The organism is Microcoleus sp. N9_B4, assembly GCF_036701635.1.
Taxonomy (GTDB): Bacteria; Cyanobacteriota; Cyanobacteriia; order Cyanobacteriales; family Microcoleaceae; genus Microcoleus.
The window spans coordinates 1-47,321 of record NZ_JAUBRC010000047.1 but is presented as its reverse complement, the minus strand read 5'-3'; the positions used below and the strand labels follow the sequence as shown (position 1 = coordinate 47,321).

43 protein-coding genes and 2 tRNA genes are annotated in these 47,321 nt (G+C 45.1%); 38 read left to right on the top strand and 7 right to left on the bottom strand.

Annotated elements, in window-relative coordinates; genetic code table 11:
• The first annotated feature begins 211 nt into the window (after window positions 1-211).
• The 13 genes from QUA43_RS25025 (at window position 212) to QUA43_RS24965 (ending at window position 7,483) form a co-directional block, all read left to right on the top strand.
• Complete coding sequence (locus tag QUA43_RS25025; protein WP_333377343.1) at window positions 212-430, top strand: hypothetical protein; 219 nt, start codon at window positions 212-214, stop codon at window positions 428-430.
• Window positions 427-807, top strand: a complete 381-nt coding sequence (locus QUA43_RS25020) for a type II toxin-antitoxin system VapC family toxin (RefSeq protein ID WP_333377341.1) — start codon at window positions 427-429, stop codon at window positions 805-807. Before QUA43_RS25025 ends, QUA43_RS25020 begins: the two co-directional genes overlap by 4 nt.
• 28 nt (window positions 808-835) lie before the next feature.
• A complete protein-coding gene (locus tag QUA43_RS25015; RefSeq protein ID WP_333377340.1) occupies window positions 836-1,408 on the top strand; it encodes a dihydrofolate reductase family protein in 573 nt (190 codons plus the stop codon).
• 197 nt (window positions 1,409-1,605) lie between these two features.
• Window positions 1,606-1,679: transfer RNA gene (locus QUA43_RS25010), tRNA-Lys, on the top strand.
• A 52-nt stretch (window positions 1,680-1,731) separates the two neighbouring features.
• Window positions 1,732-1,908 (top strand): hypothetical protein, encoded by a 177-nt coding sequence (locus QUA43_RS25005; RefSeq protein WP_333377338.1) that lies wholly within the window; start codon window positions 1,732-1,734, stop codon window positions 1,906-1,908.
• Between the two features lie 6 nt (window positions 1,909-1,914).
• Window positions 1,915-2,877: a GNAT family N-acetyltransferase gene (locus QUA43_RS25000; protein ID WP_333377336.1), complete on the top strand. Its 963-nt coding sequence runs from the start codon at window positions 1,915-1,917 to the stop codon at window positions 2,875-2,877.
• A gap of 303 nt (window positions 2,878-3,180) precedes the next feature.
• Complete coding sequence (locus tag QUA43_RS24995; protein WP_333377335.1) at window positions 3,181-3,378, top strand: radical SAM protein; 198 nt, start codon at window positions 3,181-3,183, stop codon at window positions 3,376-3,378.
• A gap of 126 nt (window positions 3,379-3,504) precedes the next feature.
• A complete protein-coding gene (locus QUA43_RS24990; protein ID WP_333184028.1) occupies window positions 3,505-3,705 on the top strand; it encodes a hypothetical protein in 201 nt (66 codons plus the stop codon).
• A gap of 210 nt (window positions 3,706-3,915) precedes the next feature.
• A tRNA-Lys gene (locus QUA43_RS24985) sits at window positions 3,916-3,988 on the top strand.
• A gap of 309 nt (window positions 3,989-4,297) precedes the next feature.
• On the top strand, window positions 4,298-4,759 hold the full coding sequence (locus tag QUA43_RS24980; protein WP_333377333.1) for a hypothetical protein: 462 nt from the start codon (window positions 4,298-4,300) through the stop codon (window positions 4,757-4,759).
• 211 nt (window positions 4,760-4,970) lie between these two features.
• Complete coding sequence (locus QUA43_RS24975) at window positions 4,971-6,410, top strand: hypothetical protein (protein ID WP_333377330.1); 1,440 nt, start codon at window positions 4,971-4,973, stop codon at window positions 6,408-6,410.
• 70 nt (window positions 6,411-6,480) lie between these two features.
• A complete protein-coding gene (locus QUA43_RS24970) occupies window positions 6,481-6,798 on the top strand; it encodes a type II toxin-antitoxin system prevent-host-death family antitoxin (protein WP_333250330.1) in 318 nt (105 codons plus the stop codon).
• A gap of 58 nt (window positions 6,799-6,856) precedes the next feature.
• The gene (locus tag QUA43_RS24965) at window positions 6,857-7,483 is read left to right on the top strand and encodes a Uma2 family endonuclease (protein WP_333377328.1); all 627 of its coding nucleotides are present in this window, start codon (window positions 6,857-6,859) and stop codon (window positions 7,481-7,483) included.
• A 73-nt stretch (window positions 7,484-7,556) separates the two neighbouring features.
• Here QUA43_RS24965 and QUA43_RS24960 read toward each other — a convergent pair whose 3' ends face one another.
• Entirely contained in the window at window positions 7,557-7,811 is a 255-nt protein-coding gene (locus tag QUA43_RS24960) for a DUF433 domain-containing protein (RefSeq protein ID WP_333377326.1), read from the bottom strand.
• A gap of 447 nt (window positions 7,812-8,258) precedes the next feature.
• Here QUA43_RS24960 and QUA43_RS24955 point away from each other — a divergent pair, with 447 nt between their 5' ends.
• Window positions 8,259-8,600: a hypothetical protein gene (locus QUA43_RS24955; RefSeq protein WP_333377324.1), complete on the top strand. Its 342-nt coding sequence runs from the start codon at window positions 8,259-8,261 to the stop codon at window positions 8,598-8,600.
• Between the two features lie 141 nt (window positions 8,601-8,741).
• On the opposite strand, the gene QUA43_RS24950 is transcribed toward QUA43_RS24955, so the two are convergent.
• Window positions 8,742-9,134 carry a DUF4189 domain-containing protein gene (locus QUA43_RS24950; protein ID WP_333377322.1) on the bottom strand — a complete coding sequence of 131 codons (393 nt, stop codon included), beginning with the start codon at window positions 9,132-9,134 and terminating at the stop codon, window positions 8,742-8,744.
• 153 nt (window positions 9,135-9,287) lie between these two features.
• On the opposite strand from QUA43_RS24950, the gene QUA43_RS24945 reads away from it, so the two are divergent.
• The 5 genes from QUA43_RS24945 to QUA43_RS24925 all read left to right on the top strand — a co-directional run bounded on the left by QUA43_RS24945 (window position 9,288) and on the right by QUA43_RS24925 (window position 12,862).
• On the top strand, window positions 9,288-10,115 hold the full coding sequence (locus QUA43_RS24945; RefSeq protein WP_333377320.1) for a hypothetical protein: 828 nt from the start codon (window positions 9,288-9,290) through the stop codon (window positions 10,113-10,115).
• A 186-nt stretch (window positions 10,116-10,301) separates the two neighbouring features.
• Window positions 10,302-10,940 (top strand): ThiF family adenylyltransferase, encoded by a 639-nt coding sequence (locus tag QUA43_RS24940; RefSeq protein WP_333377318.1) that lies wholly within the window; start codon window positions 10,302-10,304, stop codon window positions 10,938-10,940.
• 129 nt (window positions 10,941-11,069) lie between these two features.
• Window positions 11,070-11,426, top strand: a complete 357-nt coding sequence (locus QUA43_RS24935) for a peptidoglycan-binding domain-containing protein (RefSeq protein ID WP_333377316.1) — start codon at window positions 11,070-11,072, stop codon at window positions 11,424-11,426.
• 282 nt (window positions 11,427-11,708) lie between these two features.
• Window positions 11,709-12,275 (top strand): DUF924 family protein, encoded by a 567-nt coding sequence (locus QUA43_RS24930; RefSeq protein ID WP_333377314.1) that lies wholly within the window; start codon window positions 11,709-11,711, stop codon window positions 12,273-12,275.
• A 131-nt stretch (window positions 12,276-12,406) separates the two neighbouring features.
• Window positions 12,407-12,862: a DUF6575 domain-containing protein gene (locus QUA43_RS24925; protein WP_333377312.1), complete on the top strand. Its 456-nt coding sequence runs from the start codon at window positions 12,407-12,409 to the stop codon at window positions 12,860-12,862.
• A 65-nt stretch (window positions 12,863-12,927) separates the two neighbouring features.
• Here the strand turns inward: QUA43_RS24925 and QUA43_RS24920 are convergent, their stop codons facing one another.
• On the bottom strand, window positions 12,928-14,274 hold the full coding sequence (locus QUA43_RS24920) for a sorbosone dehydrogenase family protein (RefSeq protein WP_333377311.1): 1,347 nt from the start codon (window positions 14,272-14,274) through the stop codon (window positions 12,928-12,930).
• A 313-nt stretch (window positions 14,275-14,587) separates the two neighbouring features.
• Window positions 14,588-15,088 (bottom strand): autotransporter, encoded by a 501-nt coding sequence (locus QUA43_RS24915; RefSeq protein ID WP_333347632.1) that lies wholly within the window; start codon window positions 15,086-15,088, stop codon window positions 14,588-14,590.
• A 670-nt stretch (window positions 15,089-15,758) separates the two neighbouring features.
• Here QUA43_RS24915 and QUA43_RS24910 point away from each other — a divergent pair.
• A complete protein-coding gene (locus QUA43_RS24910) occupies window positions 15,759-16,394 on the top strand; it encodes a L,D-transpeptidase (protein WP_333377309.1) in 636 nt (211 codons plus the stop codon).
• A 204-nt stretch (window positions 16,395-16,598) separates the two neighbouring features.
• Here the strand turns inward: QUA43_RS24910 and QUA43_RS24905 are convergent, their stop codons facing one another.
• Together QUA43_RS24905 and QUA43_RS24900 are read right to left on the bottom strand one after the other, a co-directional pair.
• The gene (locus tag QUA43_RS24905) at window positions 16,599-18,467 is read right to left on the bottom strand and encodes a tetratricopeptide repeat protein (RefSeq protein ID WP_333377307.1); all 1,869 of its coding nucleotides are present in this window, start codon (window positions 18,465-18,467) and stop codon (window positions 16,599-16,601) included.
• 72 nt (window positions 18,468-18,539) lie between these two features.
• The gene (locus QUA43_RS24900; RefSeq protein ID WP_333377305.1) at window positions 18,540-19,313 is read right to left on the bottom strand and encodes a Uma2 family endonuclease; all 774 of its coding nucleotides are present in this window, start codon (window positions 19,311-19,313) and stop codon (window positions 18,540-18,542) included.
• Between the two features lie 549 nt (window positions 19,314-19,862).
• Here QUA43_RS24900 and QUA43_RS24895 point away from each other — a divergent pair.
• From QUA43_RS24895 to QUA43_RS24820, 16 genes are all read left to right on the top strand, one after another.
• Window positions 19,863-20,786 carry a hypothetical protein gene (locus tag QUA43_RS24895; RefSeq protein ID WP_333377304.1) on the top strand — a complete coding sequence of 308 codons (924 nt, stop codon included), beginning with the start codon at window positions 19,863-19,865 and terminating at the stop codon, window positions 20,784-20,786.
• Between the two features lie 690 nt (window positions 20,787-21,476).
• A complete protein-coding gene (locus QUA43_RS24890) occupies window positions 21,477-22,289 on the top strand; it encodes an ABC transporter ATP-binding protein (RefSeq protein ID WP_333377302.1) in 813 nt (270 codons plus the stop codon).
• A 212-nt stretch (window positions 22,290-22,501) separates the two neighbouring features.
• Entirely contained in the window at window positions 22,502-23,239 is a 738-nt protein-coding gene (locus tag QUA43_RS24885) for an ABC transporter ATP-binding protein (RefSeq protein ID WP_333377301.1), read from the top strand.
• A complete protein-coding gene (locus QUA43_RS24880; RefSeq protein WP_333377299.1) occupies window positions 23,236-24,096 on the top strand; it encodes an EamA family transporter in 861 nt (286 codons plus the stop codon). The genes QUA43_RS24885 and QUA43_RS24880 overlap by 4 nt, the downstream gene beginning before the upstream one ends.
• A gap of 191 nt (window positions 24,097-24,287) precedes the next feature.
• Window positions 24,288-28,460 (top strand): cobaltochelatase subunit CobN, encoded by a 4,173-nt coding sequence (gene cobN, locus QUA43_RS24875; protein ID WP_333377297.1) that lies wholly within the window; start codon window positions 24,288-24,290, stop codon window positions 28,458-28,460.
• Between the two features lie 45 nt (window positions 28,461-28,505).
• Entirely contained in the window at window positions 28,506-29,624 is a 1,119-nt protein-coding gene (locus QUA43_RS24870) for an ATP-binding protein (RefSeq protein ID WP_333377295.1), read from the top strand.
• The gene (locus QUA43_RS24865; protein ID WP_333377293.1) at window positions 29,624-30,295 is read left to right on the top strand and encodes a DUF3226 domain-containing protein; all 672 of its coding nucleotides are present in this window, start codon (window positions 29,624-29,626) and stop codon (window positions 30,293-30,295) included. Before QUA43_RS24870 ends, QUA43_RS24865 begins: the two co-directional genes overlap by 1 nt.
• Window positions 30,296-30,348: 53 nt before the next feature.
• Complete coding sequence (locus tag QUA43_RS24860; protein WP_333377291.1) at window positions 30,349-31,977, top strand: hypothetical protein; 1,629 nt, start codon at window positions 30,349-30,351, stop codon at window positions 31,975-31,977.
• Between the two features lie 366 nt (window positions 31,978-32,343).
• On the top strand, window positions 32,344-33,264 hold the full coding sequence (locus QUA43_RS24855; protein WP_333377289.1) for an NAD(+) kinase: 921 nt from the start codon (window positions 32,344-32,346) through the stop codon (window positions 33,262-33,264).
• Between the two features lie 237 nt (window positions 33,265-33,501).
• Entirely contained in the window at window positions 33,502-33,987 is a 486-nt protein-coding gene (locus QUA43_RS24850) for a hypothetical protein (protein ID WP_333377288.1), read from the top strand.
• Window positions 33,988-34,156: 169 nt separating this feature from the next.
• The gene (locus QUA43_RS24845) at window positions 34,157-36,133 is read left to right on the top strand and encodes a carbamoyltransferase (protein WP_333377286.1); all 1,977 of its coding nucleotides are present in this window, start codon (window positions 34,157-34,159) and stop codon (window positions 36,131-36,133) included.
• Between the two features lie 303 nt (window positions 36,134-36,436).
• Window positions 36,437-36,844: an SxtJ family membrane protein gene (locus tag QUA43_RS24840; protein ID WP_333377285.1), complete on the top strand. Its 408-nt coding sequence runs from the start codon at window positions 36,437-36,439 to the stop codon at window positions 36,842-36,844.
• On the top strand, window positions 36,845-37,009 hold the full coding sequence (locus QUA43_RS24835; protein WP_190657062.1) for a DUF5989 family protein: 165 nt from the start codon (window positions 36,845-36,847) through the stop codon (window positions 37,007-37,009).
• 4 nt (window positions 37,010-37,013) lie between these two features.
• Window positions 37,014-38,246: an SGNH/GDSL hydrolase family protein gene (locus QUA43_RS24830; RefSeq protein ID WP_333377283.1), complete on the top strand. Its 1,233-nt coding sequence runs from the start codon at window positions 37,014-37,016 to the stop codon at window positions 38,244-38,246.
• A gap of 13 nt (window positions 38,247-38,259) precedes the next feature.
• The gene (locus QUA43_RS24825; protein ID WP_333377281.1) at window positions 38,260-39,585 is read left to right on the top strand and encodes a hypothetical protein; all 1,326 of its coding nucleotides are present in this window, start codon (window positions 38,260-38,262) and stop codon (window positions 39,583-39,585) included.
• Between the two features lie 6 nt (window positions 39,586-39,591).
• Window positions 39,592-40,926, top strand: coding sequence for a hypothetical protein (locus QUA43_RS24820; protein ID WP_333377279.1), 1,335 nt, complete (start codon window positions 39,592-39,594; stop codon window positions 40,924-40,926).
• A 67-nt stretch (window positions 40,927-40,993) separates the two neighbouring features.
• On the opposite strand, the gene QUA43_RS24815 is transcribed toward QUA43_RS24820, so the two are convergent.
• Complete coding sequence (locus tag QUA43_RS24815; RefSeq protein WP_333377278.1) at window positions 40,994-42,325, bottom strand: hemolysin family protein; 1,332 nt, start codon at window positions 42,323-42,325, stop codon at window positions 40,994-40,996.
• Window positions 42,326-42,748: 423 nt separating this feature from the next.
• Here QUA43_RS24815 and mfd point away from each other — a divergent pair, with 423 nt between their 5' ends.
• Entirely contained in the window at window positions 42,749-46,318 is a 3,570-nt protein-coding gene (gene mfd, locus QUA43_RS24810) for a transcription-repair coupling factor (protein WP_333377277.1), read from the top strand.
• A 132-nt stretch (window positions 46,319-46,450) separates the two neighbouring features.
• Window positions 46,451-47,104, top strand: coding sequence for an S-layer homology domain-containing protein (locus QUA43_RS24805; protein ID WP_333377275.1), 654 nt, complete (start codon window positions 46,451-46,453; stop codon window positions 47,102-47,104).
• Window positions 47,105-47,321: the final 217 nt, after the last annotated feature.

Sequence of the window (47,321 nt, the reverse complement as noted above, 5' to 3'; positions counted from 1 at the left end):
GGCGGCTGGTAGCCCGCGCGCAGTATGCAGCGCTTATTCCCAGCCATCAAAATAATAACATCAGTGTGTGGGGATTCCTTTTAATTAACCACCGGAAGTCGAAAAGCGAGACACCGTGCTGATAACGCGGGGATAGGAGGGGCAGTACCTCCTCGGTGGATGGATTGGTTTATAATAAGTCTAAATTTGGTAGTTATTCAACCTAGAAGCCATGAGCATTCAAGTTCTTAAATTAGAATTAATTCAGTGGATCTTGTTATTAAAGGATACTCAACTTTTAAACGAAATCCAAAAACTGAAAGAAAAGTCACCTGAAAAGACTGATGTCCTCAAACCTCGTCAATTTGGCTGTGGAAAAGGCATTTTTACTTACGTTGCGGATGATTTTGATGAAACGCCTCCAGGTTTTGAAGAATATATGTTGCCATGAAATATCTAATTGACACTCATATTCTAATTTGGTTTGTTGAAGGTAACGCTCGGCTTGATGAAGATGTGCGATCGCTGATTGCTAATCCTGTAAATAAAATTTATATCAGCCAAGCTAGTTTGTGGGAACTTACTATCAAAATCAGCATCGGTAAGTTGTTTTTGTCTATTTCTGTGTCCGAGTTAGAAAGTTTTTTGATTAACCACGACTTTCAAATTCTAGAAACTAAGTTCCTTCATTATGGGAAATTGCAAAATCTCCCTTTTTATCATCAAGATCCTTTCGATCGTCTAATTATTTCTCAAGCCCAAGCAGAAGATTACACTATCATTACACATGACGATAGGTTCAAACTGTACGATGTAAAATTGTGGTAAGATATAATTATCAAAATAAAGGTTAAATATGAGAAAAGTAAAATATTACGTTGCTTGCACAGTTGACGGGTTTATTGCTCGCGAAGATGGCTCATTTGATTGTTTTCCCATGGAAGGAGAGCATTTCGCTGATTTGTTCGATTCCTTTCCTGAAACTTTTCCGGCTCACTTTCAGGAAGCACGAGGCATTCGTGCAGAAAACAAGCAGTTTGATGCGGTTTTGATGGGACGGAAAACCTATGAGGTAGGGCTAAATGTTGGTGTAACTAATCCTTATCCCAGCTTGAAGCAGTATGTATTTTCGCGCACTATGGAAGCCAGTCCTGATGAGAATATTCAACTTGTTGCGGACAATCCTGTTGCATTTGTTAGGGAATTGAAAAAAGAAACAGCTAAAGACATCTGGCTGTGCGGTGGTGGGGCTTTAGCGGCAACTCTTTTTTCTGAGATTGACGAGATGATTGTGAAGTTGAATCCGGTAGTAATTGGAGCGGGAATTCCTCTTTTTTCCGGTGCAATCGCACCTACCAATTTGGAACTTAGCGATCGCAAAATCTATAGCAACGGTTTCATGTTGCTTCATTATCGAGTGAAGCATTAGCGATAAGGACTTTATTAGTTGCAATTACTGCGGGCAAAAAAGGACTGAAGTCCTTACTACAAAATGATTTTCTAGGAATTACACAAAAATTGTATGCGGTATTTTCTCGATTTCAATGTTGAGTCAGACCGATCGCCACAAATTTTTACAAAAAAAGTTGATTTTTCAGAACGGTTGTGTTATACTAGCTTAGATGCGGGAGTATAGCTCAGTTGGTTAGAGCAGGTGACTCTTAATCTCAAGGTCGAAGGTTCAAGTCCTTCTACTCCCATCCCAAATAACATAGCACTCACAAGGCTTTGAGACTTTAAACTGTCTCTAGTATGTCGTTTTTCGCCCATTTTGCGCTCACGATAGCAGCCAATGGCGGTAGCGGTTGGATTACTGTGAGTGTTTGCGTTGTCGGATTTTTAATGCCGATCGACCATTGGGGCGAGTCGATCGATAAAAGTGCGATCGCCCAAGCTATTTTTAAACTGAATAACAACAGGGAATGGTGATTAGCTATGATGGCAAGTCTCTCGGCGCGCTGCTATGGGGGCGATCGCGATTTAGATGCGATCGCCCATTTAATCAATACTTGCGAAGAAGTCGATCGGCTCGATGAAGGCACTTCCATCTCGGAACTACAACAAGAATTTAACCAACCGTCCCTAGACAAAGCCCGCGATATCCGCCTTTGGGAAGATGCGGAGGGAAAATTAATCGGTTTTGCTCAGTTGTCGGTTTCTGAGCCTGGGGAAGTAATTGACGGTTGGCTGTGGTTTCGCGTCCACCCCGACGCGCGATCCGGCGATGTGGAAGCAGCCGCGATCGCCTGGGCTGAAGTGCGGATGCGCGAGGTGTCTGTGATGCGGGGCGGGCGCGTGAAGCTGCGAACCTACGCGCGCGCTGAAGATTGCGATCGCATTTCTGTGCTGGCAAGTTGCGGTTTTAAGGCCGATCGCTATTTTTACCGAATGGCGCGATCGCTCTCTGAACCAATCCCTGAACCGCAATTCCCACAAGGTTTTGCCCTCATTCAGTTCCCCGGCGAACAGGATGCGGCAGCTTGGGTAGAAATGTTCAACCAGTCATTTATCGATCACTGGAATCATCACGATTTAACGTTGGATCAATTTAAGCACGAATTAGCTAAACCCGATTACAGAAATGATTTAGACTTGATTGCTGTTGCTGATGACGGCACATTTGTCAGTTTTTGTTACTGCAAGATTAGTGTGGAAGAGTGCGATCGTACCGGGCGCAATGAAGGCTGGATTGCTTGTCTCGGCACTAGGCGCGGCTTCCGCAAAATGGGATTGGGACGAGCGATGTTGCTGGCGGGTTTGCATCGGCTGAAAGCTGCCGGTGTCGCCACTGCTATTCTCGGCGTAGATGCTGAAAATTCATCAGGTGCATTGCGGCTTTACGAGTCTGCTGGCTTCCACAATATTCGCGACAGCATTTCTTATGTTAAGGATGTTTGATCGATGTTACAGCGGGCGATCGCACTTTGACCCAAGAAACCGGGTTTTTTACCGAATCTGCGGGTTGCAACGAAATATTTTCGTGAAAAAACCTGGTTTCTCGCCACTCGTGTAAGTTTTATCTAAAAAACTTTTGCTACCCCCTTGACACGTCTGTAGTATGTATGTAGTATGTAAATATGGAAAGCGCAGGACAAGCAAAAACCTGTATTTTCCGTGCAAATTCTGAACGTTGACAACTAAATATTGCTCAATTTTTAAGGAACATCAATTTGAAAGTCTTGTAACAGAGACTAGATTGTCATGTTGTTAATTTACACCACACTGTTCGGTTACAAACTGGCTCGCTCAAAGCCAGAGATGATACCGAATAAGTCTAATTTTGACGAATTTAACGCGGATTCAGAACAGACAAGTTCAGCCAGATTTCAATCAACCAAAAAGGCTGAGGAAATCCGCAAAATCCAACAAGCTTATCATTTAGAACGGCGCTTCTTTTAGTAAAGATTATCAGATTTCGTGAATCTTTACCAATACTGGCAGTTTGCTAAGTCTCACAAAAAGCCAAAATCGAGAGCAGATAAGCTACCAATCCCAAATCCAAAATTGCTCTAGGAGGTATCGGTAATGGTTCACATTCGTTTTGAAGGACGTTCCTATGACTTGGCAGAAAACCAACTGGGTATCGCGGCAGGAATGAGCGACAAGGCTATTAAGGAACGTCTGGCAAATCATTTTGATGTCAAGGGATCTCGCTTCGAGTCTTACGTTCTGGATCGCCGTCCCAGCGGGGATTTAATTGTCCGCCCCGAAGCCGTTTACGGCTAGAAATTCACTTAAAGCACGTATTAGGCAGCGCACCCCAACTAAAGAAGCTTACAAACTGGATACGTTCGACTTAAAATCGAATTGTAGGTTCAATTCCTACTTGCCGCGAGGCTAAAGCTTCTCTGACTTGTGCGCTGCCTTTTATAGCTGAATTTTTTATATCTATCCGGCGCTTAAAAGTTCCACTTCGCGCCCCAACAAAGGAAGCTTACATACTAGCTCATTGGTAGAGCAATTCCCTCTTAAGGAAAAGGTCGCGGGTTCAACTCCTGCGTATGTGCCAATGGCTTTCTTAACTGGCGCGGAGTAACTTTATCTACTATTATAAAAAGCCAAAATAATTGAGCAGTTTACAATAAAAAGTCAAATTTTTGTAGTTGATAGATTAGGAAAATTTTGTTCCGCACCCTAACGAGTGAAGCGAATACACACATTTTAATCGATTGGTCGCAGGTTCAAATCCTGCCAGCCCCGTTTAAGGGGCTGTAGCTCAGGGGTAGAGCGATCGCACTGTCAAAACGCTTTGCAAACTTGTGCGGAACATCTCATATTTATAAATATTAGATGTAAAAGTGGTGAAGAGAATTAAATTATGAAAAATACAACTCTAATTTACCGATCGCCCCAGGAGATAGACAGTCTGATTCATGCCTTCCAAGAATGCAGCTTGCCGCGAAGTCAGTGGACGCACGAAGCGCATTTAACCGTTGCTCTGTGGTATCTGTTTTATGACTCCGAGCAAGAAGCAATCAATGCGATACGCACTGGCATTAAACGTTACAACTCGGTTCAAGGAATTGAAACCACACAAAACAGCGGGTATCACGAAACACTAACCCTGTTTTGGGTGCGAACTATTCGCCGGTATCTCGCCGATGAAAGTCAAAATCGGTCGATCGTACATCTGGCTAACGGTTTGATTGCAAAATATGCCGCTCGCACTTTACCTTTTAGCTACTACACGCGCGATCGCCTGATGTCTTGGGAAGCCCGCAATAATTGGGTTGAGCCAGATTTGAGAGCGCTCGAATTAGAAACAGTTTCCCTGAAATAGTTAATTTCAAATCGCAGTTTTTGCCGCGCCCCAATCGCGAGAGCTTACATACAGACCCTATTAGGTTTAGCCATAGGTTTACTAAAAAAAAGCTCCCCAAACTTGCGCGGTGATTTTTAAATTTCACTCGCTAGCGTGCAACAACTGCCAACCACCGATTTTGAATACTTCTCAAATCCAAAATCCAAAATCGAATAGGAAGGTAACACCAATGAATATGAATACAGTAGAACGCGATTTGCGTTTGGAACTGCTCAACTCTCTCCTCACCACTCCTCACCGTGTATTAGAAAAAGTAGCAGAAATTCACAAGTTAATTATCGAATTAGACCCCATTTTTTACGGTCATTTAGCAGTGTGGTATCAGCGTCACGGCGAGGTGCGCGATCACAAGGAAGTTTTTGCCGGAAATTTGCTGACTTCGGCGCTGACGGAACATCGAGATGCCGGTTTTATGATGCTGCAAGAGTTCCCTCCCTACGAGGTTTCGCGGATTGTGGACTTCATGAAGCGGCACCAGAATAAGGTGCCCCGCAGCGCGCGCACTGCTGTCACTCGCTATCTGAAATCGCGGGAAAAGAATGCACAGTTTTTCGATCGCGCCGCCATCCGTAACCGCAAGGCGATGAAGCATTTGTACGCAACGCTGCACGTCAAGCCGAGCGATCGCGCTAATGCTATTCTGTTTAAAGACAATCCGCCGGAAGACTCTCTGGCATTCGTTTTGAAACAGTTGGCGAAGACGGCGACACCTGCGGAACAGGCGAATTTGATTGTTGAGTACAAGATTCCGTATACGATCGCAGTTGGTGCGATCAAACAGCTAACGCCAACGGTTTTGGCCGCGCTGATTAACTCGATGTCGCCGCAGGAAGTCATCAACAATTTGAAATCGATTCAGTCGCGGGGCGCGATGGATCACGCGGAAGTGAAGCAGTTGATTGACTCGAAGCTGGATGAAGCGGCAAAGTGCGATCGGGTTTCTGCTTATAAAGCGAGTGTTGCGGGCGCGGGCGCGAACTTCGACGCAGCAACGGCGGCGAAGCTGGAAGCGGTGACAAACGAACAGGTGAAGAAGCGCGGCAAGATTGCTAAAGCCACCGGTTTGTTGATTGACAAGTCTGGTTCGATGGAAAGTGCGATCGAAGTTGGGAAGCGTCTCGCTGCTTTGATTTCCGGCATTTCCGAGGCTGAACTGTTCGTCTATGCCTTTGACACGATGCCGTATCCAGTCCAAGCAAACGGCAGCGAATTGACAGACTGGGAACGGGCTTTCAAGCACATTCGCGGTGGCGGCGGCACAAGTTGCGGTTGCGCGGTGGAAGCAATGCGAATTAAAAAGCAGGTTGTCGAGCAATTCATTATCGTAACAGATGAAGGCGAAAACGCTGCACCTTACTTTGCAGATGCTTATCAGAATTACTGCCGCAGTTTGGGGGTAATTCCTGATGTTGTGATTGTGCGAGTTGGTTCTTGGTGCGAATATGTCCAGAAGCAATTGAAGGACAAACAAGTATCGGTGGAAACCTTTACGTTTGCCGGCGATTACTACTCCTTGCCGAATTTAGTGCCAATGTTGAGCCGTCCTTCGCGCTTAGAATTGTTGATGGAAATTCTGGATACGTCGCTGCCGGTGAGGGATGACAAGTGATATAATGGAGTATAGCTCGTCAGTTAATCTGGCGGGCAATGCTCGCAAATTTAGTGGGAGTTAGAATTGTATGTCAAATGAGATTACATACACTGATGCTGAAGCAAATTTAGAAAATCTCTGCGCTCGCGCTGTTGAAACTGGGGAAGTAATAATTATTACTAGACCTAACGGCAAAAATGCGATTTTGATTTCTAAGGCCGAACTAGAAAGTTTGCTAGAAACTCTTTATTTGCTGCGAGCGCCCGTTAATGCAACTCGTTTGCTGACAGCATTAAAGAGAGCTAAAGCAAGAGTTGTTCAACCTCAGACACTTGATGAAATTTGCAAAAAATTTGGGCTTGATGAAGAGGATGATACTGAAAATGAGGTAGCGATCGCCAGTTAAATCATTGATGACAGAATCACAATCTTCTACTATACTCTAAACTTGGGAGGAGCCGTTGGTGACTTCAATATTAATCAAAGATTTAGCAACCGACTTAGAGCTTTTTACTGAAGATCCCGTGGAAATATTTATTACCAGCGGGGTAAGTTGGCAACAGTATGAACAACTACTGACTCAACTCGGAGATAGTCCTTGGTATCGGGTTACTTATTTAGATGAAGTGCTGGAAATTATGGCCCCAAGTCGCCGTCACGATCGAGATAAAACCAATATTGGGATGCTGCTAGAAGCGTATTTTCAAGAAACACGGACTCGGTTTTGGGGATTGGGTTCAACTACCTTCCGCATTCAAGCAAAAAAGGGCGGTACAGAACCGGATGAGTGCTATTGTATCGGTACTGAAAAAGAATTTCCTGATTTAGCGATCGAGGTTGTACTCAGCAGTGGCGGCCTGGACAAGTTAGCAGTTTACAAAAAGCTCGGAATCAGAGAGGTTTGGTTCTGGAAAAATCGTCGCTTTGAGGTTTATCATCTTCGGGGAGAGGAATATGAAAAAATGCAGCAAAGCGAGTTGTTGCCGAATTTGGATTTATCACTGATTGCAGAGTATGTACAACGGCCTGACCCCCTTGAGGCTGTGTTGGAGTTTCGGGAAAGAGTTAGAGAAAATTTAAGGGGAAGTTGAGATTTAATATCGTTCTTTACTACCAAACATCTCCCTCAATATCCTCAAGCGACAACTTTTTACCTTTTTTCAATTATTCTTTAATTTGAGCAATAATTTCTTGTAATTCTGGATTAGCGATGGATGACACTAACTGGGAATCTGCCGCAGCCAAAGCCGCGCGCAACTTTTCAGAAGTGAGTGCGGGATATTTCTCTAACACTTGCTGTTCCGTCCATCCCGCAGCAAAGAGCCCTAGCAAAAATTCTACAGACAATCGAGTTTCTGGCGCTGCTGGTTGACTTGTTGAAGCTTTCGAGTTTGGATGAATGAGCTTTCGCCAGTCCATTGTTTTACTTAAACGATTTGGGAAGATTCCGCTGATTATACTGCATTTGGGCACAGTGGAAACACGGGCCTTGTTGACTGATTGTGTAACATGATACGGCAGGTAATACCATTTTAGATTTGAGATTTTAGACTGGGAATCACTGATGACAACCAGGGTTTGGGGTTTGGCGACAGTGGCATTTTTTTTTGAGGTGGTGTCATTTCCCGATTTGGCGATTAAATTGTTATTACGATCGCAGTACAGCACTTTCTTATAGACTAGAGTAATGGGGTAGCGACGGGGCGATCGCCCTTTTTCCTTTTGTCCGTTTCAATACCAAACCGCGTTAGCGAAGCCCTCGAAGAGGATCGCACTCGATCTCAACCCACTGTCTAACGAACTGTGCAACCCACTGTGCAACCCACTGTGCAACCCACAATACAACTACTTTAACTTCTTAAAACTATGGGAAAAAAGTCGAAAGCCAAAAAATCCCAGATCAAAAAATCCAGTTTGCTTTGCGCCAGACTCCAAGAAGCTCTCGATCGAGGCAGCAAAGTTTGGATTAAAACAAATAATAGCAGTTTCGGTGGCATCCCGATTAATTTGTTCGGGGAGTTTGCGGAACTTTTGGTGATAGTTCCCCCTAACGAACAGGCGGAAAATATCGATGCTTACGGACAAGTTACGTGGCTGATTCGACTCTCTGATATTATTGCACTAGCTTATCCTACTGAATACTGGTCTAAAGATAGATTAGAAAGTTTGCTGCCACCAGATGCAGTTACTTCCGAAGTAGGAGATTAACTGTAAGGTGCACATGGTGCACCCTACTTTTAGCTGATTTGTATTCGGTAAGGTGCGCCCAGCGCACCTTAAACTTACTATTGTCTAAACTATTTTACCAGCGATAATCTACACTGCTCCGACGAATTTTTATCACTTTAATTAGTTGTTGCAAGCTGAAAGCTGCACTTTACAACTGCCGCCCTCTAGTTCGCTGCAACCGGCAAGAGCTTGAGCTTCTGCTGCGGCTTTATCGTCGCCCCAGCCCGCACCGGCTCCTCCTTTGCCTACTGCGATCGCTCCACAATTATTACTATTAGATGTCAGGGCTTCGCAGTCGTTCGCACCTCCGCTTTGTTCATTGCAGACGGCTACTGCTGCGTTTAGTGCTTCTTTCTCTGTAGCATGATCCCAACTAATACCAGTGGCGTCAGAAGTCGGAGAATAAGCAGTAGCTCCATAGCTGTCCTGAGCTTTAGCAACCTGGACTGAGCCAAAAAGAGGAAGTGTCAAAGCTGTGACTACAACCCACTTAGAAAAAAGCTTTTGCAGCATATTTACTTAAGATATTTACAAGGTTAAGTTGCGAGGTTCGCTCAATATTATATTAGGGTATTGATTCGCGTCAACAGTGTTGATAAATCTTTATATTTGTTTAATTTAAAAGTGTTTTGGGTAACAAAAAGTAAGATAACGGAGGTCAATTCAGTGGCAGATATCCGCAAAATCCTCAGCCAACTCGCGGCCCAAGAAGCGCACCTACTCGATAACCAATTCCTGGCTCCTTGCGTGTCCGGGGGAAGGGTGCGGATAAGAGTTATCTCAATAATTTATACTTTTCAACCGCAGCCGCGCAACTTTGAAGGATGGGCTATTTTTAAGCCTGTCAATGAGAAAATTGCGGCGGTGATTGAGGAGCCGAGTTTGCCGCAAGTGGCCGAGTATTTGCAACTGCTCGTACCCGTTCGCTTGCACTTGGCTTGCGTGCTGCAAGGGCAAACGTGGCTGGCTTATCCTGTTAACGAATCTGATGCTAAACAGCGCACTGGCGTTGCGAAACCCGTACCAGTTCATTTAGTAACTGAAGGTTCGCAATTTGAGCCGATTGTTGCGCGGTGGGACGGTCATTGTTTGTGGTTTGAAGAGATTGACAGGCGCGCCGATCCGCTGCCCTCTGAGAAGTTGAAAGCAGCTTTAAAAAAGTTGATTTTGTCTCAAGAAGTTCGCTTTAAAGGGATGACGCCGGAAATGCGAACAGTTTACGAATTAGTGTCGCGAAATATTAAAGATTTCGATCCAAAAGTGCGGGCTGAACAGCGCTTGCAGCGGGCGTTGAAAATGGGCGGCGGTGAATTGCGGGACTTTTTCGATCGCCAAAATTATTGGCTGGTTGAATGGACTAGCGGGAGTGGAGAACATCACACTTCTGCGATCGCCAAAAATGACTTGACAGTGATGAGTGCTGGCATTTGTCTCAGCGGATTGGACAAAGACTTCGACTTGCAATCATTAGTTGGAGTAGTTGAAGATAGATAATGGGAATGGGGAATTGGGCATGGGGCATGGGGCATCGGGGAATATCTAATAGTTAGTTGTCAGTTGTTAGTTGTTAGTTGTTAGTTGATCCTGGTTTTTATAAAAAATAATCAAGAAATAACCAATGCCCAATGCCCAATGCCCAATGCCCAATGCCCAATGCCCAATGCCCAATGCCCAATGACTATGAGTATATTTTTTCACGAACAACTTTACAGAAGTGCCGCAGTGATGTCGCAGATCAAAAATTTCCCGGTAACGGTGTGCGGCGCGGGCGCTTTGGGTGCGAATATTACAGAAAGTCTGGCGCGATCGGGCTTTTGCCATTTAAAAGTCATCGATCGCGATCGCATCGAGGAACGCAACCTTTCGACTCAACCCTATTATCGATCGGACATCGGCGCATTCAAAGCCAAAATTCTCGCCAACAACCTCTACCGCGCTTTGGGAGTCAGCATTGACGCCCACTCAAAAGAATTGACACCCGCAAATGCCGATCGGCTGCTAGCCAACAGCGCCACAGTCATCGATACTTTTGATAACAGTGTCGGGCGGCAAGCAGTCAAGGATTTCTGTGCCAGTGTCTCCCTTCCCTGCGTGCACGTCGGATTAGCTACCGATTACTCCGAAATAATTTGGAACCAACACTATCGGGTTCCTTCAGCGGCGAATGATGACGTTTGCGATTACCCGCTGGCGCGAAACTTGGTAATGCTGACAGTTGCAGTTGCCTGCGAAGTAATTGTTACCTTTGCTGCTACCAAAGAGCAACAAAATTTAACTTGCACGATCGGAGATTTTGCAGTAAAGCCACTTATATTGTAGAATGTCGGTTGACTGTTGCCAGAAACCTGGTCAATCAAGATTGGATGCCCCCATCCTATAAACCCGGTTTCTCACCCTCAAACAATTGTCCAACTTGCAAAAAACGCTTGAAAAATTAACAGGGAAAGTATGGCCGGATCACAGACTTTTTATTATTTACTAGCAATTCTCGCTCTATTAGTTTTGACGGGCACAAGTAGAGCAAACTATGCAGCGGGTTCCGCAGTTTGTTACACTGATGATTGCCATCAACCAGTAGTGAGACACCATAAAAGGATTTTAAAATGCGGCTCGAAAGGGCACGATGTGAAGAAACTGCAAAAGTTGTTGAACGCGCGGGGCTTGTCCTCACACCCGATCGTAATTGATGGCGTTTTCGGTCCGACAACCGAAGATGCAGTGAAAAGATTTCAGCGGCAAGCTCATATTCCTGTAGACGGAGTTGTGGGAGGCAAAACTTGGGACAGACTGTTTGCTAGTTCGTAACTTGAAGCACCGGACAACAAAGGTTCCTAAGTCAGTCGATTTTAGATTTTAGATTTTAGATTTTAGATTTACTCGATAACAGATGAATCTGGAAGCTTAAACTCTGTAATCTAATTTTTTTTCTCGACCCTCGATAGCGTCGGAAAGCAAATACCTGTGTTTGGGTGGAGTCATCTTTGGTAATAATTAATCCCTGGGATTTGTAGTTGCATATTAAGTAGATTTTGTGCAACTACAGATACCTAAATTCCCATCAAGAATCAATCGCACACTAGATTGGTAATGAATGAAGTTTTAGATTTTTGGTTTGGTCGATCGAACTCTCCTGAGTTTGGCAAAGTCCAAAAGAAGTGGTTTGAAAAAGATGCGGATTTTGATGCCCAAGTGCGATCGCGCTTTTTGCAGCAATACGAACTAGCCACCTCCGGTCAACTCGACTCATGGCAAGATTCCCCCGAAAACTGCCTCGCATTAATTATACTGCTCGATCAATTTCCGCGTAATATGTTTCGCGGAACGCCCCAAGCATTCGCCACAGACAACAAAGCTTTAGCCACCGCCGAATATGCTGTTAATCATAACTTCGATCGCGAATTGCTGACTGTACAAAAAATATTTGTTTATCTGCCTTTTGAACACAGCGAAAAGTTACAAAACCAGCAAAAATCTGTCGAACTATTTAGCCAACTCAGCGGCGAACCAGACAGCGCTTCACTGATTGAATACGCGCAGCAGCATTTGGAAATAATCGAGCGTTTTGGGAGATTTCCCCACCGCAATGAAATTCTCGGACGCGAAACAACCCCGGAAGAAGCGGAGTTTCTGAGACAACCCGGTTCGGGATTTTAAAGTGCGATCGCAAAACCTGTAGGCTACTTAGGAATTAGAATTAAAAAACTTGCATTTTTTGTAGGTTGGGTTGAGGAACGAAACCCAACATTTTCGCTAAAATTTTCCTTAACCCAAGCGTATTGGAATATATGGAACAATTAATAGCATTTAAACTAAGTAAATTTCCTCTAACTCTCAGAAGCATAGTCAATTTAGAGTATTTCGACGGCCCGCTACTATCGCTTTTTGAGAATGAATACGGCGATAGCTATCTTTATTCTTGGTGCGATGTAGATAATTTGTACAATCGCTGGTTGGTTTTCAGAGTTGCACAACTAACTCTCAAGCTTTACATAGAGGGACAAGTTTCATTGCACGAGTTAATTGTAAATCCTGTTGACGGATTTCTATATTCATTAGATATAGACAATGATTTACAGGTGAAAAAAACTTATTTAATCCTGCCTGAAAATTTACCGGGAGTCTACTTGCCAGAAACAGATTCCTATTACGAACTGTCTGATTTAAATCGCGAAACTGCGGAAGAAGATAGGTTATTAATTTTTCAAAAACTTTCCGGTGAATCTAAACTTAGCAGGGTTTGAAGCTGACTAAAAAACCAGAGTCCCGACTTATTGAAAAAGTCGGTATTTAATAGATCGCCCAATCGTCAGCGGCGATACTGCACCCGATAAATCCGGTTGTTCGCTTCCTCAGTAAACAGCAAACTCCCGTCAGGTAAAACCAGCAAACCAACCGGCCTCCCCCAAGTTTTTGGGCCCGACGGATCTGTCAGAAAACCAGTCAGAAAATCCTCATAATAACCTTGAGGGCGTCCGTTCGCCGCATTAAAAGGTACAAACACGATTTTATAACCAGTTCCAGCGTTCCGATTCCAACTGCCGCGAAACGCCACAAATGCCCCGTTGAGAAATCTTTTGGGAAACGTTTTGCCGTCGTAAAACTGAAGCCCCAAAGCCGCCGAATGCGCCTGAAACAGCACGTCTGGCATTAATGTTTTAGCCGCTAAATCAGGTCGATCGCTATTGCCGTTTCTGGAGTGGCGCGGGTCGAGCAAATTCGGCTTAAAATAAGTGTAAGGCCAGCCGTAAAACTCGCCTTGACGAATTCTTGTCAAGTAATCCGGCACCAAATCATCTCCCAAACCGTCGCGTTCGTTGACTGTCGTGTAGAGTTGATTTGTTTTTGGGTGAAAATCCAATCCCACCGGATTTCGCAAACCAGAAGCAAAAATTTGCGGGTTCTTGCCGTCCAAATTCATCACTTGAACAGAGGCCCTCGGCAGCGGTTCGACATCGGCATTAGACTGCGATCCAACTGAGACGAAAAGCTTGCTCTTGTCGGGGGAAACGATAACATTTCGCGTCCAGTGTTGGTTGTAGCCACCGCCAGGTAAATCGACAATTTTTTGACCGGTACCGGTCAATTGTTCCTGCCCTTTTGTGTAGGGAAATCGGCGGACTTCAGCGGTATTTCCGAGGAAAAAATAGCGATCGGCAAAAGCCATGCCAAAGGGAATATTTAACCCGTTTTGGGCAGTTGCAAAAGTTTTGCGAACCTCAGCAACCCCGTCGCCGTTGGCATCTCGCAACAGCGTAATCCGATTCTGCCGGGTTTCTGTTACCAAAACATCGCCTGTCGGCGTCAAAGCTAGCCATCGGGGAGCGTCTAAATTGTCAGCAAAAACGTTGACGACAAAGCCAGGAGGCACTCGCAGCACTGGCGATGCGGGAATCGGTACTACTTGAGGAGGTTTTGAGGCGCTTTCGCTGGCTCCTGGCTGCGGCAAGGAAGTTGCAACAATACGGATTGGCTGCGGCGAAAGCGGTTTGGTCGGTACAATTTGATTTGTGCCAACATTTGCCTGCGGTGCACGGGAGGGAATTTGCGACAGGGGGCGGTTGTCGCCCACAGCCGGGGCGATCGCATCTGTCGCTCGATCGCACGCAATCATCGGCAACAGCAGAATTAGCAGCAAGAAACGCAGGTAATACATAGCAGCGATTTCTCCACAATTGCTGGACAATTCTATTATTCTAACTGCTATTAAACAGCGAAGCCACCGCGTGCGCGGTGACTTAATTTCGCTTACTCATACCAGTTGCAAAAAAAGAAGGCAAATGTAGGCCCGTATTCCAAACCTTGAGCTTCATCAGTCAATCGATTTTAGATTTGCGATTTTAGATTTTTGATTGAAGAAAGCGATCCCACGAATGAATCCGGGGGCCCCGGATCAAATTGCTTGATTGTCATTGCCAATTTTCAATCGAAAATCTAAAATCTAAAATCTAAAATCGTATAACCTCGGTCTACCAAAGTCCTCTCACAGGAGCCGGACGGGGAGCCGGAGCCGGAATTGGACGGGGAGCCGGAATCGGAGCCGGAGCCGGAGCCGGACGAGGAGCCGGACGCGGTGGCGGTTCTGGAGCCGGACGCGGTGCCGGTGCTGGGGTTGCGGGACGAGCAACCGTTGTGGCTACCACCTTATAATCGGGGATCACCGCGATATTTTGTATCTGAGATCCGGCGACGGTAGCTCTGACTTTCATTCCCGGTACTAGGCCAATAATTCTCAGGACGCATCTTTGAATCCTGAGAGTCCTGTACGGCGCGCTTTCTTCGCGAATAGTTACTACATCGCCGACAATACTTTTGACAAAACCGACAATGGTTGTAGTGTTTGCTGTTGTGGTGGTCTGCGTTTGGGCTATTTGAGTTGCAGGGTTAGCCATCGCAGGATGTACTGAGACCGCCGAAATTACCACCGACAGTGTTGCACCTGTCAATAATTTGATGTTCTGAAGACGCATTGAAACCTCACATTAACTGCTATTCAGGGTCGGGTTTGCTTCCGCTGCACGAAAGTCCCAACCTCTATACCTAATCCAGTTTAATCCCCAAAGTAGGAAATTTATGACAATCTCAAAAAAAGATTATCGAACAAGTATTGAAAGACTAAATTTTACATCATAAGTTCCCCATTTACAACAAGTTCAGCGATTTGCATCTCTAGAGTGTTGCCGTGATATATTGAGTTTATTCGATCGACCGTTGCAGTTTTTTTCCGCCAACCTAACTGTTGCTGGGAGGAACTCTACCCAAAGACAGATTGTGCTTGCCGGATACAGCAGCGCCACAGTTTGAATACTCGATCGCCAGTTGGCCCTGGCTAAAAAATCAAATTAGTCGGAGGTGAAATTTAATCATTTTCTGGCAATATTTACGCATAAACCGGGTTTGATCACGACATTCTATTGCGTAACTCCACTGAGCCACTTATAAAAACCTTGTGGTTTTAGTATTATTGCCTAAGCTTTGTGCTGAGTTACAAGTTATCAGTGGTGGAATTTAAACTAAAAACTGTACAGCGCAGTTGCCGTCAAAAAGCCATCTCAAAAATTTTCTCATCGGGTGCGGTTGGCGGATAATTAGATAGGAACTTTGTAGGAAATGCTGGTGAGGAGTTTAGCGAAGAAAACAATGGTGAAGAGCAAATTTTTGTTTAACAAGTTAATTGTACTGAGCTTGAGTGCAGCCGCGCTGTCGGTCGGCCTACAGCAGCAGGCGACTGCCGAATTGGTGGCTAATTCAAGTAATAGTGCGATCGCAGCGCAGCGGCCCACATCCGAGACAAAATTGCCGAATCTCCGAACGCCAGAACTACCGCCCTTGGGAGAACCATTTCGTTATATTCCCCAGGAACCACAGCCTGCGGTAAATCCTATTGAGGAAGTGCGTTTAGTCCTGAAATTGCGAGAACGCCGCGTCTATGTTTACCGACAAAATAAGGTGCAAACCAGTTTCCCGGTTGCTGTGGGAAAAGGCGGGTGGGAAACTCCTACAGGCAATTTTAAAGTGATGCAAATGATCAAAGATCCTGTTTGGCAAAACCCTTGGACAGGAGAACTTATTCCTGCTGGGCCAGACAATCCATTAGGGAGTAGGTGGATGGGATTTTGGACGGATGGCAAGAATGTGATTGGTTTTCATGGTACTCCGAATCCAGAGTCGATCGGGGGGGCGGCTTCTCACGGCTGCGTCAGAATGTTTGACAAAGATGCACAGGCTTTATTTGAGAAAGTTGCAGTTGGAACGCCGGTGATTGTTGAGCATTAATTATTTGGAGATTGGGGTGCATAAAAACACAGGAACAGGCAAGATGCCTGTTCCACAAAGACTTAAATTTGGTTGTGGGGAGTAGGGGTTGGGCCGAAGAGCCCGCCCATGAAAGACTTATTGATAATGCAGCTATTGGGTGAGTTAAAACTTACATTTTGCACCCCTCTCGGCAACAGGCTTTTCGGCCTGTTCCACAAAGAGTTAGATAGATTGCTGATATTTTTCCAGCAACTCCGGGATGTAATCGTAGCCATCAACACCGATCGCCGGAATGATATTCGCTCGACTTTTAGCCAAAGCTTGTTTAAAAGATTCCGCCCCCATTTGACCCCGCAAAATAGTCAACAAACCAGCCGATTGACGCCACTCCATCGCACCAATTTGCTCCAAAGTATACATCCCCAAACTGCCTGCAAATATCGCTTTTTCTAGTGAGTTGATTCTGTAATAAGCTTGAGCCAAGTAAGCCAAATTCAGACCTTGCAAATATAAATCCCCTGAGAATTGAGCCGCTTGCCAACCTTTGAGCAAATATTCGATCGCAGCTTCAGCATTTTCCAGGGCGATTTTAGCAATACCCAGACTGCTGGAACAAAAAGCTTGACTTTGCCTGTCTCCCAATTTTTCCGATAGCAACAAACCTTGTTCCAAATAACCGATCGCACTCTCGTAAACCTCCGGTTCCACCTCCTCCAACTGCCGCGCTTGAAACACTTCACTGTAACCCAAATTAGCCAGAGCATTTGCCTCGCCTTGTCGCTCTCCCGTTTGTCGTGCCATAATTAAAGCCCGCTGGCTGTAATTAATCGCTTCCTGATAATTTTTTTGAGCAACATAATTGCGGCTGATGTGATTGAGATTGGCAACTTCGCAAGCTTTGTCTCCTTCGGTACGGGCAATTTCCAGCGCTTGCTTGTGCAGCAAGATCGATCGCTCATAGGCCCCAGCCGCCTGCATCGAATAACCCAAAAGCGTCAGAATTCGAGCTTTCGCTTGAGTGCCTTCAACTCGCCGCAGCGGTTCGTCTAAATAATCCAAAGTATGCCGCAGGGCTTTACCATCAAACGAAGCAAAAATTCCTCCGTAAAGCGGAAAATATTCTCGCTGAGAAAAAGCGCGCAAAATTTGTAAAGTTACTTGAAAACAAGCATTTGCCAACTGTTCGCCGCTCTTGGTAGAATTATTAAACCCACTAGCTAGCTGACTCCAAATTACCGCAAAAGTAATGTAAGTAGAAATTGAAGCTTTTGTTGACACTTTGGAATCGTAAACTTGCTTGTCAAACCATGTCGCCAACGCCCGCTGCAAGCACTGCAAAATAATCGCCACTTCCACCAATATGCCTAAATCTAAATTCGATTGCTGGGCTGCGAATTGAACTACAGATTCACCGCTCGCAATAGTATTCAACAGAGCCTGGGGAAAGGGACTGTTAACTTTTTTTGCCCAAAAAGCCCAAGGCCCATTTTGTTCGGGACTACCGGCAAATCCTAGCTGCTGCGGCTGATAAATCCAGCCCACAAGTTCCGGTTCCAAACGCTGCCAAGATTCTAAACCTTTGGCGATGCCGGCGGTGATTTGCTGCAAATCTTGTTCGGTTTCGGGATTGGCAGTTTGCAGCATTTGTTGGTGCAGAGATTTTGCCAATTGCTGCAATTGAGCCAGAGTCAGCGGATGTTCTTTATTCGGATCGATTACTTGCAATAATGCCAGGAGGCGGGCGTTAGATTCGGCACTAACTATTTGTTGAATTGAGGAGGCAATTGCGCGATCGACGCGGTTATCTTTCTGCCAGCGTTCCCATTCTCCTTGGATGGTTTTGAGAGCTCTGAGGCTGCGATTTGCCTTTGCTTGTTTGATTTCGTCTTTTTCATTTCTGAGTTGATTTTCGGCGGCATCAAGGCGTTCGCCGAAACAGCGTTCAAAGATTTCGCCAGTACCAGTGCTAATGTCTTGCACCAGCATTTGATAAACTTGTTCTTTGGAGCGAATTTGACCTTTGAGGGTGATTTCGACAATTTTGTCGATTAGTGCTAGGTAGCGATCGCGCAGTGAGGTAGAGTCTGGCATAATTTATTTTTAGTTAATAAGTTTTTATGGACAGCGCTGGCAGCTTGCACCATTTCATGCTGCTATTTAATTTTACAGCTCCTCTGGATTAATGCCCATTGCTCTGAGGCGATCGGCCAAACGATTTGCTCGCTGTCTTTCTGATTCGGCTCGCCGACTTTCTAATTCAGCTCGCTGCCTTTCAAACTCCTCTGGAGTCAGAACCCAATCGCCACTGACATCGTACCAACGCAGCCACAACCTCGAACAACCTTGATAACAACCTTCCCACAAACCTATACCTAATTCTAATTCCGGTATCCAGAATCTGGGTTCGGTTAAAAATTGTTCGCGGTAACGATTGCCAATCAAGCGAAATACTCTCAGTTGATTGTTGTACCGACTGAAAACAAAGTAGTAAGGAATCTGCAAAATCTGTTCGTAAACTCGCCACTTAGTAGGGGGTTTATTTCGTGCTTCTTCTGTAATTCCTAAATCCTCATTTTCAGTTCCAGGTGATAGCAGTTCTACTACTACCAGAGGACTGACATTTTCTTGCCACATCACGTAGCTGAGGCGCAATTCGTCACCTTGATATAATCTCGGAACCCCCAAGACGACAAACCAATCAGGTCTTTTGTACCAATTGAGATGGTTAGAATCGTAGTAGAGATTAAGGTCTGTCGCTATAAATATTTGTTCGGGTGGATGATTTGCGGGGCGGCAGGTTAGACGCAGCAGTTCGGGTTGAAAGTCGTGAAATTCGTCAGGCAAACCGGGTTCCTCCGGGTCTTCACTGGGTAAATCATACATCGTAGGGAGGACTTTTGTTCGCGAAGGCTGCGAATCCGGTTCGTATATCGTCATAAGATTACCCAGGCGAGACGGCTTGACGAGATTGAGGCGGTACGGCAATTGTAATATTATAGCGCGATGTGATTTGTTGTGGCAGAACGTCGCTATCCTTTGCACCGGAAATTTTTGCTAAATATTTTTTGCTAAATAACGATAACCCACGGCTTCTCTTAATAAAAATTATCACCTCGCTCCGAGGGTTAGTTTGATTTTTTTTTGAGACTTATCAGGTATTTTAGTATGTAATGCAGGTAACATTTTTAAGTGCGAACACTCAGATTGTTGAGTCTGATAGTGCGCCGAATTCGAGCGACAAAAAAATATGACGACGGGCAGTAAAAAGATGTTGACATATATGAGCTATTTGTGGTACGTTAAATGGAATCATTTATTATACATCTGCTACCCAATATCTGCGACACAATTAGTGGTGGCTCTGCAAAATTCTTGGTGAGTACAGAAGCCGTTTTCGGTCAACGGTTAGACGGCTACACCAGGACTCAATTAAGACTGTGTTAGTATCTTTACTGTTTACATCAACTGATTTTGAGGTAACAAACAATGAAAGACTTAATAATGGGTTATGCAACAAACTGTAAATTCGATGATTTCTACAGATTCGTTGCATCCACTCGTCAGCATTGCGATCCAGACAAAGTTGATATTGTTGTGTTTATTAATGCTTTAGGAGATGAGTTCGCCAAGGTAGCTCTAGAAAAAAATATCACCCTTATACCAGTTGAAAATGTGTGGAAGTGGGTTACTAGCTCAAAGGTCCTAAATCTCATCTATCACGCAAAGATGGTGGGACTGCAAGCTTTAATTCGACTAAGTTCAGGCTCTAACCGTACCTACTTAGAAGAGGATTATAGGAGTACGGTTGCCAATTGGATTCATCCACTAGCAGGTCGGTGGATTACTTACCATACATTCCTTAAGGTTAACTCCAGTTATCGAATGGTTATGACTTCAGATGTGCGTGATGTTGTTTTCCAAGCTTCTCCCTTCGATGACTTGGACTCTAGTAAGCTTCACGTTTTTGAAGAAGCAGGTATTTATTTTGGGCCGCCCACAAAAGAAAATGTAGATAGTGAATGGGTGAGTGCTGTTTATGGAAAAAAAACTCTTGAAAAACTGTTGGGAAAACCTATACTCTGTGCAGGCACAGTATTAGGAGGAAACCATCTCATGATGCAATTAATTGAATTAATGGTGGTGGAGGCTCAACGCCATCGTCGTAAACCTCTAGATCAAGCAATGTTCAATAAGGTGATTAACTATGAATTTCCCAGTAACCAAACGGTGAAACATAATTTGAAGAGTGGTGCCGTCCTCACACTGTGTGGAGATTATGAGGGAGTTTGGGAGATTCAGGATGACAAAGTGATGGTTGATGATCGACTTGTTCCTGTTATACATATGTACGATCGCGATTCTCGGACTAAGGAATTATTTCTCAGCAAAATTCCCAGTCCACAGAAGTAACCTGTAACCGGATTTGCTTAGGAATTATGTAACTGGCTTACCTTAATCGGACTCTGCGATTTTCTCAAGTCTTGGTTTAAACTCCGTGAACCGTTACATCCCTGCTATTCTATTCCATGAAATTCTGTAATCGCTTCGGAAGTTGAGTTTAACTTCCCCGTGGGGGCAGGGCTGTTTCGGGGCAACCACGGGGGGATTGCCCCTACCGAAAAGCAGGCTTTTGTAGGGGCGGTGCTAAGAGTGCCCGCCCCCACCCACAGATGATTTCATGGGCATTTCAGGCATCGGGGCTCTTCACGAGGGTTTGCCCCTACAAGAAAATGAAACCGCCCTGGGAGGCAATCTGTTTGGGATTAGCTGTGGGTTTGTCCCCAATTCCAGCCACAGCATTGCGAGTCAACAGCAAACGCGATGTGAAAGATAGAAACTAGAGAGCAATTACGGCAGCTAATCTTTGTCTGCAGTGCTTCGTCATGGGCTAGAATCCTTGTGTTTGATGAGCCGTCTCAGTCATTTGAATAATTCTGTTTACATTCTCATCAAGGTGTTTCAGGACTCCGGGCAATCTAAATTTGTGCTTGTCCGTCGTGAAATCCATCGCCCTAAATACTGCTTAAAAAGCGCCACTTTAAGAACATTCCGCAGTCTAAGGCATAATTAGATATCTTATATTCGTTCTATGATGTGTTTATGATTTCCGAACCCCTTACCATCTCAACCAGCAATCCTGTTTTAGCAGCCAAAGGATTAACTCGCCGTTTTGGTGGTTTAATTGCTGTAAACGATGTATCTTTTACAGTTCAAAAACACGAGATTTTTGGATTGATCGGCCCTAACGGTGCTGGCAAGACAACTCTATTTAATGTAATGACTGGACTGATACCTGCCTCTAGTGGCACTCTAATTTATCAAAACGAAAATATTTCTAAACTGCGACCTTATCAAATTGCTAATAAAGGTATAGCCCGAACATTTCAAAATATTCGGTTGTTTGGGGAACTTTCGGTACAGGAAAATGTGGCGATCGCCCGACACATCCACAGTAGATCGGGCAATCCAGTTTTATCGGTGCTGGCGGGGATTTTCGGCTTGCCAGCGTCTAACGCAATGGAACGCAAAACCCAGCGAAAAGCCTTAGAATTGTTGGATTTAGTCGGATTGGGCGATCGCGCGGGCGAACAAGCCAAAAACTTGCCCTACGGCGACCAGAGGCGCTTAGAAATTGCCCGCGCTTTAGCCCTAGAACCGCAAATACTCTTGTTAGATGAACCTGCAGCGGGGATGAATCCCAATGAAAAGCACAAATTAAGCGAATTTATCCGAGAAGTGCGCCAACAATTCAATTTAACTGTAATATTGATCGAGCATCATGTACCGCTTGTTATGGGATTGTGCGATCGAATTGCCGTGTTGCATTTCGGTCAGCTTATTGCTTTGGGAGAACCTGCTGTTGTGAGGAATGACCAGGCTGTGATTGAGGCTTATTTGGGAGATGAAAAATAACTAAGGAAACCCGGCGATTGGAAATCGCGTCTACACAAACAATGTCCGCCTACGCGGACTAAGAGTAATATTAAAAAATCACATATTGCACCATTATTACACATTCTGTAGGGGCGGGTTCACCGACAATAATTGCCTAAAAATAACAAGCTCATAAACCCGCCCCACCCAACAGTAAATCGCAATGTACCTCAAACTCAAAGTCACAAAAAATGCACGATAGCCCACCCAAAATATCTCAAAATATCCTCTTAGAACTGAAGAATCTTTGTGTAAATTATGGCGGAATTCAAGCTATACAAAATATTAATCTCACGATTAATGCGGGGGAGGTTGTCAGTCTCATCGGCGCTAATGGTGCGGGCAAAAGTACCACACTCAGGGCTATTTCCAAAATAGTTAATTTGCGACAAGGACAAATTATTTATAGCGGGCGCGATATTAGCCGCCGCCAAGCTCACGAAGTTGTGAAATTGGGAATCGCCCACAGTCCAGAAGGGCGGCGGGTTTTGGCGCAGCAAACGGTGTTAACTAACTTAGAATTAGGGGCCTATATTCGATCGGACTCGGCAGCAGTAAAAGCCGATTTAGAGCGCCAATTTGAGATATTTCCGCGCCTAGCAGAAAGGCGTCGCCAGCTAGCAGGAACTCTCAGCGGCGGGGAACAGCAAATGCTGGCGATCGCCCGCGCTCTGATGAGTCGCCCGAAGCTGCTATTATTAGACGAGCCTAGTTTAGGCTTAGCACCTGCGATCGTCAAAGAAATTTTTGCAATTATTCAAAACCTGCGCTCCACAGGCGTTACAATCCTTTTAGTCGAACAAAACGCCAGTTTAGCACTGCAAATTGCCGATCGGGGTTACGTACTAGAAGCTGGTAATATTACCCTCACAGGTATAGGAGCAGATTTGCTAAACGACGAGCGAGTCAGGAGCGCATATTTAGGTTGACTTGGTTAATTTTTGGAATTTTGACCGCTTTCTTTGAAGCCGTCAAAGACGTTTTTGGCAAACAAAACCTCAAAAAAAGTGACGAATATGTTGTAGCTTGGTCTCTCTCATTTTTTTCAGTCATCTTTTTGATTCCCTGGGTATTATATACAGGAATTCCGCCATTAAATTCTCAATTTTGGCTCGCCCTATTAATCGGAGGTAGCATCAACGCTGTCACAGCCCTCCTCTACATCAAAGCCATCAAAGTATCAGATTTATCACTGACAATACCGCTGGTAGCTTTGACACCATTATTCATGTTGGTAACTTCGCCGTTAATTGTCGGTGAATATCCAAATTTTTTTGATTATATTGGCATTTTGCTAATCGTATCAGGCTCTTATTTATTAAATATCAAAGAAAAATCTAAAGGATATTTGGCCCCATTCAAAGCACTGCTGGACGAACCAGGGCCAAAATTGATGTTAATCGTCGCATTTCTCTGGAGTATCACCTCAAATTTTGACAAAATAGGAGTGAAAAACTCATACCCTATTTTTTGGCTATTCTCTTTGTTTGGTACAATGACTGTCTTGCTACTGCCAGTTTTATTGCACAAAACCCCAAATCCAGGGCAAAAAATTCTCAAACAATTACCAATGCTAGCGGCTATGGGGTTTTTCAATGCTATTGGAGTGATTTTTCAAATGCAAGCTTTGACATTAACTTTGGTAGTGCAAGTGATCGCGATTAAGCGTACTAGCGTGTTAATGGGTGTATTGTTCGGTCATTTCATTTTTAAGGAAAAAGATATTCAACAAAGATTATTAGGGGCCGGAATCATGATTTTGGGAGTTTTATTTATCAGTTTATAGGTTGAGACTTCCGGAACTTTGACGCTCATTCTCCCCCCGAATGTAGGGGCGGTGCCCCCGTGATCGCCCTCTCTCGGTTGGCCGGGGATGTCTGGGTTGGAAACAAGCCCTAGCCTCTATTAATGTATAAGTCATGTTATACTCAAGGCGATCGCACTTTCTCTCACTATTTATTAAGATAAAAAAAATTAATGCACAAAATAGCAGCCACACCCGGAGGTTGGAACCCTCAAGCAGAAGGAGTAATTTTTATTCAGCAAACCCCAGCACCAATAGTATTTATTAGTGCTGCTGACACCGACATTCAAACTCTCGCAGCGGCGGCATCCAAAATGCCGGCAAATTTTCCCAAAGTGCGCGCAGTAAACCTGCTTCAGTTGCAGCAACAACTAACAATTGATACCTATGCCGAGGAAGTTTTAGAACGCGCCGAGGTCATAATCCTAAGACTTTTAGGAGGACGTTCTTATTGGTCTTACGGGTTAGAAATTCTGCGAGAAACGGTGCAGAGAACTAACGCATCACTGATTGTAATGCCGGGAGAAGACAGTCCTGACCCAGATTTAATCAGCCATTCCAATGTATCGCTGTCAGCAGTCAATCAACTTTGGCGCTATTTCACAGAAGGCGGAGTCCAAAACTTTGTTAACGCGCTAAAATTTGCCGCCGATACTTGCTTGAAAACTGCTTATAATCCACCGCTACCTCAAACAGTTTTCCGCGTCGGAATTTATGATTGGAAAACTCTTGTGGGGCAGGCATCTTGCCTGCCCTTACAAGATAGCAGGCAAGATGCCTGCTCCACAATACAAAATGATGCTGGCTCCACAATACCAAATAAGTTCCCCGATAATTTATTAAATTTACCAACTCTAGCTAAAGTCGGAATCTTATTTTATCGTGCTCATTACTTATCAGGAAACTTGGCACCCATTGATGCACTTTGTCAAGCTCTATCAGAGCGAAACTTAGTCCCCGTTCCCATCTTTGTGTCTTCTCTTCGGGAACCAGATTTGCAAATAGAATTGCTGGACTATTTTCAACCTAAAGAATCAGACCCAATTCAATTATTACTCAACACCACAAGTTTTGCAGTCTCCGGTTTCAGCAGTCAAGAACCGGAACAAAACAGCTTAAAATCCTTAGACGTTCCTGTATTGCAAGCAATCTTCAGTGGCGGCGGTTTGGAACAGTGGGAAACTGAATTACAAGGACTTTCGCCCCGCGATGTGGCGATGAATGTAGCATTGCCGGAAGTAGATGGAAAAATTATTACTAGGGCTGTTTCTTTTAAAGCGGTACAGACTTGGAACAGCGAATTAGAAACAGATGTAGTAGGCTATGTAGCAGCGGGCGATCGCATTTCATTTGTAGCAGATTTAACGGCGAATTGGGTGAAGATGAAACAAACCCCAGCCGCCAACAGACGCATCGCCATAATTCTGGCAAATTACCCCACCCGCAACGCCCGCTTAGCCAACGGTGTCGGCTTAGATACGCCCGCTAGCTGTGTCGAAATCCTCAAAGCTATGCAGCAAGCGGGCTATCAAATTGAAAACATCCCTGCTAGCGGCAACGAGTTAATTGAACAGTTAACTTCTGGTGTGACAAATGACCCGGAAGGACGCGAATTGCGGCCTGTTCATCAATCATTGGATTTGGCAGAATATGAAGAATATTTTGCTACTTTGCCGCAGCCAGTACAAGATGGGATTTGTAAAAGATGGGGGCTTCCGGGAAGCTATGCACAAGATTTAATAAGTAACAATACGTCTTTTCCGATTCCGGGAATTCAGTTTGGGAATGTATTTGTAGGCATTCAACCATCGCGGGGATATGAACTTGACCCCGCCTTGAATTATCATGCCCCAGACTTAGAACCTACTCACAATTATCTAGCTTACTATTATTGGCTGCGAGAAAAGTTGGGAATTGACGCTATAATTCATGCTGGAAAACACGGCAATTTAGAATGGCTTCCCGGTAAAAGTATAGCATTGTCTAACAAATGTTATCCAGAAGTAGCATTAGGCGCGATGCCGAATTTTTATCCCTTCATTGTCAACGATCCGGGGGAAGGTTCCCAAGCAAAAAGACGATCGCAAGCTGTGATTATCGACCACCTGACACCGCCGATGACTCGCGCCGAACTCTACGGGCCTTTGCAGCAGTTGGAAACCTTAATCGATGAGTATTGCGAAGCCCAAAGTTTAGATCCCTCCAGATTACCCATGATTCGCGATCGCATTCTCGCCCTCACGAACAAAGAAAACTTAGATAAAGACTTAGGGATACAACTAAATAAATCGGAATTTACAGAATTTATTACTCGCACAGACGGCTATCTTTGCGAACTCAAAGAATCCCAAATCCGTGACGGATTGCACATTTTTGGGCAGTGTCCCGAAGGTAGACAGTTGCGCGATTTGATAATTGCGATCGCCCGCCATCCCACCAACGGGCGATCGGGCTTAACGCGCGCCCTAGCAGAAGACTCAGGGTACGATTTCGACCCCTTAACCTGCGATCCAACGTCGATAATTCAGCACCGCACAGCAGGCGATTTAACAGCAGAACTCGAAGAAAAAGCCGCTGAATTAGTAGATAATTTAATCGAAAACATCCGCGTTAATCCGCGTTCATCTGCGGTTAAAAATATCCAAATAGGAGAAGCCACCCAACAAGAATTAGACTGGATAAATAACTATCTTTTACCTTCACTCCTCCAAACAGACCAAGAAATTACCAACCTTTTGCGCGGACTAGATGGGCGGCACATACCAAGCGGCGCATCCGGCGCACCCACTCGTGGCAGACCCGATGTATTGCCCACAGGTCGGAATTTTTACTCAGTAGATATCCGCGCCATTCCCACAGAAACTGCCTGGAGAGTTGGCAGAGTTGCTGCTGAAACTTTAATCGAAAGATACACTCAAGAAAACGGGGAATATCCGAAAACTTTGGGTTTGTCAGTGTGGGGAACATCCACCATGCGGACGGGGGGAGACGACATCGCCGAAGCCTTGGCGCTGATAGGAGTTCAACCAGTTTGGGATGGCCCTTCGCGCCGGGTTGTAGATTTTGAAATATTGCCAGTTTCTGTTTTGGGAAGGCCGCGTGTTGATGTTACTTTGCGAATTTCGGGGTTTTTCCGCGATGCTTTTTTTAATTTAATTGATTTGTTTGATAGTGCGGTAAAAGCTGTGGCTGATTTGGATGAACCGGCTGAAAATAACCCTTTAGCCGCACAAGTTAAGGAAGAGATTTTGTATTGGGAATCTACAGGTTTGAGTCAGGAAGAGGCGCAAGGGCGATCGCAATTTCGAGTGTTTGGCTCAAAACCGGGTGCTTACGGCGCAGGACTTCAAGGCATAATTGAAGCTCAAAACTGGACAGACGACAGCGATTTAGCAAAAGCTTACATTAATTGGAGCAGTTACGCCTATACAAGTACCCCCCCAACCCCCCCTTATCAAGGGGGGGCTAAATCTAATTCCTCTGCTTTACAACCAGGGGATACCCCCCCAACCCCCCCTTACCAAGGGGGGGCTAAATCCAACTCTTGTCCCCCCCCTTTACAAGGGGGGGCTAGGGGGGGTGAATTAAGTTCTGAGGCTAAATCCAACTCTTGTCCCCCTCCTTACCAAGGGGGGGCTAAATCCAACTCTTGTCCCCCCCCTTTACAAGGGGGGGCTAGGGGGGGTGAATTAAGTTCTGAGGATAAATCCAACTCTTGTCCCCCCCCTTTACAAGGGGGGGCTAGGGGGGGTGAATGGGGATGTTCTGCACCCGAAGCATTTGAAAAACGCCTCGGGCAAATGCAAATAGTTCTGCAAAACCAAGATAACCGCGAACACGACATCCTCGACTCCGACGATTATTATCAATTCCAAGGCGGAATGACTGCCGCAATCCGCAATTTGCAAGGCAAAAATCCTGAAACTTATTTTGGAGATAATTCGATTCCTGAGAATCCGAAAGTCCGACAATTGCGGGAGGAAATTGCGCGGGTTTATCGCAGCAGGGCTGTTAATCCCAAATGGATAGAAGGTGCGATGCGACACGGTTATAAAGGCGCGTTTGAAATTGCAGCAACTGTTGATTTTTTGTTTGCTTACGATGCTACGGCAAATTGTGTAGAGGATTTTATGTATGAAGGAATCGCAGAGGCTTACATTTTTGATGAGAAAGTGCAGACATTTATTCAAGAAAACAATCCTTGGGCACTGCGAGATATGGCGGAAAGATTGCTAGAAGCTCGTCAGCGGGGGTTGTGGCAGAGTGCGAAGCAGGATACATTGGATAAATTGAGGTCGATCGCCCTGCAAGCCGAAGCAGTCATCGAATCTCATACTGGTTTCTAGTCTGAACGGAGAAATGATAGAATATAGTTAATATGCGAGGAATCCATGTTGCGCGATCTGACTATCCAAAATTATCGCTGTTTTAAAGATTTTCATATCGACGAGCTAGCTAGGGTTAATCTGATAGTTGGTCAGAACAATAGCGGTAAAACTACTTTTTTGGAAGCCATTTATTTATTAGTCCAACAACAGAGTATTCAAGCTTTGTTTGATGTACTAAATGGCCGTGGCGAAATGAGCAACATAAAAACTCAACTTGCATCAGGTCAAGCAGTAAACCGCAGCAAGTATCAATTTGAACATATTTTTTACGGACATCAACTAACCCCAGATCGAAGTATTTACATTCAATCCCAGAAAGAAGAACAACTCTCACTCAAAATCCAAGCAAACCCTACAAACCAACAAGTGGTAATTCCGGTAGCTGAAGAACTAGAAACAAGATTTTTAGCATGGGAATTAATTGCTTACTACAATCAAAATTCCCGAGTCAAAATTTCACTGCTGGGCGATGCGACTCTTGCTAATATTAGTAGTTTACTTTCTGTTCAATCAACAGAGAGAAATGATAACTATTTGTCGGGTGTTGGAGCCAGCAAAGATAATTTTAATTTACTCAAAACTACGGCAATAACTTTTAACGAAATGGCTGTGTTTTGGGATGCTATTACACTGACACCAAAAGAAGAAAGCGTAGTAGCAGCGCTGCAAATCTTAGAACCAGATGTAGAACGTATTAGTTTTACCAGTAATCCCACTAATAACAGTGGTATTTTGATTAAAATCAGAGGACAGAATCACCCAATTCCTCTTGGGAGTATGGGAGATGGTATGCGACGAATTCTTAGTATAGCAATGGCAGCCGTATCATCAGAAAATGGTTTTTTGTTGGTTGATGAAATTGATACAGGTCTTTACTATCAAACCCAAACTGATATGTGGCGATTGATATTTGAAACAGCACAGCGATTGAACGTTCAAGTCTTTGCAACTACCCAAAGTTGGGACTGCATAGCCGCATTTCAAGAAGCCTTAGAACAGTCAGAAGAGAGTTCAGTTGGCAAATTATTTCGCTTGAGCCGGCGCGGCGAGGATATTCGTGCAGTTGAATACACTCCCGATGAATTGTCCGTTGCAGTGCGCCAAAGTATCGAGGTGCGCTGATGCCAAAAGCACGAAAACCTCCTCACTCAAAACCTCAACAGTTATTGGTAGAAGGTAAGAATGACCGACACGTAATCTGGGCTTTGTGCCAGCAATATCAACTGCCAGAAACATTTTCCGTCGAAGTACCGCAAGAAGAAGGTACAGAAGGAGTTGAAGCGCTGCTAAATGGGTTGCCAGAAAGATTGAAAGCAGAGAATTTACGCACGTTGGGAATTGTGGTTGATGCCGATCGCAATTTAAGTGCGCGGTGGCAATCTCTTAAAGATAAACTGAGTTCGATCGGCTATCGAGACATCCCCCAATCTCCCCCTCCCGAAGGCTGGGTTTGCACACCTTCAGATCCATACTTGCCTCGCGTCGGAGTTTGGTTGATGCCCAACAATCAACTTCCTGGAATGTTAGAAGATTTTGTCGCCTATCTCATCCCCCCTGGCGACACCCTGCATCTGAAAGCCGAAGCAATTTTACAAGAGCTCGAACAAGCCGGACTTAACCGCTATACTTTAATTCATCATCCCAAAGCGCTAATCCACACTTGGCTGGCATGGCAGAAAACGCCTGCAATGCCGATGGGACAAGCAATAACAGCGCAGGTGCTGAGCTGTGATGGCCCAATCGCCTTAATTTTTATTGAATGGTTAAAACATCTGTTTGAGCTAATTGCTTGATCCGCCTGATAATTAGTAATATCTAGTAATATTTTGCCCACGCTGAAAGCTTTATGATTCGCCGCTACATTGCTAGCATCAGCACCAGCATCCTCAAACGTACCTGCGCCGCAGCCGCTGTATTAGCCGTAACTTTGGGATGTTCGTCAACGAAGCCGCCCAACACCGCAGCGCCATCGGGTTCGATCGAATCCGCCGTCCTAGCGCAGTCCCCAACGTCTCTGTTAGCTCAAAACCCCAACAAAACCAGAAAATCTCTCAGCCTTCCCTCATGCCCGCAAAACGACGCCTTCACGGAGTCAGTTAACTTTGCCACCCAAGCTTCTAATTTGGCTCAATCAGCCAATTCAAAACAAGACTGGGACGAAGTAGCCGCCCTGTGGGTGCAGGCCGTCGCCTGGATGCAAGCCGTTCCCCCCGGCAGTCCCAGACGGGCGTTTGCGGAGAAAAAAGTAATCGAGTACATGAGAAATCTGGTTTATTCCCAGCAGCAAGCGAGCGCAACCAGATCGCAAGCCAGTACAGTCAGCTTCAGCAGCGATTTGCTCAACGAACAACTCCAACTTTACCTATCCTACGTTGCTGCGGTCGGCCCACCAGATGTTTTGATTGTCGGCAGTTCCCGGGCATTGCAGGGCGTCGATCCCAAACAGCTAAAACAATCTTTAGCCCAAAGGGGCCGGCCGGGCTTAAAAGTATTTAACTTTTCAGTCAATGGGGCAACTGCACAAGTCGTTGACTTTCAATTACGGCGGCTTTTGAAGCCCGGTCATTTGCCTCAAATGATTGTCTGGGCAGACGGCGTGCGGGCATTTAACAGCGGCCGGGACGATCGCACTTTTAATTCGATCGTCGATTCTGAAGGCAGCCAACTTTTAGCAGCAGGCATTCGCCCCGAACTGCTGTCCGATGAATTCAACGAGATTCCGATGTGTTACAGATTCCCGCAGCCCTGCGCTAACAACAATTTCCGCAAAGCATTTACCTCTATTGATCGACAGTCCAGTGGAACGGGCATCTTGCCCGTTGCCTCAAATGCTACAGGCGGGCAAGACACCCACCCCCCAATCAAATTCCTCTCCAGTGGAACGGGCATCTTGCCCGTTGCCTCAAATGCTGCAAGATATGAGTTAAAACCGATCGCAGCGAATGCAGCCACCCAAAAAGCACAATTGATTCCAGTCTCGCGACGCACAACAGTAGCCATCAGACAACTTAACCAATTGGCAGATTCGATCGACTCCAACGGATTCATGGCTATGTCGGGCACTTACAACCCCAACACTTATTATCGACAACGCGCTTACGTTTCAGGCCAGTACGATCGCGACTACGAAAACTTCAACCTCGGCGGCAAACAAGCAGCAGCCTTTAACTCAGTTGTAGCATTTACCAAAGCTCGCAAAATTCCCCTAATTTTCGTCAATTTGCCCCTCACCAACGACTACTTAGACGGAACTCGCCTGCGGGCAGAACAGCAGTTCCGGCAGAGAATGCAGCAACTCTCGCGGCAAAAAGGCTTCGCTTTCCGCGACTTTTCGCAGCGGTGGCCCGGCCGCAATGACTATTTTGTTGACCCCAGCCACCTCAACCGCTTTGGGGCGATCGCCGTTTCTCGCCTACTCGCGGCCGATTCCAGCATTATCTGGCCACGGCCCAAATCCAGCCGCAGCGACGGGTGAAGGAAGAAGGAAGAAGGAAGAAGGAAGAAGGAAGATGTAGAAATGCAGTCATAATAATATTTCTTATTCCCGGCTTTCTTTTTACCAGGCAGATCCTGGTAACGCAGATCCACAGGCTCTGCCTCGCAATGCTCAAAAATAGTTTAAAATCTAACCTGATGCCCAAAACCAATTTGTGCGATCGAACATTTTAAGATATTTCACTCAGCCTAAAATCTAACAATCAAAAATCCAAAATCGATAGATTGTGAGCTCACTCTAAAATCTAACAATCCCAAATCCCAAATCCCAAATCTAAAATCGATAGATTGTGAGCTCACTCTAAAATCTAACAATCCCAAATCCCAAATCTAAAATCGATAGGTTGTGCAACTAAAACAAGTAATTATCGCCCACAAAGCCAGAGATACCCTCAGCCAGCGGTGGGCTGAACAGTGTGCCCGCCAATTAGAAAGTCGCGGGTGTCAGGTTTTAATGGGGCCCAGTGGCCCGAAAGATAACCCGTATCCGGTGTTTTTAGCTTCTATTAACAGCCCAATTGATTTAGCGGTGGTGCTGGGGGGCGACGGTACGGCCCTAGCTGCCGCGCGGAATTTGGCGGCTGACGGCATCCCGATTTTGGCAGCGAATGTGGGGGGACATCTGGGTTTTTTAACCGAGTCTTTTGAGGATTTCCAAAATACTGAGGAGATTTGGGACAGACTTTCGGAAGATAGGTATGCTGTGCAGACGCGGATGATGTTGCAGGCAACAGTTTTTGAGGGAAACAGAACTAATCTCGAACCCCAAAGCGATCGATTTTTGGCACTAAATGAAATGTGTGTCAAACCTGCTTCAGCCGATCGAATGCCGAGCTGTATTCTAGAAATGGAAGTTGACGGCGAAGTAGTCGATCAATATCAAGGTGATGGTTTAATTGTGGCAACTCCCACCGGTTCAACTTGCTACACAGCATCTGCCAACGGGCCGATTATGCACTCAGGAATGGAGGCGATCGCAGTTACTCCGATTTGCCCTTTGAGTTTATCCAGTCGGGCGATCGTCCTGCCGCCCGGTTCAGTCGTCAGCATTTGGCCTTTAGCAGATTACGAACTCAGTACCAAACTCTGGACTGACGGCATTTTGGGTACTGCAATTTGGCCAGGACAGCGCGTAGACGTGCGGAGGGCAGACTGCGAAGCCAAGTTTATCATTTTGCGGGAAAATTATTCTTATTTCAACACTTTGAGGGAAAAACTTCACTGGGCAGGAGCCAGAATTCGGTACAGCAACAATCACCGCAATTAATCCGAATCATTCAATAGACATCGCAAGAATTGCCAGTCTTGAACAGGCAGGATGCCTGTTCCACAATAATAATTATTGAAGAGGTCTAATATCAAGCCGCATTAACCTGTAGGGGCGAGTAGGCGTGAAAAAACCTGTTAAATCACCAACAATCTAGATACAAAAACCACCATCAGCCAACCCATAATCTTTGTACTTTGTTAAGATCGCTCAATATCTTGACAAACAGCCTGATCCATGCAGATTTTCAAAAAATCAACCCGACCTTTCAACCCTCAAGATACATATCCCTGTCCTGTGTGCCGCACCGGTCAAATTTCCACCATGCCGATGATGGACGCCCTAGCTTGCAACTTCTGCCAGCACATTTATACCGCAAGCGTTGAAAGACAATCGCTCCAAATGGCCGATCGCCAACCGCCCGTAACTTGGCACTGGAACGGCAAACAGTGGATAGGAGCCCACCTCGAAGGCGTAGAATTCGGATGGCCCTACTTTGCAGCGGCTATTGGTCTAATTTTCCTTCCCACTACCTTGCTGGGACTTTCAGCTTACTATTTTCCCCCGGTTCCCGGGAGTCGGTTGTCGTGGCTGCCCGTAGCTTGGACAGGCTTAGCTTTTTTGTCGCATTTAGGCATCGTGCTGTGGTTGGTAGGTGAATTTTATCAATTCCCGGTGGCAACTTACTTCAGAGCTTGGGGGCGCAGGATAAGCCGGCGCTAGCTTAAATGCTCTCAAACAGCCGATCGTCCCAGGACGGCGCACCGACATCGATCCAGGTAAAATTAGAGGCGATCGCAAAATTCAATTCCCAATCAGCACTTAAGCAGCTATAATCGTTAGCTATTCTAAATAGTCAAAAGCAAACGCATTGCGATTTGTGAGGAGAGCGATGAACATACTTGGAATCTCGGCGTACTATCACGACAGCGCCGCAGCCTTAATTCGCGACGGAGAAATTATAGCAGCAGCGCAGGAAGAAAGATTTTCCCGCAAAAAGCATGACGCCAGATTCCCTAAGAATGCGATCGCTTATTGCTTGAAAGAAGCGAAAATAGATTTGCGGGAACTCGATCGAATAGTCTTTTATGACAAACCTTTAGTCAAATTCGAGCGCCTTCTCGAAACCTATTTAGCCTACGCACCCCAAGGTTTTCGCTCTTTCTTAACCGCCATGCCGATATGGCTCAAAGAAAAGCTTTACCTCAAAACCATGCTCAAAAGAGATCTGGCAGCAATAGCAAACTGCAAAACAAATAAACTGCCATCTCTGCTATTTACCGAACACCACCAATCCCACGCAGCATCGGCATTTTTCCCCAGCCCGTTTCAAAAAGCAGCCGTTTTGTGCCTCGACGGCGTGGGCGAGTGGGCAACAACCTCGGTTTGGTTGGGAGACGGCAACCAACTGACACCTCAGTGGGAAATCGATTTTCCCCACTCCTTGGGTTTGCTTTATTCAGCTTTCACTTATTACACCGGCTTCAAAGTCAACTCTGGCGAATACAAACTCATGGGTTTAGCACCTTACGGCGAACCCAAGTATGTAGACAAAATTCTCAACTATTTAATCGACCTCAAAGATGACGGAACTTTCCGTTTGAACATGGATTATTTCAACTATACAGTTGGCTTAACCATGACAAATAAGAAGTTTGACGAACTATTTGAAGGGCCGCCGCGTCAAGCGGAAGGAAAATTGACTCAGCGGGAAATGGACATTGCAGCTTCCATTCAAGTTGTTACCGAAGAAGTTGTTTTGCGGCTTTGTAGAACAGTTAAAAAAGAATTGGATGTCGATTATCTTTGTCTGGCCGGCGGCGTTGCTCTCAACTGTGTTGCTAACGGCAGACTCTTGCGGGAAGGTATTTTCAAAGATATTTGGATTCAGCCGGCGGCGGGAGATGCTGGCGGTGCTTTGGGCGCGGCTTTGGCGATTTGGTATCAGTATTGCGAACAAACTCGCACTGTGAGCGCCAACTCGACAGCAAATAGTATAGAATCCCTCAAAACTGAACTTATCACTACAAACGCAGCGGTTGAGGAGAGGACTGAAGTTCTCACTGCAAAACCAGCGGTGGCAACGGTGGCGAAGTCTGTTGCTCATTTAACTTGTCACGACCAAATGCGCGGCTCTTATTTGGGCCCGAGGTTTACTGACGCAGAAATTCTCGAATATTTGGATGCTGTAAAAGCCAGCTATCACCGATTGGACGATGCCGAATTAATGCCGCAGTTGGCTGAGATTTTGGAACAGGGAAATGTGGTGGGATGGTTCCAGGGGCGGATGGAATTTGGGCCGCGGGCTCTGGGCGGTCGATCGATCATTGGCGATCCCCGCAGTGCTAAAATGCAGTCCGTGATGAACCTGAAAATTAAATATCGGGAATCTTTTCGACCTTTTGCTCCGTCAATCTTAGCCGAACGAGTTGCGGATTATTTCGAGATTGACCATTCTAGCCCTTATATGCTATTGGTAGCACCTGTCAAATCCAGTCTCCGCATTCCGATGACTCCCGAACAAGAGCAGTTGTTTGGCATTGAAAAGCTCAACATTCCGCGATCGGAGATTCCGGCTGTCACCCACGTCGATTACTCGGCTCGCATCCAAACTGTTCACAAAGAAACCAATCCTCGCTACTATGACTTAATCAGTCATTTTGAAGAGCGATCGGGCTGTTCTATTGTGGTAAATACTTCTTTCAACGTCCGAGGCGAACCCATTGTTTGCACTCCAGAGGATGCTTACCGCTGTTTCATGCGAACCGAAATGGACTATCTGGTTTTGGAAAATTTCTTGCTTCCCAAGTCCGAACAAATTCCGTGGAAACAAGATGATGCTTGGAAAAATGAATTTGAATTGGATTAGTCAGTTGACAGTTGACAGTTGACAGTTGACAGTTGACAGTGGTTATTAATAATTCTTGTTTACTGGTTATTGCTTATTAGCAAACGCAGGCAACTAACAACTGACAACTAACAACTGACAACTAACAACTGACAACTAACAAGTAGCAACTAACAACTAATACCAATTTTAAAAAAGAATGCAACAGTATTCTTGTTCCCCCCCTTAGCAAGGGGGGGCTAGGGGGGGTCGAAGAGTGTTGCACGATTTTAGAGAAATGGTATAACAACTAACAACTGACAACTAACAACTGACAACTGACTAATGAGCGACGAAATTAAAAAACTCGACAAAAAAGGCTTGCGCGATTTCGGGCTGCTAATTGGCGGCTTGATTGGAGTGCTGTTCGGTTTAGCAGTACCTTTACTGCGGCGGCATTCTCTACCTTGGTGGCCTTGGGCAATCTGCGGAGTGCTAGTGCTGCTAGCATTGGTGGCGCCAAAATCGCTGAATCCCGTTTATCACGCGTGGATGCGCTTTGGACTTATTCTTAACAAGATCGAAACCCCGATCGTCTTAGGGATAGTTTTTTACCTTATAATTTGGCCGATGGGAGTGCTCAAAAACATTTTCGGCGAAGATGCAATGCGGCGAAAACTAAATCCGAAAATGGATACTTACCGCGTCCCAAGTAAAGCAAGAACCAAAGTTAGTATGGAGCGTCCTTTTTAAGTGTTTGAAGCAACTTTAGATTTTCTCAAAGATTTGTGGGCGTTTATGAAAGAACGCCAAAAGTATTGGCTGTTGCCGTTAATTGTGACTTTAGTCTTTTTGGGAGCTTTGATTGTATTGAGTCAGGGTTCTGTGATTGCTCCATTTATTTACACGCTGTTTTGAAATAATGAGCAAGTTGAAAAATTTGGGTGTCAATTTGGGTTTGACACTCGGCGGTTTATTGATGGGGGTGGTAATTGGTGAAGTTGGGTTGCGAGTTGCTAGAGTTGAGGGCTATCCAAAAATAGGAGATTTCGTAGAGTCGGCGCCAACTCGTTTCCACACTTCCGATCCGAATTTGGGCTGGAAACTGAAACCGGGTGCGTCGGGGGAGTGGAATGGGGAAGGTGCGAGTTTTGTGCAGGTGAATAGCGAGGGTTTGCGCGATCGTGAACATACAAAAGCCAAACCTCCAAATACTTTGCGCGTTGCGGTTTTGGGCGATTCTTTCACCGAAGCAATTCACGTACCTGTCGAACAAACTTTCTGGTCGAAATTGGAACGAAAGTTAGGCAACTGCGAAGCTGTTAAGGGACGCAAAAATGTTGAGGTCATGAATTTCGGGGTGCAGGGCTACGGTACTGCTCAAGAATTGATAATGCTGCGAAAAAAAGTGTGGGATTACAGTCCTGATATTGTAATTCTTGCTTTTTTTATTGGCAATGATATAATTAATAATTCGCCGAAATTGGAATACGATCGCTACCGACCATTTTTTGCTTATGATGCTAGCGGCAAGTTAGTACCGGATATGTCTTTTCGCAATCTGGCGCCGATCGATCGCAACGAAAGAGCAGTTTCCTTTGTAGACCGGATGCCCAGTTTGATCGTCAACAATTCGCGCATTTTGCAAGTCATTAAAAAGGTAGACTTAGATCGGAAAAAGCGGGAGTTATCCGGGCATTTTACCACTTTAAGTACCCTCAACCTCAAGGAACCTCAAAATGCAGCTTGGGAAGAGGCTTGGAGGGTGACAGAGGGTTTGATTGTGACGATGCGGAATGAAGTCGTGCAGAAAAATGCTGATTTCTTGGTTGTGACGATCGGCGATCCGATGCAAGTTATACCGGAGGCCGAGAGGCGAAAAGATTTTATGAGAAAGAACAACATTCAGGATTTGTTTTATCCCGATAGGCGGCTGGAAAATTTGGGCGCGCGCGAGGGTTTTCGGGTACTAAATTTATCGGAACAGATCCAAGGTTACACTGAAAAATATCAAGTCTGCGCCCACGGTTTTGATAATTCTGTACCCTGTGGGGGTCACTGGAATGAACTCGGACACCGACTGGCTAGTATCCTGATTAACCGAAATTTGTGCGAAAATTTGAAGCAGTCTCAAGTACCCAACACACAACCGTAATCAGTCAACTTTCATGAAAGATTCAACGGCTTTGAAAAAAGGCAAAAATATATTAATTATAATCGCGGTTAATTTGGCGATCGCCTTTATTTGTCTGGAAGCTTTATCGCTCGCTTTTTATTTTATCAACCAAAAGCAGTTTTTTTATACCCGAACTAAAGCCAAAGAAAAAATAGTAGAAGATATTGAAAGGATCGGCATTAGACTTGATGAATCTATCGTAGAAAGACTGCACCCACTTTTTGGCTATGTACTCAAACAAGGTGCTTTCACCAATGAAAAATTCAAGTTAAAAGTCAACAAACACGGCTTTTTTTCACTCTACGAATACCCGTTTGTTAAAACCAATCAAAATCAAGTTATTATCGGAGTTTTTGGGGGTTCAGTTGCGAATAATTTTGCAGTTGATGAATACGTAAATCGCAGACTGTCTAACAAATTGAAGACTTATCCAGAATTTGCCAACAAGGAAATTATTGTTTTAAATTTTGGCAACGGTGGTTACAAACAGCCCCAACAATTATTAATTTTAAATTACTTTCTGGCTTTGGGTCAAGAGTTAGATCTAGTCATCAATATTGACGGTTTTAACGAAGTAGCACTGTCAAATTTAAACAACAAAGCCCAAGTAGAAATAGGAATGCCCAGCGTTCAGCACATACAGCCTCTGACTGGTTTAGCTAACAACAACTTGTCGCCGGAAGCGATGAGTTCGATCGTGCAAATTAACGAAAACAAAAAACAGTTGAAAGCAGGTATTGACAAATTGCAAAGTTGTCAACTTGCTTTGTGTCACGCTGTCACCTCGCTACAGGTGAAACAATTAGTCAACAATTACCAGCAAGCAGTTGTCAAGTACGATTCGCAAGTAAAACAATCCAACCCAGACACGGCAAATAGCGGTATAGTATACATTCCCAAAGCTGACTTTGTTTTGCAGGATGCCGCTGCTTTTGAGAAAATGGCATCAATCTGGTATCAATCCTCGATCGGGATGAATCAAATTTTATCCAGTAGAAAGATTAAGTATTTTCACTTTATCCAGCCCAACCAGTATTATCCCACTAAGCGAGCGTTTACCGCCAAGGAAAACGAAATCGCGATCGACCAGAAGAGTCCTTACATTGAAGGTGTGAAAAAAGGTTATCCGGTATTGTTGTCCAAAGTCGATGATTTGCAAAAAGCTGGGGTTAATGTTTTTAGCGCAGTGAATATTTTAGACAATACAAAAGAGACTGTTTACAAAGATGCCTGCTGCCACTATAATTCAGTCGGAGACGAAGTATTGGCAAACTATGTTTCTAGTTCCATTATTAAAGTAGTAAGAGAGTCAAAATAGAGGTTTATGAAAGATTTAAAATTCCTCAACAAAGGACAAGAATTTCTCAAGGTTGCTTTGATTAATTTAGTGACTTTACTATTTTTCCTGGAACTTGGCTCCCTGGCATGGTATTTTGTCAAGCACAAGCAATTTTTCTATACTAGAGAAAAGACGCAAGATAAGTCTGCTTTAGGAATTAATTTAGAAGGAGTGCGGCTGAATCAGTCTATTGTTGAAAGGTTTCATCCTTTTTTTGGGTTCATTCAGAAACCCAGCGCTGATTTTAGACCTGGTTTTAAAGTCAATAATTATGGATTTATTTCTCCTTATGATTACCCTTTGAAAAAAACCAAGAAAAATCAATTTATTATCGGAGTTTTTGGCGGTTCTGTGGCTTCTAATTATGGAGTATTTGAAGTTCAAAACAAAATTTTACCTCAATACCTAAAGCAGCTTCCGGGTTTGAAAGATAAAGAATTTGTAATTTTGTCTTTTGCTACTGGAGGCTACAAACAACCGCAGCAATTATTAATTTTAAACTATTTTTTGGCTTTAGGGCAAGAAATGGATCTGGTCGTCAATATAGATGGTTTTAATGAAGTAGCACTTTCTAACTTAAACAATAAAAATCAAGTCGATTTGGCGATGCCAAGCATTCAGCATATTTTGCCACTGACTAGCTTGGCTAATAATAGCCTTTCTACCAAAGCGATGAAAACAACTATTAGAATCCAAGAAAATAAAGCTAGGATTAATCAAGGTTTGTCAAGTTTGCAAAACTGTTTTTTCGCTGCGTGCGATGCTTTGACTTCGGTTTACGTTCAAAATCTAGTTAATAACTATAAAACCGATGTCATTAAGTTTGAAAAAGAACGGACTCAACAAAAAAAAGATGACAGTGGTAGCGTTATTTACATCAATACTAATAAGTCTGTTTTACAAGATTCATTAGCTTTTGAACAAATGGCACAGAATTGGGTGAAAAGTTCAATTTTTATGCACAAAGTTCTGTCTGCTAGTAATGTGCCTTATTTTCATGTTCTTCAGCCTAATCAATATTATCAGACGAAAAGGGTGTTTGGTGAAGCCGAAAAGCAGATTGCTTTTAACAAGGATACTCCTTATGCTAAATCTGTACAAATTGGATATCCGGCTCTTTTCAAAAAGTTTCCGAATTTGGAAAAAAATAATATCAATTTAGTGAATGCTGTCAATGTTTTTGACAAGACTAAAGATGCTGTTTATGTAGATAGCTGCTGCCACTACAATCAAGCTGGAGAGGTGGTTTTCAGCAATTATGTGGGCCGTTCTATTCTGGAATCTTTGCGGAAAGATGAGGCTAGAAGCAAAAAGAAGTAGGGCTGAAATATCCGCTGAATGGTGGATGTAGGGTGCGCCTAGCGCACCTTACCGCTGAGTTTAAATTTTAGGTTTTTGGTTGGGTTTTAGGTCGATCGCCCGTTGAGTCGATCGGCATTACCAATATCTTATCAACTCGGTTGCCGTCCATATCGACTACTTCCACGCGCAAACCGTTCCACTCAAAATGCTCGGCTGCTGTGGGAATTTTGCCTAAATTTGTAATTACAAAACCGCCCATTGTGTGGTAACTTCCTTTGTGTTCTGCTGACAATTCTTCGATTCCAAATAGCTCAAAAAAATCTTCGACTGCTAGCATTCCGTCTAACAGCCAAGAACCATCCTCGCGCTGCACCGCTTCCGGCTCGTCAGCATCTTCAATCGAGGGAAAGTCGCCTACCAGTTCGACTAAAATGTCGTTGACTGTAACCAATCCTTGAATGACGCCGTATTCGTCTACTACCAAGGCAATTTGATTGCTAGATTGTTTGAAAAGTTCTAATACTTTTAAACCCCGCGTGCTTTCCGGTACAAATAACGGTCGTCGTAAAGAAGCGCTTAAGTCTAGGGGTTGACCAGTTAAAGTCCGAGACAGCATATCAGTAACGTGTACTAAACCGACAACGTTGTCGAGTCCTCCCTGACACACGGGAAACCGAGAATGACCGCTGCCGAGCATTTTTTGGCGGTTTTCTTCCACTGAGTCGTCGAGGTCGAGCCAGGTAAGATCGGGACGCGGAGTCATTAAGGCGCTGACTCGCCGATCGCCCAAACGAAACACTCTTTCCACCATATCTTGTTCGGCTTCTTCAAAGGTTCCGGCTTCTGTTCCTTGCTCGATTAAAACTTTAATTTCTTCCTCTGTAACTTGCGGTTCTGTAGAAGGCACAATCCCCATGATCCGCATCACTAAGTCAGTGGAATAACTTAACAGATAAACCGCAGGAGCGCCAATTTTTGAGAGCATTCGCATGGGAATTGCTACGCTTGAGGCGATCGGCTCCGGGTTGTTGAGCGCCAGCCGCTTCGGCACGAGTTCGCCGATAATTAAGGTCAGATAAGTGATGGTTAAAACTGCTACTACTGAGGCGATCGTCTGAGAATAGGGCGCGAGGGCAGGAATCAGCCGCAACAAAGGCTCTACCCTTTTAGCAATTGTCGTTTCTCCGAAAGCGCCCGACAGAATGGCCAGCATCGTAATCCCGATTTGAACTGTCGGCAAGAACTGATTGGGGGCATTAGCCAGATCCAAGGCTACACGGGCATTGATCGAACCTTGGTTGGCCATCTGTTGCAGTCTCACCTTCCGTACAGAGATGATGGCCATCTCTGACATCACAAACAAGCCATTGAGGAAAACCAGCAGGAGAACAATCAGAATATCGGTACTTGGGGACATTTCTCAAATTATCGGTGGTAAAGGCGAAGCGCTCTGCCCGGTTAGTCGATTTTAGATTTTAGATTTTAGATTTTAGATTGACTCCGCAGCCAGTATCTGGGGGATTTCCCTAATGTCTAAAATTCTTCGATCTTCACAACTTGAGTCGGGGGCTTGTATCCGTCTTTGGGTGCAGTCACAGGAGAGGTCTGGAAGCTGTCAATCTCGATCGCAAAATCGAAATTTTTTCTAAACCTGGCCCTATATTAACGGAACTGGCTCGATCGCGATCGCAGGATCGACATATTAAAGCAGAAATCTATCTCTAGTTAAGTTCCCAGGCGTCAAAAGCAGAGCGGCACAATCATGGATGTTTGTCGTACAATCTCCTTAACAGGCAAAGGGAAAGAGCCTTCGCCGATCAGGGATTAAAATTAAAACCGCATGACTTTCTCTTCAATAATTCGTACCCTGGGCCGATCGCCCCTAGCAACAGAACTCCTCAACAAGCTCAAGCGCCATCGCTACGTGCAACTGTCCGGCATAGCCCGTTTGCCCAAAGGTTTAGTAGCTTCCGCCCTCGCACAGCAAGAAGGGCGGAGTTTACTGGTAGTGACAGCAACTCTAGAAGAAGCCGGCCGTTGGGTGGCAGGGCTGGAGGCCATGGGCTGGCAGACTGTGCATTTTTACCCAACTTCGGAGGCTTCACCCTACGAGCTATCTTACTCCGACGAGAACGAAATGACGTGGGGGCAAATGCAGGTGCTGGCGGATTTGGTCGAGAAACAAGAAACAAACGCTAATTCTAAGCCGATCGCGATTGTAGCTACCGAAAGAGCTCTCCAGTGTCACTTGCCGCCGCCTGCTGCTTTTGAACCCTACTGTCTGACGCTGAAGCGAGGTGCGGTTCAAGACTCGAAGATACTTGACCGCCAACTGGTGTCGATGGGGTACGATCGGGTGACTCTGGTGGAAATGGAGGGCCAGTGGAGTCGCCGGGGCGATATTGTCGATGTCTTTCCGGTAGCGGCGGAGTTGCCAGTGCGGCTGGAATGGTTCGGAGATGATTTGGAGCAAATTCGGGAGTTTGACCCGTCTTCCCAGCGATCGCTCGATAAGGTCGATCGATTAGTTTTAACTCCTACTAATTTTAACACAATTATTAAAGCAGTTTTATCTGAAAAAAAGCTTGACGAAATCAACCACCTAGGCTCTTTTGACCCCGAAAATGAAGCGGAAAATGAAGGCGAAAAATTTGTCCGCAGGCTGTTGGGTTTAGCGTTCGAGCAACCTGCATCTTTGTTGGATTATTTGACAGAAAATACTTTAGTTGTTATTGACGAACCCCAAGGATGCGAAGGTCACAGCGACCGCTGGTTTGAGAATGCACAGGAACAGTGGAATAATTGCAATCGGGAATCGGCAGTTGCTGGTGAGAAAACAGAAAAATTGCCAATTGCTAATTTGAAAGTTCCGAAAATTCACCGAACTTTTGCTGAATCTATGGCAGATGTCGCAGCTTTCGAGCGGCTAGAACTTTCAGAATTGGCAGAAGATTCTACGGCTAAAAAATTTCAAAGCTCTGCGGAGGGCGACCAGCTACCGTCTGCGATTAATTTGGCTTCTCGGCCTGTGCCGGTGATGCCTCACCAATTTGCTAAGTTGTCTCAAATGCTCAGGGAAGAGCGCGATCGCGGGTTTACCATTTTTCTGGTTTCTGCTCAACCGAGTCGATCGGTTTCTTTGCTGTCGGAACACGACTGTCCGGCTCAGTTTGTGGTGAATCCGCGCGATTATTTGGCGATCGACAAGTTGCAATTGCAGCACGTTCCGGTTGCTTTGAAGTACAGCGGGCTGGCAGAATTAGAAGGTTTTATTCTGCCGACTTTTCGGATTGTGTTAATTACCGATCGGGAATTTTACGGTCAGCATTCTCTCGCTACTTTTAGCTACGTCCGCAAGCGCCGCCGCGCTGCTTCTAAGCAAGTAGACCCGAATAAATTAAGCCCTGGTGATTATGTGGTTCACCGCCAGCACGGAGTGGGCAAATTTCTCAAGTTGGAACGTTTGACGATCGATCGCGAAACTCGCGAGTATTTATTGATTCAATACGCTGACGGTACTCTGAGAGTGGCGGCAGATCAATTGGGCGCTTTGTCGAGGTTTCGGACTGTAGGCGATAAAGTACCGGATCTCAACAAGCTGACAGGCCAAACTTGGGAAAAAACTAAAACCAAGGTTCGCAAAGCTGTTAAAAAATTGGCAGTGGATTTGCTGAATCTTTATGCTAAAAGAGCTAAACAAACAGGTTACGCTTTTCCTCCTGATATGCCTTGGCAACAAGAGTTAGAGGATTCTTTTCCTTACCAGCCAACGCCGGATCAGTTGAAGGCAACTCAGGATGTGAAACGTGACATGGAGGGCGATCGACCGATGGATCGCTTGGTCTGTGGCGATGTCGGTTTTGGTAAGACAGAAGTTGCTCTGAGAGCGATTTTTAAGGCGGTTACGGCGGGCAAGCAGGTGGCTTTGCTAGCGCCGACGACGATTTTGACCCAACAGCACTATCACACGCTCTCAGAGCGTTTTTCCCCTTATCCGATCGAAGTTGGTTTGCTCAATCGCTTTCGCACTGAAACCGAGCGCCGGGAGATTCACAAGCGTTTGGCGACTGGGGAATTAGATGTGATTGTCGGTACTCAAGCTGTTTTGAGCAAGGCGATTAAATTTCGGGATTTGGGCTTGTTGGTGGTGGATGAAGAACAGCGGTTTGGAGTTAAGCAAAAGGAAGCGATTAAATCTCTCAAAACAGAGGTAGATGTTCTGACTTTGACAGCAACGCCGATTCCCCGGACTTTGTATATGTCGCTGTCGGGGATTCGCGAGATGAGTTTGATTTCGACTCCGCCTCCCAGCAGGCGCCCGATTCAGACGCATTTGGCTCCCTATAACCCGGAAGTGGTGCGATCGGCAATTCGTCAAGAATTGGACAGGGGCGGTCAGGTTTTTTACGTGGTGCCGCGGATTGAGGGGATTGATGAGTTGGCCGTTCAGTTGCAGGAGATGGTTCCGTCTGCCAGAATTGCGATCGCCCACGGTCAAATGGAGGCTTCGGAACTAGAATCAATCATGCTGACTTTCAGTGCGGCAGATTTCGATATTTTGGTGTGTACGACGATTATTGAGTCGGGTTTGGATATTCCGCGAGTCAATACCATTTTAATTGAAGACGCGCAGAAGTTTGGTTTGGGTCAGCTTTACCAGTTGCGGGGACGGGTGGGACGCGCGGGGATTCAAGCTCATGCTTGGCTGTTTTATCCCAAGCAGAACCAACTGTCTGATGCTGCAAGGCAGCGGCTGCGGGCAATTCAAGAGTTTGCCCAGTTGGGTTCGGGCTATCAGTTGGCTGTCCGAGATATGGAAATTCGCGGTTCGGGTGATGTTTTGGGTACTGAACAATCTGGTCAAATGGAGGCGATCGGTTTTGATTTGTATGCTGAAATGTTAGAGGAAGCTATTCGGGAAATTAAGGGTCAGGAAATTCCGAAAGTTGAGGACGCGCAAATTGACCTAACTTTGACGGCGTTTATTCCTGCCGATTACATCGCAGATTTGGATCAAAAGATGAGCGCTTACCGGTCTGTGGCTTCTGCTAATACCCCTGAAGAGTTACAGCAGATTCAGGCTGATTGGTGCGATCGTTATGGGCCAATTCCTCTGCCAGCCCAGCAACTTATCCGTGTGGTCGAACTCAAACAAATTGCTAAAAAAATCGGTTTTTCTCGGATTAAGCCGGAGAATAAGCAGAACATAGTTTTGGAAACTGCGATGGAAGAGCCTGCTTGGAATTTGCTCAAGGCTAATTTGCCGGAACATTTGCGCTCTCGTTTTGTCTACAGCAAGGGGAAGGTTACTATTCGAGGTATGGCGGTTTTGACGGCCCAAAAGCAATTGGATAATTTGATTGATTGGTTGGGTAAAATGCAGGGGGCTTTGCCGGAAGCCAATCTTTGATTTTAATATATAATCCCCAAATCTCGCGCACCCCCGAAACCACAGAATAATACCGACGGAACCAGAAAAAATATTACTGCTGTTTTCATGATTGTTTTAGCGACAGAAAGGATTAAAATCGTGAAAAAGTTAGTGAGTATTTTTTTGGCGATCGCGCTAGTGCAAGGAGTCCCAATGGCGGTTCAATCTCAACAAATAATTGACCCGATCGATCGGGTTGTGAGTGCCGGATTGATGAATAAAGATGCTAGTGGTAATTTTAATGCTGAGGGCTTTGTCAGTCGCGCCGATTTGGCGATGATTTTAGTGAAAACTTTTGGTTTGGAACGGCGGAAAACAGCTCAGAAACCGGATCGGGAATTGCCCGACGTACCGAAGAGTTACTGGGCTTACAGTGCTATTCAAACTGTTTTGAAAACGGGAACAATGAGTGGATATCGCGACGGAATGTTTTTCCCCAATCAAAGGGTGACTCGCGCTGAAGCTTTGGCAATTTTTGCTCAAGCTTACGGGGTTTTTCAGTTTCCCGATCCCAGCATTTCCGAGATTTTAGCTAAGTATCCAGATGCAGGGGAAATTCCTAATTGGGCTAGAAAGTCTTTGGCTACTGCACTTTATGAAGGGTTTGTTAATGTTGATCTCGCAACTAATAAGATTAATCCTTTGAAGCCGATGACTCGTGGGGATATCGCTTACGCTTTGAGCAAGTATTTGGAGCGGCAAGTAAGGCCCACTTCTTTGCCTGTCCCGGACGAGGAGCCTCCTGAGCGCGGCGTGGGAAGGTAAATATAGTAAGTTTCCTTTGCATGAGAATGGGTAATTGGTAATTGGGCATTGGGCCGAAAAGCATTGGGCCGAAAAGCATTGGGCATTGGGCATTATTCCTTCTTCCTTCTTCCTTCTTCCTTCTTCCTTCTTCCTTCTTTCTTCTTCCTTCTTCCTTCTTCCTTCTTCCTTCTTCCTTCTTCCTTCTTCCTTCTTCCTTCTTCCTTCTTCCTTCTTC

Coding starts and splice junctions, on each gene's coding strand:
- QUA43_RS25025 (WP_333377343.1), top strand. CDS start 212: ATGAGCATTCAAGTTCTTAAATTAGAATTAATTCAGTGGATCTTGTTA.
- QUA43_RS25020 (WP_333377341.1), top strand. CDS start 427: ATGAAATATCTAATTGACACTCATATTCTAATTTGGTTTGTTGAAGGT.
- QUA43_RS25015 (WP_333377340.1), top strand. CDS start 836: ATGAGAAAAGTAAAATATTACGTTGCTTGCACAGTTGACGGGTTTATT.
- QUA43_RS25005 (WP_333377338.1), top strand. CDS start 1,732: ATGTCGTTTTTCGCCCATTTTGCGCTCACGATAGCAGCCAATGGCGGT.
- QUA43_RS25000 (WP_333377336.1), top strand. CDS start 1,915: ATGATGGCAAGTCTCTCGGCGCGCTGCTATGGGGGCGATCGCGATTTA.
- QUA43_RS24995 (WP_333377335.1), top strand. CDS start 3,181: ATGTTGTTAATTTACACCACACTGTTCGGTTACAAACTGGCTCGCTCA.
- QUA43_RS24990 (WP_333184028.1), top strand. CDS start 3,505: ATGGTTCACATTCGTTTTGAAGGACGTTCCTATGACTTGGCAGAAAAC.
- QUA43_RS24980 (WP_333377333.1), top strand. CDS start 4,298: ATGAAAAATACAACTCTAATTTACCGATCGCCCCAGGAGATAGACAGT.
- QUA43_RS24975 (WP_333377330.1), top strand. CDS start 4,971: ATGAATATGAATACAGTAGAACGCGATTTGCGTTTGGAACTGCTCAAC.
- QUA43_RS24970 (WP_333250330.1), top strand. CDS start 6,481: ATGTCAAATGAGATTACATACACTGATGCTGAAGCAAATTTAGAAAAT.
- QUA43_RS24960 (WP_333377326.1), bottom strand. CDS start 7,811: ATGGACTGGCGAAAGCTCATTCATCCAAACTCGAAAGCTTCAACAAGT.
- QUA43_RS24955 (WP_333377324.1), top strand. CDS start 8,259: ATGGGAAAAAAGTCGAAAGCCAAAAAATCCCAGATCAAAAAATCCAGT.
- QUA43_RS24950 (WP_333377322.1), bottom strand. CDS start 9,134: ATGCTGCAAAAGCTTTTTTCTAAGTGGGTTGTAGTCACAGCTTTGACA.
- QUA43_RS24940 (WP_333377318.1), top strand. CDS start 10,302: ATGAGTATATTTTTTCACGAACAACTTTACAGAAGTGCCGCAGTGATG.
- QUA43_RS24935 (WP_333377316.1), top strand. CDS start 11,070: ATGGCCGGATCACAGACTTTTTATTATTTACTAGCAATTCTCGCTCTA.
- QUA43_RS24930 (WP_333377314.1), top strand. CDS start 11,709: ATGAATGAAGTTTTAGATTTTTGGTTTGGTCGATCGAACTCTCCTGAG.
- QUA43_RS24925 (WP_333377312.1), top strand. CDS start 12,407: ATGGAACAATTAATAGCATTTAAACTAAGTAAATTTCCTCTAACTCTC.
- QUA43_RS24920 (WP_333377311.1), bottom strand. CDS start 14,274: ATGTATTACCTGCGTTTCTTGCTGCTAATTCTGCTGTTGCCGATGATT.
- QUA43_RS24915 (WP_333347632.1), bottom strand. CDS start 15,088: ATGCGTCTTCAGAACATCAAATTATTGACAGGTGCAACACTGTCGGTG.
- QUA43_RS24910 (WP_333377309.1), top strand. CDS start 15,759: ATGGTGAAGAGCAAATTTTTGTTTAACAAGTTAATTGTACTGAGCTTG.
- QUA43_RS24905 (WP_333377307.1), bottom strand. CDS start 18,467: ATGCCAGACTCTACCTCACTGCGCGATCGCTACCTAGCACTAATCGAC.
- QUA43_RS24900 (WP_333377305.1), bottom strand. CDS start 19,313: ATGACGATATACGAACCGGATTCGCAGCCTTCGCGAACAAAAGTCCTC.
- QUA43_RS24895 (WP_333377304.1), top strand. CDS start 19,863: ATGAAAGACTTAATAATGGGTTATGCAACAAACTGTAAATTCGATGAT.
- QUA43_RS24890 (WP_333377302.1), top strand. CDS start 21,477: ATGATTTCCGAACCCCTTACCATCTCAACCAGCAATCCTGTTTTAGCA.
- QUA43_RS24885 (WP_333377301.1), top strand. CDS start 22,502: ATGCACGATAGCCCACCCAAAATATCTCAAAATATCCTCTTAGAACTG.
- cobN (WP_333377297.1), top strand. CDS start 24,288: ATGCACAAAATAGCAGCCACACCCGGAGGTTGGAACCCTCAAGCAGAA.
- QUA43_RS24870 (WP_333377295.1), top strand. CDS start 28,506: ATGTTGCGCGATCTGACTATCCAAAATTATCGCTGTTTTAAAGATTTT.
- QUA43_RS24865 (WP_333377293.1), top strand. CDS start 29,624: ATGCCAAAAGCACGAAAACCTCCTCACTCAAAACCTCAACAGTTATTG.
- QUA43_RS24860 (WP_333377291.1), top strand. CDS start 30,349: ATGATTCGCCGCTACATTGCTAGCATCAGCACCAGCATCCTCAAACGT.
- QUA43_RS24850 (WP_333377288.1), top strand. CDS start 33,502: ATGCAGATTTTCAAAAAATCAACCCGACCTTTCAACCCTCAAGATACA.
- QUA43_RS24845 (WP_333377286.1), top strand. CDS start 34,157: ATGAACATACTTGGAATCTCGGCGTACTATCACGACAGCGCCGCAGCC.
- QUA43_RS24840 (WP_333377285.1), top strand. CDS start 36,437: ATGAGCGACGAAATTAAAAAACTCGACAAAAAAGGCTTGCGCGATTTC.
- QUA43_RS24830 (WP_333377283.1), top strand. CDS start 37,014: ATGAGCAAGTTGAAAAATTTGGGTGTCAATTTGGGTTTGACACTCGGC.
- QUA43_RS24825 (WP_333377281.1), top strand. CDS start 38,260: ATGAAAGATTCAACGGCTTTGAAAAAAGGCAAAAATATATTAATTATA.
- QUA43_RS24820 (WP_333377279.1), top strand. CDS start 39,592: ATGAAAGATTTAAAATTCCTCAACAAAGGACAAGAATTTCTCAAGGTT.
- QUA43_RS24815 (WP_333377278.1), bottom strand. CDS start 42,325: ATGTCCCCAAGTACCGATATTCTGATTGTTCTCCTGCTGGTTTTCCTC.
- mfd (WP_333377277.1), top strand. CDS start 42,749: ATGACTTTCTCTTCAATAATTCGTACCCTGGGCCGATCGCCCCTAGCA.